Here is a 56,563-nt window from a genome sequence, read left to right as displayed (position 1 = left end):
TCCTCGCCCGACGGCCTGGAGCGGGTCGCCGAGGACAAGGGTTTCATCGGCCAGGCGGCCGACCACGCGCTGGGCGAGCAGCCGCTCGCCGACTACGGGGACGTGGGCGGCATCCCGGTGGGCGTGGCCGGGCTGATCGGCGTCGGGGTGACCCTGGCCGTCGGCGGCGGGGTGTTCTACGCCGTGCGCCGACGCGGTGACGACGCCGACGGCGCTGACGGCACCGGCAGGGGCGACAGCGGCGAGAAGGTCTCCGCCTGATGGGAGCGGGCCACCGTCACCAGCTGCACCGGCCGGGCGACACGCTCGTGCACCGGTTGCCGCCCCAGTGCAAGCTGGTGGCGGTGGCCGGGTTCGCCCTGGTCGTGGTCGCCACCCCGCGCGAGTGGTTCTGGGCCTTCGGGCTGTACGCCGTGCTCCTGGCCGCCGTGGCGGCCCTCGCGCGCGTCCCGGCGGGGTTCGTGCTGCGGCGGATGGTGGTCGAGATCCCGTTCGTGGTGTTCGCGCTGGCCATCCCGTTCATCGGGTTCGGCGAGAGGGTGACCTTCCTGGGCCTCTCGCTCAGCGTGGCGGGCCTGTGGGCCGCCTGGAACATCCTGGCCAAGGCGACCCTGGGCGTGGTCGCGAGCGTGCTGCTCGCGGCCACCACCGAGCCGCGGCTGATCCTGCTGGGCGCCCAGCGCCTGAGGCTGCCGCCGCTGCTGGTGCAGATCGCCATGTTCATGCTCCGCTACATGGACGTGATCCTGGACGAGATGCGCCGGATGCGGGTGGCGAGGGAGTCGCGCGGGTTCGCGGCCAGGGACGTGCGGCACATCCCGGTGGTCGCCAGGTCGGCGGGGGCGCTGTTCATCCGCTCGTACGAGCGGGGCGAGCGGGTGCACCTGGCGATGCTCAGCCGGGGCTACACCGGATCGATGCCGGTCATCCAGGATCTCTCCGCCGCTTCGCGGCAGTGGCTCGCCGCCGGTATGTTGCCGGGTGCGGCACTCGCCGTGCTACTCGGGAGCTGGGGGTTCGCGTGACCGTGCCGTCCTCGCCGCCTGTGCCGGCCTCGGCCGCGTCCCCGCCGCCGCCCTCGCTCGAGGTGAGCCGTCTGGCGTACGCGTACCCCGACGGCACGCAGGCGCTGTTCGGCGTGGACCTCCGGGTGGAGCGCGGTGAGCGGGTCGCGCTGCTCGGGCCGAACGGCGCGGGCAAGACCACGCTGGTGATGCACCTCAACGGCATCCTGACCGCCGGGCACGGCACGGTGGCCGTGGCGGGGCTGCCGGTCGGCAAGGGGTCGCTCATGGAGATCCGCAGGCGGGTCGGGCTCGTGTTCCAGGACCCCGACGACCAGCTCTTCATGCCGACCGTCCGCGAGGACGTGGCCTTCGGCCCGGCCAACATGGGGGTCGCGGGCGAGGAACTGGAGCGGCGGGTCAAGAACGCGCTGGAGCGCGTGGGCATGCTGGAGACGATCGACCGGCCGCCGCACCACCTGTCCTTCGGCCAGCGCCGCCGGGTCGCGGTGGCGACCGTGCTGGCCATGGAGCCGGAGATCCTGGTCCTCGACGAGCCGTCGTCCAACCTGGACCCGGCCTCCCGGCGCGAGCTCGCCGAGATCCTGCGGGGGCTCGACGTGACCGTCCTGATGGTCACCCACGACCTGCCGTACGCGCTGGAGCTGTGCGAACGCTCGCTCATCCTCTCCGGAGGCGTCATCGCCGCCGACGGGCCGACCCGCGAGATCCTCGCCGACACGAGCCTCCTCGCCGCGCACCGGCTCGAACTGCCGTACGGTTTCGCCGCGCCCTGACTTCGGGATCTTCGAACCTGGGATCCCGTACACCGGAGCGCGGTCGGCGCGAACTTGCTGTGAACAATCGCGCATGACCTCGCGCGGAGTGACGGCGAAGTAAAGTAGGTCTGCCCTTCGGGCGCGAGGAGGACTGATGAAGCTACGGCTGGCTCGCCGCGCCGTCGGGGACGCCGTGGTGGTGGCTGTCGAGGGCGAGCTCGACCTGTTCACCGCTCCCTTCCTGCGGGACGAGGTTCGTGACGCGATCAAGCTGGACGGCGCGCGGCTGGTCCTCGACCTCACCGCCCTGTCCTTCATGGACTCCAGCGGCCTGTCCGTGCTGATCGAGGCGTGGCGGCTGGCCACGAGCGAGGGCGGCGGGGTCTCGCTGGCGGCCCCCCAGGCGCCGGTGGCCCGGATCCTCCGCACGACGGGGCTCGACCGGCGGATCAAGGTCTATCCCGACGTGAGCAGCGCCGTCGGGGAGATCTAGCCGGTACCGGCCATGGGCGTCGGTCACGGAGAGTTTTAGCCACCCCCAGTAGAACTTCATTCGGTCCGCGCGTTAAAGTCCGCTCATGGACCTGAACGGAGCAGCAGCAATCATCTCGGGCGGTGCCAGCGGCCTCGGCGAGGCCACGGCCCGCGACCTCGCCGCGCACGGCGCCACCGTCGTCATCGCAGACCTCAACGAGGAGCGCGGCAAGTCACTCGCCGACGAGCTCGGCGGCGTCTTCGTCAAGGCCGACGTGTCGGACGAGGAGCAGGTGCAGGCGGCCGTGGACGCGGCCGTGGCGACCGGCAGGCCGCTGCGCGTCGTGGTGAACAGCGCGGGCATCGGCTGGGCCAGCCGGACCGTCGGCCGTGACGGCTCGCCCCACGATCTGGCCTCGTACCGCAAGGTCATCGAGGTCAACCTGATCGGCACCTTCAACCTCATGCGCATCGGCGCCGCCGCGATCGCGAAGACGGAGCCGGTCGACGAGGACGGCCAGCGCGGCGTGGTCATCAACACCGCCTCGGTGGCGGCGCTGGAGGGGCAGACCGGCCAGGTCGCCTACTCGGCTTCCAAGGGCGGCATCGTCGGCATGACCGTCCCGGCCGCGCGCGACCTCGCCGCCATCGGCGTGCGCGTCAACACCATCTGTCCCGGCATCATCGACACCCCGATCTACGGTTTCTCGGCCAACGCCGAGGAGTTCAAGGCCAAGCTCGTGGCGCCGGTGGTCTTCCCCAAGCGCATGGGACAGGCCGCCGAGTTCGCGCACCTGGTCCGCTCGCTGATCGAGAACGACTACATGAACGCCGAGACGGTCCGTTTCGACGGCGGCATCCGCTTCCAGCCCAAGTAGGAGTCACCCGGTGTCTGACGAGGTTCTGGTCGAAGTCGACGGCGGCGTGGCCGTCATCACGATCAACCGCCCCAAGGCCAGGAACGCCGTCAACGGCGCGGTGGCCCGGGGCGTCGCCGGCGCGCTGGACGAGCTGGAGGAGCGCAAGGACGTGGCGGCCTACGTCCTCACCGGCGCCGGCGGCACGTTCTGCTCGGGCATGGACCTGAAGGGGTTCCTGACCGGGGACTTCCCGGTCGTGGAGGGGAGGGGCTTCGGCGGCATCGCCGAGGCGCCGCCGAGGAAGCCGCTCATCGCCGCCGTCGAGGGCTACGCCCTGGCCGGAGGCTGCGAGCTGGCGCTGGCCTGCGACATCATCATCGCCTCCGAGGACGCCAAGTTCGGGCTCCCCGAGCCCAAGCGGGGGCTGGTCGCGGGGGCGGGCGGCGTGATGCGCCTGCCGCGGCGCATCCCGTACCACGTCGCGATGGAGATCGCCCTGACCGGCGACCACTTCCCCGCCTCCCGGCTGTACGAGCTCGGCCTGGTCAACCACGTCACGCCCGCGGGCGAGGCGCTGGCCACGGCCGTCGAGCTCGCGAAGCGGATCGCCGCCAACGCCCCGCTGGCACTCGCCGCGACCAAGCGCGTGATCGTCGAGTCGGCGGACTGGAGCCGCGACGAGATGTTCACGAGACAAGGGGAGATCATCAGCCCGGTGTTCGGTTCCAAGGACGCCATGGAGGGGGCGGCGGCCTTCGCCGAGAAGCGCGCTCCCCGGTGGAAGGGCGAGTAGCCCTTCCGGAAGAGGCTGAAACGCGGAAACGCGGAAACACAGCGCGCCGGGCGCGATCCACGGGGTCGCGCCCGGCGCGTTCACGGCCAGGAGTGCGTACGGTAAAGGTGTGGACGGGTGCGGCGGGGGCACTTGACATCCACGCCACCGCTCCAAGGCCAGGAGAGTGCATGAACGACCACCCGACCGGGATGTCCCCCACCGGCCGATCCTCCGGCGATCTTCTGAAGCGCAGGGCGGGAAATCTGGCCGCGGGCGCGCTGGGCGCCGCGATCATCAACGTCCTCATGGTCGGTGTCATGTGGGCGATCGAGGTCGCCGACTACGTCCTGCCGGGAGAGTTCGACGTCTACGGCATCCGGGCCTGGGATCCCGAGGGCCTGGGCGGCATCTTCCTTGCCCCCTTCCTGCACGCCGGATTCGGCCACCTGATGGCCAACTCGCTGCCCCTGCTCATCCTCGGCTTCCTCGCCGCGCTGCGCGGGATCGGCCGGTTCCTGGCCGCCAGCCTGATCATCGTCCTGGTCAGCGGGCTGGGCGTCTGGTTCACCAGCTCGCCGTCGGCCATCACGGTCGGCGCCAGCGGTCTGGTCTTCGGCTACTTCGGATTCGTCGTCGCCCGCGGCCTGTTCGACCGTCGTGCCCTCGACATCGTGATCGGGGTCGGTGTGGCGATCGCCTACTACTCGATCATCTGGGGCGTGCTGCCCGGCGAGTCGGGCATCTCCTGGCAGGGCCACCTGTTCGGGCTGGTCGGTGGCGTCGTCGCGGCCTGGGTGGTGCGCCGCAGGCGCCGGGCCGTCGCCTCCGCCTACTGAGGCGCCCGCCCACCGGCCGCCTTTCCCGCCTCCGCGACCCGCCGCCGCCCGAACTTGGGGGCCTCGTCCACAGAAGGGCGCTGTATGGGGCTGTAGGCGCTATGTGGCGCTTCGTGGCACCACTGGAATCTCGGAGTCAGGGTCGGCCGGACGCGGTCTCCACGGGCGAATGAGGTCGCTCCGGGGCGCCGCCCACCGGCGGGGCCGGTACCGTGCGGGCGAAGGGCCGGCGGCCCGGCGGTCGAATCCGGCGTCGGCGTGTTTGGGCCGGACGCCTTTTCCGGATGGTTTCTTCCATGGCCGGCGGGTGGTTTCTTCCATGACCAAGCGACAGAAAATACCGCTGAAATTCATCAGCTATGGCCGCATCGGTTGATTTAAGTGACAATGTGACAAAATTTCATGTGTGAACCTGCCTGGCCGCGTGCCCGTACATGTTCCAGGGCCATCACAGCCGGGCGCGACCCTCGAAAGGTGGCCGCGGGTGAACCTGGGATCCCTGGAACGCGCGATCATGGACGTGCTGTGGGGCTGTAAGCAGCCACTGCTGGTTCGCCAGGTGCAGGACATGCTGAACCAGGACGCCGAACGGAGCCTGGCCTACACCACGGTGCAGACCGTCGCCGAGCGCCTCGTCAGGAAGGGCCTGCTGGAGCGGGCACCCGCGCGCAACGCCTTCCGCTACACCGCCAGCCGCTCCCGGGACGAGCACGTGGCCGGGCTGATGCTCGCGGCCCTGGCCGGGAGTCCCGACCGCGCTCCGGTGCTCTCGCGGTTCGCGGAGGGGGTGGATCCGGACGACGCCCTGCGTCTGCTGCACGAGCTGGCGCGGCGCGCGGGGGAGCGGGCGCACCCCCAGGGGGCGGGCGGGGCCCCGAGCACGCTGCCCTAGCCGTACCGACCACAGGGGCCGAGTGCACCTGGCCTCCCGCCCGGGGAGCCGGGAGTCCGGCTTCCGGGACGGGAGCGGAGACCGCGGCCGTCACCGCCGGACCGGGCGGGAAAGCGTCGCGGCTCCCGGGCGGGAGCCGGGGACTACAGGCGCTCGACGACGTAGTCGACGCAGGTGGTCAGGGCCTCGACGTCGTCGGGGTCGATCGAGGGGAACATCGCGACGCGCAGCTGGTTGCGGCCGAGCTTGCGGTAGGGCTCGGTGTCGACGATGCCGTTGGCCCGCAGGACCTTGGCGATCGCGGAGGCGTCGACGCCGTCGGAGAAGTCGATCGTGCCGACCACGTTGGAGCGGAACTCCGGACCCGCGAACGGGGTGGTGTAGGAGGTCTTCTCCGCCCAGGTGTAGAGGCGCTGGGCCGAGTCGGCCGTGCGGGCGGTCGTCCAGGCCAGGCCGCCGTTGCCGTTCATCCACTCGATCTGCTCGGCGAGCAGGAAGAGCGTGGCGACCGACGGCGTGTTGTACGTCTGGTCCTTGGAGGAGTTGTCGATCGCCACCGGGAGGCTGAAGAACTCGGGGACGTAGCGCCCGCTCGCGGCGATCTCGTCGACCCTGGCCAGTGCGGCCGGGGACATCAGGGCGATCCAGAGGCCGCCGTCGGAGGCGAAGCTCTTCTGCGGCGCGAAGTAGTAGACGTCGAACTCGCTCGCCTCGACGGGCAGGCCGCCCGCTCCCGAGGTGGCGTCGACCAGCACGAGCGAGCCCTCCTCGCCCACGCGCCTGATCGGCATCGCGACGCCGGTCGAGGTCTCGTTGTGGGTGAGCGCGTAGACGTCGACGCCCTCCTCCAGCCGGGCCTCGGGGTGGCTGCCGACCTCCGACTTGATCACGGTCGGGTCGCCCAGCCACGGGGCCTTGGCCGCCACCGAGGCGAACTTGGAGGAGAACTCACCGAAGTGCAGGTGCTGGGACCGCTCGCGGATCAGCCCGAAGGCGGCGATGTCCCAGAACGCGGTAGTGCCGCCGTTGCCCAGGACGACCTCGTACCCCTCCGGAAGGGAGAACAGCTCGGAGAGCCCCGCGCGAACGCGCCCGACCAGCGACTTGACCGGCTTCTGGCGGTGAGAGGTGCCCAGGACACCGGATCCGGAGGCCGCGAGAGCCGACAGCTGCTCGGGGCGCACCTTCGAGGGCCCGCAGCCGAAACGGCCGTCGGCGGGCTTGATGTCAGAGGGAATCACGATGTCAGCCACCCGACCAGCCTACTGAGCCCGAGGATCGGACCAGGACGGGGTCCGGATTTTGAGACGAGCCGTGGGAGGGTTTTGGGCAGGGCTGGGTGATCGCGGGGCCGGGCGGTACGAGCCGGGCGGGACGGCCCGGGGGCGCGGAGGGCCGGAACCGGCGACGGCTGCCGCGCGAGACGCCGCGCGACAGCCGTACGGGAGGGGGACTCAGAAGGAGTGGACGACCTCGGCGGCTCCGGGGACGTCCTGGACCGAGCGCTGGGACGGACCCACGTAGTCGGCGCTGGGGCGGACAAGCCTGCCCGTGCGCTTCTGCTCCAGGATGTGGGCGGCCCAGCCCGCGGTGCGGGCGCAGGTGAACATCGAGGTGAACATGGACGAGGGAACCTTGGCGAAGTCCAGGATGACCGCGGCCCAGTACTCGACGTTGGTGGCGAGCACCCGGTCGGGCTTGCGGGCGTGGAGCTCCTCCAGCGCGGCCTTCTCCAGCGCCGCGGCGACCTCGTAACGCGGTGCGTCGAGTTCCTTGGCGGTGCGGCGGAGCACGCGTGCCCGGGGGTCCTCGGCACGGTAGACGCGGTGACCGAAGCCCATCAGGCGCTGGCCCTTGTCGAGCTCCGACTGGACGTACTTCTTGGCGTCGCCGACCTGCTCGACGCCCTCGATCATGTGCAGCACGCGCGCGGGCGCACCGCCGTGGAGCGGCCCCGACATGGCGCCGACCGCACCGCTCAGCGCCGCGGCGACATCGGCTCCGGTGGAGGCGATGACCCTGGCGGTGAAGGTGGAGGCGTTCATGCCGTGCTCGGCGGCGGACGTCCAGTAGGCGTCGATGGCCTTGACGTGCTTGGGGTCGGGGTCGCCCTGCCAGCGGATCATGAACCGCTCGACGATGCTCTCACCCTTGTCGACCTCGCTCTGGGGGACCATCGGCTTCCCCAGGCCACGCGAGGACTGCGCGACGAAACTCAGGGCGTTCACACTGGCCAGGGCCAGGTCGGCGCGGGCCTGCTCGTCGTCGATGTCGAGCAGGGGCTTGAAGCCGTACGCGGGGGCCAGCATGGCCACCGCGCTCTGCACGTCGACGCGGATGTCACCGGAATGGACGGGGACGGGGAAGGGCTCGGCCGGGGACAGACCCGGCTGGAACTCGTTGTCGACAAGCAGGCCCCACACGTGTCCGAAAGAGACGCGGCCGACCAGCTCTTCAATGTCGACGCCCCGGTAACGAAGGGCGCCCCCTTCTTTGTCCGGTTCCGCGATCTCCGTCTCGAAAGCTACAACGCCTTCGAGCCCGGGTTTGAAGTCGGACATTCTCGGCTGCCTCCCTTTCTTGAAGTCAAAGCCTTGATGTCGAGATACCGGCGGGTCATATTCAACCCCCTGGGCCGAGGCGGTGTGCCGCCGGACCCGCCGGAACGCGATCGCCCCAGGTGGGGGGCGCCGCGCGGGCTTCCTGCTCGGCACGGGAGAATACCTTCCCGTGGACGCCACATCGCGACCGCCTTCGATGGCGGGCCTTCGACGCACGTACCAGGGGCTGCCCCTGATCGAGGCAGACCTCGCCCCCGACCCCTTCTCGCAGTTCGCCCTCTGGTTCGGCGAGGCCGTGGACGCCGGGCTTCCCGAGCCGAACGCGACCGTGCTGGCGACCGCCTCGGCGGGTGGACGGCCGACGGCCAGGACCGTGCTGCTCAAGGGCTACGACGAGAACGGGTTCGTCTTCTACACCAACTACGAGTCGCGCAAGGGCCGGGACCTGGCGGAGAACCCGCGGGCGGCCCTGCTGTTCCCCTGGCACTCCATCCGCCGCCAGGTGCGGGTGGAGGGCACGGTGGTGCGGCTGCCGCGCGAGGAGTCGGCCGCCTACTTCAGGTCCCGGCCCTACGGGTCGCGGATCGGCGCGTGGGCGTCGCGGCAGTCGGCGGTCGTGCACTCCAGGGACGAGCTGGACGCCCGCTACGAGGAACTGGCGGAGCGCTGGCCCGAGGACCCGCCGATCCCCGATTTCTGGGGCGGGCTGCGCGTGGTGCCGTCGGAGGTGGAGTTCTGGCAGGGCCGCACCGACCGCATGCATGACCGCCTCCGTTACCGGCGCTCCGGCGCCACCTGGATCGTCGAACGCCTGGCCCCCTAGCACTCTGCCCGCTCTTTACTGATATATCCATGTATGTCAGGTAGAGAGGTAACGGGGTGGGTTTCGGGGACTTCGTCCGTAGGCACGCGGCTGATACGCGCCCCCTCGCCATACCCGCCTACCGGCGGCTCTGGGCAGGTCAGGGCGTGTCGTTCATCGGATTCCAGCTCACCTCGGTGGCCGTCAGCGCCCAGATCTACGAGATCACGAAGTCGTCCTTCTGGGTCGGCATGCTCGGCCCCGCCAACCTGATCCCCCTGGTCGTGTTCGGCCTGTGGGGAGGCGCGATCGCCGACGCGGTCGACCGCCGCAGGCTCCTCATGATCGGCGCGCTGATCGCCTGGTCGGGGACGCTCGCGCTCCTGGTCCAGGCCGCCCTGGGCTCGACCGGCGTCGGCCTGCTGCTGGCCACCGTGGCCGTGCACGCCACCGGGTTCGCCATCACCGGGCCGACCAGGGGCGCGATCATCCCCAGGCTGGTCCCCGCCGGCCTGGTCCCCGCGGCCAACACCCTCAACTTCCTGGTGGGCGGCCTCGGCACCGTCATCGGGCCCCTGGTCGGCGGGGTCGTACTCGCCCAGAGCGGTTTCGCCACCGCCTACCTGATCGACGCGCTGCTGTTCGGCGCCGGTTTCTACGCCGCGGTACGGCTGCCCAGGCTCGAACCGGTCGGCGAGGTGACCCGCCCGGGACTGCGTTCGGTGGTGGACGGCCTGCGCTACGTCTCCGGGCACCCGGTCGTGCTGATGTCGTTCGTCGTCGACCTGATCGCCATGGCGTTCGCGCTGCCCAGGGCGCTGTTCCCGGAGATCGTGGACGAGCGGTTCGGCGGTTCCCCGGTCGCGTTCGGCTGGCTGTCGGCCAGCATCGCCATCGGCTCGGTGCTCGGCGGCCTGCTGTCGGGCTGGGTGGGCCGGGTCCGGCGCCAGGGACTGGCGCTCACGTACGTGATCGCGGCGTGGGGGCTCACCGTCGCCGCGGCCGGGCTCGCCGAGCAGCTGTGGCTGATGGTCGCCCTGCTGGCGTTCGGCGGGGCCGCCGACCTGGTCTCCGCGGTGTGGCGGCAGACGATCCTGCAGACCCACGCGCCCGACGACATGCGCGGGAGGATGCAGGGGGTCTTCATGGTGGTCGTCGCGGGAGGCCCCAGGCTGGGGGACCTGCGGGCCGGGGGCACCGCCTCGTGGTTCGGCGCCACCTGGGCCTGGGTGGGCGGCGGGATCGCCTGCGCGGTGGCCGTGGTCGCGGTGGGACTGGCCGTTCCGGCCTTCAGAAAATATCGTCCGCTCACGCGTAGCGTTTGAGCAGCTAGGGAAGGATTTGGCGCCCTCCGGCGTTGCCGTCCTTTGTCATCGTGGGCTGTTCTCCCAATAGGGTCGTCTTCTCAAACTTCCGAGGTCCCGCGCCGCCCTCCCGGGAACACCGCGCGATGGACGTAGCATCGAGAGAGGACGGGAGGAACCTTGACCGCACACGGCCTGATCGACACAACGGAGATGTACCTTCGTACGATCTTCGAGCTGGAGGAGGAGGGCATCGTCCCCCTGCGCGCGCGCATCGCCGAACGCCTCCAGCAGAGCGGACCCACCGTCAGCCAGACGGTCGCCCGGATGGAGCGCGACGGCCTGGTACGCGTCGAGGGCGACCGCCACCTGACCATGACCGACCTGGGACGCACGCTCGCGACCCGCGTCATGCGCAAGCACCGTCTCGCCGAGTGCCTGCTCACCCAGGTCATCGGTCTGCCCTGGGAAGAGGTGCACATCGAGGCGTGCCGCTGGGAGCACGTCATGTCCGAATCCGTGGAGGCCAGGCTCGTCAGCCTGCTCAACAACCCCACCGAGGATCCGCACGGCAATCCGATACCCGGCCTCGACGAACTCGGCGTCGTCGGCGTTCCCGGTGGGAAGCCGGAGTCGCTGCCGTCGATGTCGGCGATGGCCGGACCCAGAGATATACCCGTTGTCGTGCGGCGAATTAGCGAACAAGTGCAAAGCGATCCGGCTGTGATGCTTAAACTCAAGCAAGTTGGGATACAACCCGGACGCGAGGTGACGCTCGCGGCGAGCGACGACGGTGTGCGGGTGACAGGTGACGACGAGGCGGACAATTTTCTTGCGGATCTCCCGCGAGAGATTGCCGCGCACGTTTTCGTCTCCACTCGCTGACCGAGGCCCCTTAGCTCGGTTGGATCCCGTTCGGGAGTCCCTCCGCTCCCAGGCCGAGACTGCAGGAGCAACCGTGGTTCGCTTTGCACACACCCGCCCCCGACGGGCGGTCACCGGATGAAGCGGTGGGGGGATGTTTCCCAGGACGCCGCTGATCACCTTACGGCCGGCTCCGTCCTGGATCACGCTGAGATGGCGGTGGTCGTCACCGACAGGTTCAGCAACCTTCTCTACTGGAACCCGTTCGCGGAAAGGCTGTTCGGGCGCCCCGGCACATCCGGGCCCCGCGACCAGTCCCTCTCCCTGGGCATCATGGAGAAGGACCACCCGCTCGCCGTCGAGCTCTCCAAGCACGTCCTCAAGGGCGGCGTCTGGGAGGGCACGTTCGACGTCAGGCGCGGGGACGGCACGATCATCTACGTACGGGCACAGGCCGTGCCGCTGCGGCATCCCTCGGGAGCGGTGACGGGCATCGTCATCACCGCCCGCGAGGCGATGCGCAGCAACGAGCGGGAGAAGGACCGCTTCGGTCTGCTGGAGCGGATCGGCGAGCGCCTCGCCGGATCGCTCTACGTGGAGGAGACGCTCAAGCGCGTCGCCGAGATGCTCGTCCCGCAGTTCGCCGACCACTGCTTCATCGAGCTGATGGAGGAGGGGCGGCTGACCCGCAGGGTCTCCACCCACGTCCAGGGCTGGAGCCCGCCGCCCAATACCTGGGCGCCGCTCGGGGCGGAGATCCGCTACCCGGTGGGGCACTACGCCGAGATCGCGCTGCGCCGCCAGGAGACGATCCTCGTCGAGGACTTCTCCCAGACCAACTACCCCAGCCCGGGTGAGGCCAACACCCGCCTGGCCGCCGAGATCGGCATGACCTCGGCCATCGTGGCGCCGCTGTGCGTGCGCGGCGAGACCCTCGGGCTGATGTACCTGGGGTTGTCCAACCTGACCGACCGGCGCAGCCCGCACTACGACGCCTTCGACCGCGACTTCGTGGGGGCCATCGCCACCCGGGTCGCGCTCGCCGTCGACAACGCCCTGCTGTTCGAGGAGGAGCGGCACACCGCCGAGTCCTTCCAGAAACACCTGCTGCCCCGCGCGCTGCCGCAGCTCGACGGGCTGGACATCGCGGTCCGCTACTACCCGGCCGCCCCCCTGGCCAGCCACGGACAGGGCATCCAGACCCAGGTCGGCGGTGACTGGTACGACGTCATCCCGCTGTCGGCGGGCCGGGTCGGCATCGTCATCGGCGACGTCGAGGGCAGGGGCGCCAAGGCCGCGGCGGTCATGGGGCAGCTGCGGGCGGCGCTGCGGGCCTTCGCCCAGGACGACAAGCCGCCCGCGGAGATCCTCGCCAGGCTCGACGAGTGGACACGCATCATCGCCACCCCCGAGCAGGACGAGAGCGGCACCGACATCAGCGTCCCGCCCATCGTCACCTGCCAGTACCTGGTGTACGACGCCTGGTCGCGGCAGCTGTCGTTCGCCAACGCCGGCCACGCGCCCCCCCTGCTGCTCATCGGCGACACCTGTACCGAGCTCGACATCCACGAGGTCGGCCAGCCGCTGGGGGTGCGGGCCAAGGGCATGCACGCCGACCTGGTCTACAAGGAGGAGACGCGGACGCTGCCCCCCGGGGCCGCGTTGCTCCTCTACACCGACGGGCTCGTCGATCGTCGCCCCATCCGCGACGCCGACGGCAGGCCGCCCAACGTCGAGGAGACGCTGGCGCAGCTCTGCGGCAAGCTCATCGAGATCAGCGACGCCTCCGTCGAGCGCCTCGCCGACGCCGCCACCGTCGCGGTGCCCGGCGAGATCGACGACGACATGGCCATCCTCGTGCTCAGGTCCGCCTCCGAGGACCTCGCCGTCGAGGAGCGCACCTTCCCCGCTCAGCCGATCATGGTCGGGGAGGCGCGCCGGATGGCGTCGGAGGCGTTCATCGGCTGGAACGTCCCCGAGGAGCGCGCCGAGCTCGCCTGCCTGCTGGTCTCCGAGGTCGTCACCAACGTCGTGCTGCACGCCGCCAGCGCCAGCATCCCGCGCAGGGAGCTGACGATGGACGGCCCTCCGCTGCCGTTCGACGAGTCCTGGGACGTCCCCGGTTTCGAAGACGAGATCGTCAACGAGAAGGAGTTCACGCTCAGGCTCCGCCGGGGCAAGGAGTCCGTCTGGGTCGAGGTCTTCGACCAGGATCTCCGGTTGCCGCGCATCCGCAGCGCGGGGGAGAACGACGAGGGCGGGCGGGGTCTCTACCTCGTCGACCAGCTCGCCAGGCGCTGGGGTTCCCGCCCCACCAAGGAGGGCAAGGCCGTCTGGTTCGAGATCCCCACCAGGTCGCGCTGAGCCGTCCGCGGCAGAGCTGGAACACCTCCCCGATCGGTGGTTGACTCGGGGGTATGGAGCTGGCGTTCGAACGGCGCGGGACGGGTTCCCCGCTGGTCCTGCTGCACGGTATCGGGCATCACTGGCAGGCATGGCTGCCAGTGCTCGACAGACTCGCCGCCGAGCGGGACGTGATCGCCGTCGACTTCCCCGGTTTCGGCGTCTCGCCGCCGCTGCCGCCCGGCACGCCGTACACGGCGGAAAGCCTGGCCGACGCGATCGAGTCCTTCCTCCAGGTGCTCGGCCTGCGCGACCCTCACGTGGCGGGCAGCTCCCTGGGCGGTTACGTCGCCCTCGAACTGGCCTCGCGCGGGGTGGTCCGCTCGGCCGCCGCGCTCTCTCCCGCCGGATTCTGGAACCGCAGCGAGCTCGCGTACACGCGAGCCGTCCTCCGCGCGATCAGGGTCTCCGCTCGCCGCCTTCCCCCCGGACGGGCCGCCGCCTTCGCGGAGGATCCGCTGGGCCGCATCCTCTGCGCCGGTGTCCTGGTCGCCCATCCGGTGAGGCTCACGCCCGAGGCGCTGCTCGCCGCCCTCCAGTCGCTCGGGGACTCCTCCGGCTTCGACGAGACCCTCGCCTCGTTCGCGGGGCTGATGCCTCCCGCGCCGCCGAAGGCGCCGGTCACGATCGCCTGGGGCGAGCACGACCGGCTGCTCCCGCGCCGGCAGGCCATCCGGGCGGCCAGGTGGTCGGGGCAGCGGGTGAAGCTGCTCAGGGGCTGCGGGCATCTGCCGATGACCGACGACCCGGAACTGGTCGCGAGCGTGCTGCTGGAGGCGTCCCGGTAGGGGCGCCGGGCCCGGCGGAAAGTGGTCAGCGGATGGTCTGTCCCCAGATGGCGAGCATCGCGATGACGAACACGACCATGACGCCGACGTAGGCGACCGGGCCGAGCCGGAGGGCGCGGCGCACCCGGTTCAGGCCCCAGGCGAACAGGAACGCCAGGAAGACCAGCAGAATCAGTCCGCTGTCCATCGTCACCACCTCGGGGAAGTCTCCGCTGACCAGTATGCGTCGGCGGAGCCGCCCGTGCGGCTGGTAAACGCGATCCCCAACCCATGGGATCGTTACCTCTCGTGAACAGAACATCGAAGGTAACGCGTGCCCTGCTGGTGGCAGCGCTGGCCGCAGGCCTCTCCGCATGTTCGGGCGGGAGCGCCGCGCCCGGGGCGTCCGGCGTGTCGGCGACCGCCACGGCCACCGTTACCGTGAGCGTCTCCCCGTCCCCCGCGGCCTCCGCCACTCCCTCTCTGTCCTCTACGCCCTCTCCGTCCGCTTCCGCGTCGGCGGACGACGCCGCCCTCGTCACGGCGTCACCGTCGGTGAGCCTCTCCGGGAGCCGGGACGTCGACGCCACGACAAGGGGGCAGATCGCCCTGCGCGGGGTGGACGGGATCACCGTGACCTCCGAGAGCGACCAGGAGGTGAAAGCCCTCCTGCTGCCGTACACGGTCGTGCGCGACGCGCGGGGGCTGGTCTGCAAGGAGGGGGAGGCCCCGTACAGCTGCTCGGTGGAGCAGTTGCAGAAGGCGATCGAGAAGCGCGGCGCCCTTTTCGCCAAGGTGACGATCAAGGACGGGGTGGCCGTGCAGATCGAGGACATCACCGAGGAGTGAGGGACCGGCCGATCTCGGAGGCCGGTCTCTGAGGGCCGTGTCAGGGACCGGTCTCTGAGAGCTGTGTCAGGGACCGGTCTCTGAGGGCCGTGTCAGGGACCGGTCTCTGAGGGCCGTGTCGGAGGCCGGTCTCGGAGGGCTGTGTCTGGGGCCGGTCTCAGAAGCCGAAGGAACGGCCGATGATCTCCTTCATGATCTCGGTGGTGCCGCCGTAGATGGTCTGGACGCGGCTGTCGACCCAGGCCTTGGCCACGGGGTACTCCATCATGTAGCCGTAGCCGCCGTGCAGCTGGAGGCAGCGGTCGATGACCTTGGTCTGCAGCTCCGTGGTCCACCACTTCGCCTTGGCGGCGTCCACGGCGGTGAGCTCCCCGGCGTTGAGGGCCAGGATGCACTTGTCCACGTAGAGGCGGGCGATGTCCACCTCGGTGTCCAGCTCGGCCAGCACGAACCGGGTGTTCTGGAAGCTGCCGATGTTCCGGCCGAAGGCGGTGCGGCTCCTGCAGTACTCGATGGTCGTCCGCAGGACCGTCTCCGCCGCCGCCACGGCCATCACCGCGATCGACAGGCGTTCCTGCGGCAGGTTGGCCATGAGCTGGAAGAAGCCCTGCCCCTCCTCGGGGCCCAGCAGGTTGACCGCGGGGACCCTGACGTTGTCGAAGAACAGCTCAGCCGTGTCCTGGGCGTGCATGCCGATCTTCTCCAGGTTGCGACCCCGGGTGAAGCCCTCCATGCCCCGTTCGACGACGAGCAGTGAGATCCCCCGGGCGCCCGCGGCCGGGTCGGTCTTCGCGACCGTGACGACCAGGTCGGAGTTGATGCCGTTGGTGATGAAGGTCTTCTGGCCGTTGACCACGTAGTGGTCGCCCTCGCGTACGGCGGTCGTCCTGATGCCCTGCAGGTCGCTGCCCGCGCCGGGCTCGCTCATCGCGACGGCCGTGATCAGCTCGCCGGAGGCGAACCCGGGCAGCCAGCGGGCTTTCTGCTCGTCGTCGGTGAGGTCCACGAAGTACGGCGCCATCACGTCGTTGTGCAGCGAGTAGCCCAGGCCGGTCGCGCCGATCGCCATGACCTCCTCGACGATCACGGCGTTGTAGCGGAAGTCCGTGATTCCGGCTCCACCGAATTCCTCGGGCACCCCGAAGCCGAACATCCCGATCTCTCCGGCCTTCTTCCACACCTCGCGGGGGACGATGCCGTCCTTCTCCCACTGGTCGTGGTGGGGGGCCACCTCGCGGGCCAAGAACTCGCGCACGGTCTCCCGGAAGAGCTGGTGCTCCTCCTCGAAGAGGTCTCGCTGCATGGTGTGCCTCCTAGGACTCGCGACGGTTCGTGACGGCTCGTGACACAGAATACGATTCTGTTACCAGCAGGTACACCCGGACCCGTCGCGTTCCCGCGACTTGCGGAGGTATGTGGAGGTAAATCCAGATCACAAGTGCGCCACGGTCTTCGGATCCACCCGCGATCTCGCTGCGGCGAAGATGGTGGAAACCGTACGATCTACCCTCGGTGTGCTATGGGTATGCCCGTTGACGGCAGCCTTCGTGATCGGAGTGTGTGGTGGTTCGGTGGCGATCTGGGCTCCGTAGGTCTCTCACGGTTTCGGCCCTGTGCCTTGTCGGCGGTGCGCTGGTCGCGCTGCCCACCGGTGCGTCCGGTGCCAGCAATGCCGAACTCGTGGTCGACTACAGCTGTACGGGCGGGATCGCCCTGGGAAGCAGCGTGGTGAACCTCCGGACCACGGTGTCGATTCCCACCACGCTCACGGTCGGGGAACCGCTCAGCATCGGCTGGGATCTCAAGTACAAGAACGGCGACCCGGCCAGGTTCGGCTCGCCGGGCTACTTCGGCCCCGGGGGCAAGGTTCTGGTCACCGGGAACGTGCAGGTCTCCGGAAGCTGGGTCGGCGTCCTCCAGCCGAAGGGCTCCGTCGACCAGCCGGGCAAGTTGCAGCCGGGAAAGATCCTGAAGCTTCCCGAGGGGATCTCCGACTCCGCGCACACCACCCAGGCGGGCACGCTCAAGGTCAGTCCCCGGAAGCTGTTCGTCGACTTCATGCCTCCGGCCGGTGAGGTCGTGGTCAACAACGACGAGAAAGACGACAACGGCAACCCTCGGGTGGGGTACCACGGGGCGGCCGACTGGTACGAGCTGAACGACCAGGCGCAGAGCATCGGCGACCACGGCCGTGACCTGCACCGCACGGACAGGGTGAACTCCTTCGCCACCTTCACGTTCACCGGCACCGGGATCGAGTACATCGCCCGGCGCAGCACGGAGGCGGGCAAGGTCGGCTTCCAGATCGACGATCAGGACGCCACGCCGTCCTTCGTCGACGCCTCGAAGAACCCCGACGGCACGCCGACGAACGCCGCGCACCAGGGCGGGCTCACGCTGTGGAGGTTCAACGACCTCAAGTACGGCAAGCACACCATCAAGGTCACGAACCTGGAGGCCGGGAAGTTCGCGCAGGTCGACGCCTTCCGAGTGATCACGAAGAACCTGGCGAACCCGCCGGCCGATTACCGGGCCACCTGCACGCTCGTCAGCGCGCCGGGCTCGGTGAACGTCACCATTTCCGAGCCGGGCGTATCTCCCTCGCCCAGCCCGACGATCACCGACACCCCGGACCCTTCCGTCACCCCCACGATCACCCCCACCGTCACTCCCAGCATCACCCCCACCCCCACCCCCACCCCCACCCCCACGCCGAGTTCGAACGGCAACCAGAACGGTGACCAGAACGGCGGGACGAACAGCACCACCAGAAGCACGACGACCTCGACGCCCAAACCGACCCTGACCGTGACCGCGACCGTCACCCCCACCAGGCCCACCCCCACCGCGCCGCAGGTGATCATCACGCCCAGCGGCGGGGCGCAGACCGGTGAGGCTCCTCAGGGAGGCTCCGGGCTGGGGCTTCTCGGCGCGGGCACGGCGATGGTGACGGGAAGCGCACTGGGTGGTGTGGTCTTGATGAGGCGGCGGGCGGCACACGCGCGCGGCCAGAGGGACAGCTGAAGGAGGCGCCGGATGTACCAAGGACCCGCACAGGGCGGTCCCGACCCCTACCAGGGCCGGGGCCCGGCTCCCAAGCCCAAGGGGAGCATGCTGATGGCCGGGCTCCTCGTGGCCGGGTCGCTCGGCGGGGTGGCCGCGATCATGGCGGGTCTGCTCGCGTACCTGACTCCGGCGCTGGAGGAGGAGCCGTACGGCCCGCCCGTGCCGCAGGCGGCGGACAGCAACATCCAGATCCAGGAGGTCCCGGCCGCCGGCCGGCAGCCGGCGGGAGTGACGCCGTCCTCGGTGGGGCCGGGCGGGCTCGACGCTCCTCTGACGGCCGCCGCGCCCACGGCGGCGCCGCCGCTGCCGGTGGTCATGCCTCCGGAGCCGTTGAAGAGCGACGGCGTGAAGCCCCGGCGGCTGGCCATCCCGAAGATCGGCGTCCTGGCCCCGCTGATGGCGCTCAGCGTCGACTCCAAGCGGGAGATCCAGACGCCTCCGCTGAGCAGGCCCAACCAGGCGGGCTGGTACAAGCACGGCCCGATCCCCGGGCAGCAGGGGCCCTCGGTGGTGCTCGGGCACGTGAACACCAAGAAGGGCGCTGCCGTCTTCAGCCGGCTGAAGGAGGTCAAGCGCGGGGACAAGATCAAGGTCTCCCGGTCCGACGGAAGCCTCGCGGAGTTCACGGTCGACGGGGTGGAACAGGTCAGCAAGGCGGCCTTCCCGTCGAAGCGGGTCTACGGCAACACCGGTGAGGCGACCCTGCGGCTGATCACCTGCGGTGGTGTCTACAACAGCAGGACCGGTCACTACACCGACAACATCATCGTCTACGCGACCCTGTCGAAGACCCGCCGCGCCTGACCGCGCCGTACCGCCCGGCCCGCGAGCCGGGCGCGGTGTGCCGCACCTCCCGAACCGGGCGTCGCCCCCTCCCGAGCCGGGCGCGGTGCTCGCCGAACCGGCAGGTCACGGCCCCTTCGCCGCCCGCCGCTGATCGTTAGCCTGCCCGGCAATCCGGGTAGGGAGTCGTACAACAGGAGACAACCCCCCGAATGATCAGAAGGCGGGGGTGTGCCCAGGTGAGCATCGTGCGGGCCGGGGTCGTAGCCGTACTCATAGGGGTGGCCGCCCTCGGCGCGGTCCAGCACTCGAAGTCGGGGAACGAGCGATCCACGGGCTGGGGTGCCAAGCGTCCCGCGCACTCGACGCCGAAGCACGCCGGGGGCTGGACGACCAAGAACTGGGGCAACGGGGGACGGACGGCCGAGCGATCGAGGACGAGCATCGAGCGCAAGGGAAACTGGGGTTTCGGGCGGCCGAGACATTCGGACGGCGGGCGGCATCGGGCCAGGGCGGCCGGGCGGTGGGACGCGGGGCGGGGACGCCACGGCGACCGCGGGTTCGGACGGCGGGATCCGGAGGGCGAACGCGGAGAGAGATGGGGGTTCGGGCGCCACAGGGACCGGGACGTCGAGCGGCCGGGCTCGGAGGCCGGGAGCGGCGACGGCTGGGGCCGTGAGCGGCCAAAGGACCCGCTGTTCGAGCGGTACGGGGGCGACCGGTCGGGAGAGCGCGGTGGCGGGTGGGAGCCCGGGCGTCCGAGGGACCGGGGGTTCGGACGGCCGGAGGCGCCGGGCTTCGGACGCTATGAGGAGTACGGATCCGGGCGGCGCGGTCCGGGCGGTGAACGCGGCGAGGGGCCGGGGTCCGGGCACAGGGACCGGGAGTTCGGACGGAGAGGTCCGGATGCCGGATGGCGCGGAGGCCACGGGTTCGGACGGCACGGGTCTGACGCCCGGCGCCACCGGGACCGGGAGTTCGCGCGGCCGGCGTGGGCCAGGCAGGGCGAGCGGCGCCATCGTCACAGGTACGGATACCGGCGGGGCCACCGGCACGGAAACGGCTGGTCGGGCGAGGGACGGGGCGGGCGCGGGCGGTGATGCGGGGACACCCGCCCGTCGCCGGGAGCCGGTACGGTGCCCGTTCGGCGGTGGGGGCGGGTGGAGGGCCGGTTCGCCCTCCGCGCTTGGGACCTGTGAGCTTTTGGGGCCTGTGAGCCGCCGGATCGCCGCCTGAGGCCGATGCGGGGGTGTGAGGCCGAGGCCGGGTCCGGAAACAGGGGCGCGTGGCCGGCTGTTGACCCGGGTTTCCCCTTCCCGCACCGAGGAGTGAGTGATCGATCGCTCACTCTTTTTTTGTGGCCGACAATACCGGGACACACCTAGGGAAATGCCCCAGGAGACGGTCATGTGGTCTTATCTCAGTCAGAATCGCTTCTGATCGTTAATCGCATGTCCGGTCCGGGTATAGCCGTTATGCGAATGTGTCTCCCCCGCTGAACCGGAGCGAGGGGTGTACACAGGTGAGCAAGGCGCGGGCCGGTGTGCTGGCCGTATTCATAGGGATCGCCGCGATCGGTGCTCTCCACCACGCCGATTCGACGGGTACGCGATCCGCGAGCCCCGCGGACGAACGATCCGGTGCCTCGACGGCCGGGCGGCCCGCGACCTCCGCGGACGGACGCTCCGTGAGTTCCTCGGCCGGGCGGCCCGCGAACCCGGAGGCCAGGCATTTCGGCCGCCACGAGGTCGCGCCGATCGTCATCGCCCACCGCGGCGCCAGCGCGTTCCGTCCCGAGCACACGCTTCTCGCGTACACGGTCGCGATCTCGATGGGCACCGACTACATCGAGCCCGATCTCGTCTCGACCAAGGACCACGTGCTGGTCGCCCGGCACGAGAACGAACTCTCGGCGACCACCGACATCGCCAGGCACCCCGAGTTCGCCGACCGCAGGACGTCCAAGGTCATCAACGGCATGCGGCACACCGGCTGGTTCACCGAGGACTTCACCCTGGAGGAACTGCGCACCCTCCGCGCCAGGGAGCGCTTCCCCAAGGAGCGGCGGGACAACACCGCCTACGACGGGACAGAGCGCATCCCGACGCTCGACGAGGTGGTCCAGCTCGCGCAGAAGCACGGGGTGGGCGTCTACGCCGAGACCAAGTTCCCCACCTACTTCGCCTCGATCGGGCTGCCGCTCGAGGAGCCGTTGCTGGAGACCTTCGCGCGGTACGGCTGGGACGACGAGCGGGACCCGGCCTTCATCCAGTCCTTCGAGACCGGGAACCTCAAGAGGTTGCGTCCCCTCACGCGGCTGCGGCTCATCCAGTTCGTCGGCGCGACCGGCGCCCCGTACGACCTCGCGAGCACCGGCGACCCGCTCACCTATGACGACATGGTCACCCCGGAGGGGCTGCGGGAGGTCGCCGAGTACGCCGACGGCATCGGGGTGGTCACCAAGCGGATCGGTCCCGGCGATCCCGGAGGTCTCGACGGCAGGCCGGTGTCGCCTGTCGCGCTCGTCAGGAACGCCCAGCAGCAAGGGCTCCTGGTCCACGCCACGACGGTTCGCAAGCTCGCCGCGCGGCTCCGGGCGGAGCTCAGGGGCGACACCTCAGGCGGGCGCGCCACCGAAGAGGTGAAGAGGTGGCTGAAGCGCCTGTGCAGGCTCAACGTGGACGGGGTGATCGCCGACGACCCCGGCCTGGCTCGCGCCGTACGGGACCAGCTGCGCACCAGAGGCTGAGACGCGCCGGAGAGGCCGGGACGCGCCGGGTCTGATCGGTCGACGTGCCCCCCTCAATGACGCGCCCCTCGCAAGCTCAATGATGCGCCCCTCGCAAGATGATGCGCCCCTCGCAAGCTCAATGACGCGCCCCTCGCAAGCCTCAATGAGGCGCCCCCTCAAGAACGCGCCCCCGTCATCCGGTGCGCATGGCCGCCCGTACCCGCTCAAGGGTGATCGGCAGGTCCCGCTGCCGGAAGCCGGTGGCGTGGAAGACGGCGTTGGCGATCGCCGCGGCGGTGCCGACGATCCCTATCTCGCCGATGCCCTTGGCACCGACCGGGTTGAGCTCGTCGTCCTGCTCGTCGATCCAGTGGGCCTCGATCCCGCGGACGTCGGCGTTCGACGCGATGTGGTACCCGGCCAGGTCGTGGTTGACGAAGTCGCCGAACCGGGGGTCCAGCTCCAGAGCCTCGTGCAGGGCCATGGAGATTCCCATCGTCATGCCCCCGAGGAACTGCGAGCGCGCCGTCCTGGCATTGATGATCCGGCCGCACGCGAAGACCCCGAGCAGCCGCTCGACACGGACCTGCCCGCTGTCGAGGTTCACTCTGACCTCGGCGAACTGCGCCCCGAAGGAGTGGCGTGCGAAACGCTTCCACGCGGCGAGATCCTCGGCGGTGTCCGCCCGTGCCCCCAGGCCGTCCGGGGGGACCACGCCGGACCGCTCGTCGAGATCCTTGACCAGCGCCCGGCAGGCCTTGCTCACCGCCCAGCTCCAGGAGGAGGTGCCCATGGACCCTCCGGCGAGTGCCGCGGGGCCGAAGACGCTGCGGCCCACCCTGACCGTGACCCGGTCCATCGGCACGCCGAGTTCGTCGGCGGCGACCTGGGTGAGCGCGGTGCGGGCGCCGGTGCCGATGTCGACCGCGGCGATCTCGACCACGAACCTGCCCGTGGGCTCGGCGTAGGCGGCCGCGGTGGACGCCCTGGTGTAGACGGGGTAGGTCGACGCCGCGACACCGGTCCCGACGAGCCACCGGCCGTCCTCTCGGACGCCCGGCGTGGGGTCGCGGTCCGCCCAGCCGAAGTGTGCCGCCCCCTCACGCAGGCAGGCGATCAGGTTGCGGCTGCTGAACGGGAGTCCCGACTCGGGATCGACCGAGGGCTCGTTGACGATCCGCAGCTGGACGGGGTCCATCCCGAGGGCGTACGCCAGCTCGTCCATCGCCGACTCCAGGGCGAACATCCCCGGAGCCTCGCCGGGAGCGCGCATCCACGAGGGGCTCGGCACGTCCAGCCGCAGGAGCCGGTGGACGGTGTGGCTGTTGGGCGTCGCGTACATGACGCGGCTGGGCGAGACCGTCTGCTCGGTGAACTCGACGAGCTTCGAGCTCTGCTGGAGCGCGTCGTGCCACACCGCGGTCAGCCTGCCGTCGCGCTCGGCCCCCAGGCGTACGCGCTGCACGGTGGGCGTCCGGTAGCTGACGAGCGGGAACATCTGCTGCCGGGTCATCGCCACCTTGACCGGTCGCCTGACGGCGCGGGCGGCCAGCGCCGCCAGCACGGTCGGCGGGCGGATCGCCCCCTTCGACCCGAAACCGCCGCCGACGTGGTCCGCGACGACGCTCACCGCGCTCTCGGGAAGGCCGAACAGCCGGGCGACCGCGGCCGCCGACATCCACGGGGCCTGGTCGGAGTTGTAGAGCGTCAGGGTCTCGCCCTCCCAGAACGCGATCGTGGCGTGCGGCTCCATCGGGGTGGCGTGCTCGGCCGGGGTCGTGTAGGCGGCGTCCACGCCGACCGGCGCCGCCGCCAGGGCGCGCTCGGCGTCACCCCACTCGACCGTCCCCGCCAAACCCGCGTTGACCCTCGTAGGAGAGGAGATCCGCGGGCTGCCGGGATCCAGCACGACCTCGTGGTCCTCCTCCTGGTAGTCCACGCGCACGGCCGACGCCGCCTCGCGGGCCCCCTCCAGGGTGTTCGCGACCACGGCCGCGACGATCTGCCCCCGGTAGGCGACGTCGGCCGACTGCAGGACGGCCAGTTCGGCGTCCTGCACGGGACGCAGCCGGGAGACGTTGCCGCTGTCCAGCACGGCGATCACCCCCGGCAGGGCCAGCGCGGCGGCGCCGTCGACGGAGCGCACCCGCCCCCGGACGATCGTGGACTGCACCGGCCAGGCGTAGAGGGCGTCCGGTACGGGGTACTCGTACGCGTAGCGGGCCACGCCGGTGACCTTGTCGCGTCCCTCGATCCTGACCGGTGCCCCGCCCACCACCTTGTCGAGAGTGGTCATCCCCGCTCCTCCCGAGTGAAGCCGTTCCCCGTGGACCCCGCCGGTTCCGTGAGATCGCGGACGCTCGCCGCGATCAGGTCGCCGGCCAGTCCGATCTTGAACTCGTTCCGCGGGAGGGGGCGCGCCGCCACGAATTCCGCGTCCGCGGCCGCCAGCAGCAGCGTCCTGGTCGGCCGGTGGCCGGTCAGCATCCCCTCTGCCTCCCGGGCCCGCCACGGCACGGGGGCCACCCCGCCCAGCGCCAGCCGGATCTCCCGCAGCGAACCGTCGGCCTCCGTCGCGACCACAGCCGCGACCGAGACCACCGCGAACGCGTAGGACCAGCGGTCGCGGACCTTGCGGTACAGCATCGCGGCGCCGTCCGGGGGCGGGGGCAGCTCGATCCCGGTGATCAGGTCACCGGGCTCCAGCACCGTCTCCCGGTCCGGGGTGTCGCCGGGCAGCAGGTAGAAGCGGGAGAGCGGGACCGCCCGCTCGTCGCCTCCCGCGAGCCTGATGTGCACCACGGCGTCGAGGGCGGCCATCGCCACCGCCATGTCGGAGGGGTTGGTGGCCACGCACGCGGCGGAGGTGCCGATCACCCCCAGGTCGCGGTGGTCGCCGCCGATCGCCGAGCAGCCGGTACCCGGCTCGCGCTTGTTGCACGGCTTGGTGACGTCCTGGAAGTACGGGCAGCGCGTGCGTTGCAGCAGGTTTCCGCCGGTGGTGGCCATCGATCGCAACTGCCCGGAGGCCCCGGCCAGCACCGCCTGGGAGAGCGCGGGAAAACGTTCCCTGATGCCCCGGTCGCCGGACAGATCGCTGTTGCGCACCATCGCGCCGATGAGCACGCCGCCGTCGGCCCGGTGCTCGATCCGGTCGTACGGCAGCCGGGTGATGTCCACCAGCGTCGCCGGCCCGACCACGCCGAGCTTCATCAGGTCCACGAGGTTGGTGCCGCCGGCCAGGAACATCGTGTCGGTGCCGTCGAGGACGGCGGTGGCGGCGGCGCCGGGGTCGGTGGCGCGCTCGTAGGTGAAGGGCCTCATCGCGCGCCACCGGGATTCCAGCCGGAGAGAACCGGGTCCGGGCTCCCCCCGCCGGCCGCGTCGAGGACGGCTTCGACGATTCCGGCGTACGCCCCGCAGCGGCAGAGGTTGCCGCTCATCCGTTCGCGGACCTCCTCGGCGTCCAGGGCGCCGCTGGAGGCGACGCCCGCGGCGACGTCCTCGGTGACATGGCTCGGCCAGCCCCGTTCCGCCTCGTCGAGCGCGCCGATGGCCGAGCAGATCTGGCCCGGTGTGCAGTAGCCGCACTGGAAACCGTCGTGATCGAGGAACGCCCGCTGGACGGGGTGCAGATCGTTCGTGCCGGCCAGGCCGGCCACCCCCTCGATGGTGACGATCTCCTGTCCGGCGGCCATGACCGCGAGCGTCAGGCAACTGTTCACCCGGCGGCCGTCCAGCAGGACCGTGCACGCCCCGCACTGCCCGTGGTCGCATCCCTTCTTCGTCCCGGTCAGCCCGAGATGCTCCCGTAACGCGTCCAGGAGGGTCACCCGGTTGTCCAGGGAGACGGAATGGTCGGCACCGTTGATGCGCAGCGTGATATCGCTGCTGAACGCTTCGACTGCCATGCGTTTATCCTGTCAATTCCCCAACAATGAGGGGATTTCTGATTAATCTGAAAATACAAAAGAAGCGGCAATCGTGAGGCTTTGAGAATCACGGGGGAGCCAAGGGGCCACCAAGACCGGTGACACTCCGGCCCGGTACCGACCGGCGGCCGGGGCGCGGCCGGAGCCCCGCTCCGCCCCCGGCCGGCGCGGCCGTCCGGCCGCGTCAGCCCGGTCGCCTGCCGGCGGCCATCGCCGACACGGCGGCCCCGCGCCGCTGGAACCGCTGGCGGCCCTGGTCCAGCATCACGACGAGAACGAGCACGGTTCCCTTGATGACGATCTGCCAGAACTCCGACACGCCCATGAGCATCAGGCTCTCGGCGAGGAGACCGACGGCGCAGGCCCCGATGAGAGCGCCCCGCACCGTGCCGAGCCCCCCGCCCAGCGCGGCGCCGCCGAGGATCACCGCGATGATCGCGTTGAGCTCGTACATCTCACCGGCCAGCGGCGTCGCCGAGGTCAGCTCCGAGGCGATGACGAGACCCGCGAGCGCGGCGCAGGCACCGGAGATCACGTACACGGCCGTCTTGACGCGGTCGATCGGGACCCCGGAGAGCTCCGCGGCCCGCTCGTTGCCGCCCACGGCGTACAGCCACCGTCCGAACGGCGTCCTGGTGAGCACCAGCGTGACGGCGACGGCGAGGAGGATCGCGATCCAGATCGCCACCGGGAGGCCGAGCGGGCGCCCGTTGCCGAGGACCTCGAAGCCGGTGTTGCCCAGCTCGGGGTTGCCTCCCAGATTGGGATAGGTCGAGCCGCCGGAGATCAGCAGCGCGATTCCCCGCGCCACGTACAGCATGCCGAACGTCGCGATGAAAGGCGGCACCTTGAACCGGGTGATGACGATGCCGTTCACCAGGCCGACGAGCATGCCGACCGCGACGCAGAGCACGATCACGCCCCACACGGGCGGGTAGGCGACGGCGTCGGCGAACCCGAGGCCGAGTCCTTCGAGCAACTCGCCGGCGACGACACCGGAGAGCCCGGCGATCGAGCCGACCGACAGATCGATGCCGCCCTTGATGACGACCAGCAGCACGCCGATTGCGATCACCGCGTTGATCGCGATGTGCTTGGCCACCATGACGAGGGTCGGTACGGACAGGAACGTGTCCGACAGCAGGCCGAAGGTCACGATCATCGCCGCGAGCGCGATGGGCGCCCGCAGCTCGAACAGGCCGTTCACCAGGGAGAGGCGGCGGGCCTCGGCTGTGACCTTCCCCGGCGGTGAGTGGCCCGGCGGCGCCGGTGCGGGGGGCGTTTCCCGAGGTGTCACCCCGCACCGCCCCTGTCCGTGCTCGTGCCGGTGTTCCGGTCGATGTCCGTGTCGGTGGAGGTGCTGCCGTCCGAGACCTTCAGCAGCTCCTCCCGGGTCGTCGTGCCGCGCCGGAACTCGCCGACGAGGACCCCGCGGGCGAGCACCAGCAGGCGGTCGGGGACCCGCAGGGCCTCCTCCGCGTCCGAAGTGGTGAAGAGGACGGCCAGGCCGCGTTCCGCCTGTGCCGCGATGAGCGTGAAGATGTCCGTCCTGGCGCCGACGTCGACGCCGCGCGAGGGCTCGTCCAGCAGGAGTACCCGAGGGGCGGCCATCAGGGCCCTGCCGATCACCACCTTCTGCTGGTCGCCACCGCTCAGCGACGCGACCGACGCCTCCGCGCCGCCCGCGTCGCCCGTGCCGTCCGCGTCGTCCGCGTCGCCCGCGCCGACGGTGATGTCGTCGATCATCCGGCGGACGGCGTCCCGCTCGCGGTCACGGCATATGAACAGCCGCCGGACGAACGCGCCCAGTCCGGCCAGGGAGAGGTTCTCCCCGACCGACATCGTCTGGACGAGGCCGTCGCGGCGCCGGTTCCCCGGGACCAGGATCATGCCCAGGCCGACACGGTCGCGGATCCCCAGGCTCTCCAGCGGGGTGCCGGAGAGCAGGACGCGGCCCGACTGCGAGGGGATCAGGCCGGCGAGTGCCTCCAGCAACTCGGTGCGGCCCGAGCCCGTCAGCCCGTAGATTCCCACGATCTCGCCCTCCCTCACGGTCAGGGAGAGGCCGTCGACGGCGAGGCGGCCGGGGTTGGCCGGGTCGGCCACCACGAGGTCGCGCAGGGTCAGCAGTTCCTCCCCGGCGACCGCGGCGCGGGGCGGGAACCGGTCGCCCTGGTCGCGATCGGTCATCCGCTCCACGACCCACCGGACGCCGACGTTGCCGGCGTCCGCCGTGGCGACCAGCCGCCCGTCACGCAGGACGACGACGTCATCGGCGATCTCCAGTGCCTCCTCCAGGTGCGTGGAGACGTAGACGATCGCCACACCGTTCGAGGTCAGCTCCTTGAGGACCCGGAACAGGACCTCGACCTCCGGGGCGGTGAGCGCCGAGGTGGGCTCGTCCATGATCAGTACCCGCGCCTCCTGGAGGAGCGCCCGCGCGATCTCGACGATCTGCTGCTCGCCCGGAGTCAGGTCACCGACCAGCAGGTCGGGGTCCAGATACTCCTCCAGGCTGTGGAGGATCGCCGCGGTGGTGGCCCGCTGGGACGAGCGGTCGATCACCCAGGGGCCCCCGCGGATCTCCCTGGCCAGGAACAGGTTGTCCTGGATGCTCAGGTTGGGGCAGAGGCTGAGCCCCTGGTGGACGATCGCGACGCCCCGGTCGGCGGCGTCGCGGGGCGACACGAACCTGACGGGCTCCCCGTCGAGCTCGACATGGCCGGCGGTGGGGTGCTCGATCCCGGAGAGGATCCTCATCAGGGTCGACTTGCCGGCCCCGTTCTCGCCGAACAGCGCGGTCACCCGGCCGGCGGCCACGTCGAAGTCGACGTCCCTGAGCACGTACGCGTCCTCGTACACCTTGGTGACGTCGCGGGCGCTCAGGACGGTGGCGGTCGGGAGCCTCACGCGATCTCCTTGATCGAGACCGGGGTGATGGTCACGACGGAGGGGGTGAGGAAGCTGAAGGCCCCGATGAAGGAGATCTTCTTGCCTTCCAGCCGTGGCACGTCCAGGTTCCTGAGCAGTTTCTCCCTCATCTGATCGTTCAGCGCGGTGGCGGCGTCGGCGTACTCCACCTGGTCGAGGAACTGCCCGAAGCTGATGAACCCCACCGCGTCCCGCAGCGCCGTGCCGTTGATGATCGGGCCGACCTGCAGCGAGACCCGGGTGCCGGGGGGAAGACCGGGCACGGTCACGTGCATCAGTCCCGACCTCACCGCTCCGGCCCTGCCGACGCCCTCGACCGCGAAGGTGTAGGGGCCGTTGCCGTGCCGGACGCCGTACTGCTTCCCGGCCGCCTCCATGTCGGTGTTCATGGCCTTCACCAGTACGGGCAGCTCGACGGCCTTCCTCTCGATCGCGGGCACGACCCTGTCCTCGTACGTCCGCGCTCCGTAAGCGGCCGGGTCGAAACGCCGGGGACCCGCCGCCGCGACGGACTCCGCCGAGCGGTACTGGGTGCTGAACCCGATGGCCGCCAGGAGGGCCACCGCCAGGGCGACGGCGATCCATCTCGCCGGGATCCGCCGGCGGGGCACCTGCCCGCCGCGCGCCTGCGATGCAACCGGCGTGCTCATCTCAGTCCTTCCGATGGGTGAACCTCAGGGTGATCGCTGATCCGTCCGGGGGAGAGAGCCCCGCAAGGGGCTCGCGGCCGGGCGGGGGGAAGGCTTGCCGGAGAGCCCGGGGATGATCGCCGCTGTTCGGCGAAGGCGTTCGGCGGAACCCTTCGGACGGCGCGGCGTGCCGCCGGGGAGTCCTCGCGCCCGCGGGGCGGCGAAGTGCTCCTCGCGGCCCACCGGGCCGAGGGCGCGGTGATGCTCTTCATGTCCCGTATACCCGTTCGCACGCCTTCCACCGAATCCTTCCCGAACGGGAACCGGCCGGGCCGCCGGACGCCGTCCAGCCCACGCGGCGGCCTCGTGGGCGAACGCGAGACCCCGGTCGGATGAACGGGCCGATGACCACGGTGGGTGTGCCGATGAAATATTTCAACAACTCAAACAGGCATTCGGTGTGTCCGAATCAGGCCCACCACAGGTTCCACCCTGCCCGATGGTGCTTCCGTACGGTGATCTTTAAGTAGGGCCGCACCAGTTTTGACCTGCTTTTTTCTATATATCCGAACGCTGATTGCCAACCCCGGGCCACCCGCTCGTCGGGCGGCCGGATTCGTGGCGAGGCCCTCGGCTGGTCTCCATGAAGTGTCCCTCGCGCGTTCCGTGTCCGGCCGGGGTCCCATCCGACCCGACGCGACGGGCTTTACCGATGTACGGTGTCGTTTGCTGTGGGATAGATGGGAATTTGTGTCCGTTTAGCCGACTTGCTCGCGCGTCGCGGTCTGTGTTCGTAGGATCTATGCCGAACCTTGACCGCAACCTGTAAGCCTCGGTGGCCGGTGTGAGGCCGGTCGATCAAGCTGGAACGAGGAGAAACTGTGCTGAAGTCCAAGACGCGGCTGCGCGTCGCGGTCAAGACGGCCGTGGTCGCTACGGCGGGTGCGGGCATCTTCGGTGCGTTTCCCGCGCTTGCCTCCATCTACGCCGCCCCCGCGCCGGTGGCCTACACCTGCACGCTCGCCGGTACGCCGTCACCGTCTGCGACGTACACCTTCACCATGGACCTCACCGGCCCGACGTCGCCGGTGGTGACGAACTCTCCCTTCACGGCGACCTGGAAGATCAGCGCGCCGGCCGCCCTCCCCGCCCTCACCCCGTCCGTGGCCGTCTCGCCGAGCGCGAGCGTCGTCGCCGACGGGCAGGTGCAGATCAGCGCCAGCCCCTTGGGGGTCCTGCCGGTCCCCACGGAACTCCGCCAGATCCTGATCACCGCCGCGCCCCCGGCCGCCGGGCAGCCGGTCACCGCGCCTCCCCTGGTCGTCACGGTGACCCCCCTCGCGACCGGGGTCATCGCCTTCCAGCCCGACGCGTTCACCCTGCTCCGGGCGACCGGCGCGGCGGGTTCCGTGAACGAGGTCGAACTACTCGACTGCAACCCCCCCGACGCCGCCCAGGCCGCGCCCGCCGCGCTGCGGGTGACCGTGGGGACGGGCAGCCCCAGCGCCAGCCCGAGTGCCAGTGCCAGTGCCAGCCCGAGCGCCAGCCCGAGTGCCAGCCCGAGCGCCAGCGCGACCCCCAGGCCGACCCTCACCGTCACCCAGACCAAGACCTCCGACCCGGTACCCGACCCCGACTCCGACGAGCAGATCGACGAGACCCCCAAGGGCGCCGCCTCCACGGGCGGCGGCGGTGACGCCGGGCCCGACGCTCGGATGATCATGCTCAGCGGTGTGCTGACGGTGGCCCTCGCCGGAATCGGCGGGCTCATGCTGCGGCGGCGCACCGCCGGTCGCGGCTGATCGGGGTGGCCGGATGACCACCCCCCCGCCGCCGGGCGGCTGGCCGCCTCCGGGGCCGCCGCCGCACTACCGGCCGGTCCCGGTCCAGCCGCCGTACCCGCCGGGCCCCCACCAGCAGTACGGCCCGCCGTACGAGGAGCCCCCCGGCAGCCGGATGATGCGGTCGGTGCTCATCCTCGCCGGGATCGCCGGGGTGGTCACGGTGTTGGTGGGCCTGCTCTACATGCTGGCCTCGCCCGAGGAGTACGGTCTGGCCGACCAGCGCACCACGCTGCCGCCCCGCGATCTGGCGGCGGCCCCGGCGAACCCCTACTTCCAGGCGCCCCCGACCGTGCCGCCGCCCCTGCCCAGCCTGCCCGCGGCCCCGGCCATGCAGCCCTCGTCCCCGGTGCGCCTGGTCATCCCGCGGCTCGGGGTCAACGCGCCGGTCAGGGCCGTCGGGCTCGACAGGAAGGGCGCCATCGAGGTGCCGCCGGTCGGCAACCCGAACCTGGTCGGCTGGTACCGCTCGGGACCCACCCCCGGCGAGGCGGGTCCCGCGATCATGCTCGGGCACAAGGACACGCGCTCGGGAAGCGCGGTGTTCAGCCGCCTCGACGAGATCCGCAACGGCGACGTCATCGAGGTGCACCGCAAGGACGGGATCATCGCCGTCTACACCGTGGGCGGCCTGGAGCAGGCCGAGAAGTCGGTGTTCCCGACCCAGCGGGTGTACGGCCGGTCGCCGACCCCCCAGCTGCACCTGATCACCTGCGGCGGCACCTACAACCGCGCGACCGGTCACTACACCGACAACGTCATCGCCTACGCGACCATGACGAGCACCAAGAAGGCCTGAGAAGGGCCGTTCGGGCCGGGGCCGGGTCCCGGCTTCCCCCGGCGTTCCGGGAAAGACGCGATCATCCTCGCCGCCGTGCGCGCGGCTCCCGTCCAGGGCGCGGGCGAAAGTTCTGTTGTAACCTCCTACTAACCGAACATTGCTCGGTTTCGTAGGCAGCTCGGTTCCGCAAGCAGGAGGCACTGTGGCAGAGGCGTACATCGTCGGGGCGGTCCGCACCCCCGTCGGCAAGAAGAAGGGCGGTCTGTCCACCGTCCACCCCACCGATCTGGCCGCGCACACCCTCGGCGCGCTCGTCGAGCGTACGGGCGTCGACCCGTCCGCGGTCGAAGACGTGATCATGGGCTGTGTCATGCAGTTCGGCCCGCAGAGCATGGACATCGCGCGCAACGCGTGGCTGTCGGCGGGCCTTCCGGAGAACGTCGCCGGTGTGACCATCGACCGCCAGTGCGGCTCCTCCCAGCAGTCGATCCACTTCGCGGCCCAGGGGGTGCTCTCCGGCACCCAGGACCTCGTGGTGGCCGCCGGGGTGGAATCCATGAGCATCGTCCCCATGGGGTCGAGCATCACCGCCGCCCTGGAGAAGGGCATGCCCTTCCCGTTCGGGGAGAAGTGGGTGGAGCGGTACGGCAAGCAGGAGATCTCCCAGTTCCGCGGCGCGGAGCTCATGTGCGAGAAGTGGGGTCTCAAGCGCGAGGAGCTGGAGCGGTTCGCGTACGAGAGCCACCAGCGGGCCTCGAAGGCCGTCGCGAACGGCTATTTCAAGGACCAGATCGCCCCGATCAACGGTGTCGAGGACGACGAGGGCCCGCGCCCGGACACCACGCTGGAGAAGATGGCGTCGCTGAAGACGCTGAAGCCCGACGGCATGATCACGGCTGCCACCTCCTCGCAGATCTCCGACGGCTCGGGAGCGATCCTGATCGCCTCCGAGCAGGCCGTCCGCGACCACAACCTGACCCCCCGGGCGCGCATCGTCACCCTGGCGCTCACCGGCGACGACCCGGTCTACATGCTGACCGCGCCGATCCCGGCGACGCAGAAGGCGCTGAAGAGGGCGGGCCTGTCGATCGACGACATCGACGTCACCGAGATCAACGAGGCGTTCGCCCCCGTCCCGCTGGCGTGGATCAACGACCTGGGCGCCGACCCGGCCAAGGTCAACCCGAACGGCGGCGCGATCGCCCTGGGCCACCCGCTGGGCGGCACCGGCGCGATCCTGATGACCAAGCTCCTGCACGAGCTGGAGCGGACCGGTGGCCGGTACGGGCTGCAGACGATGTGCGAGGGCGGCGGCCAGGCCAACGTCACGATCATCGAGCGCCTCTGACACCTCTGGCGCCGTGCTCGTACGGTCCGCACAGCCCGTACGGCCCGTGAGACGCCCGTGAGGCAGGGAGGGCCCCGGTCCTGGAGTTCCAGGATCGGGGCTTTTCGCGTTGTCGCGAACGGCCCACAGACCGGCTTCGCGAAGGAACCCGCGGGAACGGCCTCGCGAAGGAACCCGCGGGAACGGCCTCGCGAAGGGGTCCGCGGGCCGGTCCCGCGAAAGGACCCGCGGGCCGGCCCCGTGAAGAGGGCCGCGGGTTGGCCTCGCGAGGCCGACCCGCAGGTCAGCGGCCGCCCTTGCCGGGAATCCGGCGCGGCTGCTGGGTGGGCCGCATCGGCGCCGGGGGCATCGGCAGATGCCGGGGCGCCGGGGGCACGACGTGCTCGGGGAGCGGGGTTCGGGGCTTGGTCGTCTTGGCGGTCTTGGACTTCCCGTCGCGCTTCTGCGCGAGTTTGTGGGCAGGCTGAATTCGCATATGGGACTCCTTGGAAAATGTGACGACGCGGTGAGATCCCGGGCCGGACAACTCAGCTGCCGCGTCAGACGAACGGGGCCAGATGGCTGAGTGCGGGCGGATCGGCGAGGACCGATCGACGCCGGCGCTTAGGAGTTAATCCACATGCGGTCGAACATACGGCGCCCCGCCGGGGCGTGCAACCGATTTGTTCGCCGCCGGCTCCGGGCCGTGCTCACCCCGCGGGACCGGACGGCCCCGCCGGGACGGGGCGCTCGGGAAGCTCGACGTGAACGCGGGTGCCCTCCCCGGGAGCCGAGGTGATCCAGCAGCCGCCACCGTGCGCGTCGGTGATCGCCTTGACGATCGACAGTCCCAGCCCGGCACCGTCGGGCATCCGCTCCCCGCCCCGGTGAAAGCGGTCGAAGGCCCTGTCCACCTGCTCGGCGGACATCCCGGGACCGTCGTCGGAGACCTCGATCAGCGCACCGCCGGACGGCCGCCGCGCGACCCGCACGGTGGCCGTCGTCCCCGCGGGGGTGTGCGTCCGCACGTTCGCCAGGAGGTTGACGAGGACCTGCCGGATCCTCGCCTCGTCGGCGGTGACGGTCAGAGACTCCGGGGCGTCCACGACGATCGGCGACTCCGGCTCGATGGCCGTGCAGTCCGCGCTCACGTCGCGCGCCACCGAGGCCAGATCGGTCTCCGCGAGCTGGAGCCCGGCGTTCCTGTCCAGGCGGGCGAGGTCGAGCATCTGGCTGACGAGATCACCCATCCGGGTGGCCTCGTCCTCGATCCTGCCCATGATCCTGGGCAGGTCCTCGGCGCGCAGCGCCCCGGTCCGGTAGAGCTCGGCGTACCCCCGGATGGTGGACAGCGGGGTCCGCAGCTCGTGCGAGGCGTCGGCGGCGAAGCGGCGGACGCGCTCCTCCGACGCCCAGCGATCCCTGAAGGCCCCCGCGATCCGGTCGAGCAGCAGGTTCACGGCCGTGCCGATCCGCCCGACCTCCGAGGGGCCCTCGGGCATCCGGACCGACAGGTCACCCTCCCCGGCCATCCGGTACGCCGTCCCGGCGATCCTGGCCAGCGGTGAGAGCCCCCTGGTGATCAGGGCGCGGCCGGCGAGCGCCAGCACCAGGATCAGCGCGCCGCCGGTGAGCAGTTCGGCGATGACGAGCCGCCGGATCGGGGCCTCGACGGACTCCAGCGGGACGGCGACGACCACCAGCCGGTTACCCTGCCTGGCCTCGGCCACCCGCGCGATCATGCCCTGGTCGCCCGCCGTGCCGAGGTCGAACGCCTCCCCGCTCTCGGCCAGGACCTTCAGGCGGGCGGCACCGAGACTCTCCACCAGCTGCGGTACGGTCGCGGCGGCGGGCGCGTCCCCGTTGACGAGCCTGGCCCGGCCCGAGTTGAGGTTCATCGCGGCCACGGCGTAGGTGGACCCGGTCAGGGTCTGCGCGAGCTGGCCCCCGGGAGCGGCGACGATCCGCTTGGCGGCGGTCGCGGTGGCCGCCCGCAGCTGCCCGTCGAGCCTTTCCATCAGGTGCCCGCGCAGGACGAGGACACTTGTCACGGACAGCATCACCAGCAGGGTCGTGCTCACCGCGAGCAGGCCGGCGAGCAGCCGCGCCCTGAGCGACATCAGGTGCCCTGGGGCGGGCGTAGCGCGTAACCGACTCCGCGCTGGGTGTGGATCAGCGGCGGGCCGAGCGGGTCGAGCTTGCGGCGCAGGTAGGAGATGTAGGTCTCGACGACCTGCGACGAACCCCCGTAGCCCCAGACGTGTTCCAGCAACTGACGCTTTGTCAGGACCAGTCCGGGATGTTCCATCATGAAGGCGAGCAGCCGGAACTCGGTGGGGGAGAGGTCCAGCGCGACTCCGGCCCGCCGGGCCTCCCAGCGTGACTCGTCGAGTTCCAGGTCCGCCACCCTGAGCGTCCCGCCAAGGTCGTCGGAGACGTCCGTCCTGCGGAGCACCGCCCGCACGCGGGCGACGAGAGCCTCGACCGAGAAGGGCTTGGTGACGTAGTCGTCGCCGCCCAGGGTGAGGCCGCGCACGGTGTCGGCGGAGGTGTCCCTGGCCGTCAGGAAGATCACCGGGATGTGCAGGCCCGCGGCCCTGATCCTCCGGCACACCTCGAAACCGTCGACGTCGGGAAGCATCACGTCGAGCACGATCAGCGCGGGGGAGCCGCCCTCCACCGCGTCGAGGGCCTGCCTGCCGGTCGCCACGCCCGTCACCCCGAAGCCGTGGAAGCGCAGGGCGACCTCGACGATGTCACGGATGTTGGGGTCGTCCTCGACGACGAGGATGGTGCGCTCGTTCATGGAGGCCCCATTCTTGCCTACTAATTCCGTGCTTCGTCCCAGTTCATAGCTGTTAGTCCATGATTGGAGGCCGCCGCGAAGCGGTGGAATTCCGGCGCATCTCGGTGATCCCACCGCTTCACGGTCAGCTTCCGCCGAGCCTCCGGGGTTCCCGGTCAGCTCCCCGGGGTGGTGGCCGGCGGGTCCAGGAGGGCGCGGTCACGCGGTACGAACACCGCGGCGGCCGTCGGGTCGGTCGAGGTGGGGACGCCGATCACGAAGACGCCGTCCCCGACGACCAGCTTGGTCAGGTCGGCGCGGACGCCGAGCCTGCGGAACCTCGTGGACGTGTCGAGGTTCCAGTTCCAGACGAGGCCGTCCTTGCTCTTGACGGTCAGCTTGTTCTCACCCTTGGCGGTGATCACGCCGCGCTGCCAGGTGTAGTCGATGAAGGTCGACTTCTTGTCCCTGACGGTGGCCCGCCCGTGGATGCCGACCACCCACAGGTTGTAGTGGGAGCGCAGCCTCGGCCCGCGAAGCGTGGAGTCGGCCTTGAGCAGCTGGTCGGCGATGGCGGTCACGCCGGCCGGCACCGGGGGGGTCGTGCCGGTCGCCCAGGCGGTGGAACCCGTCAGCATGATCGACGCCGTAATGGCCGCGGCGCCGAGTGCCAGTTTCCTCTTCATGGTGGTCCTTCCGGGAACGTCTCCCGAAGGGGAGACGTCGATCAGGCAATCGTCCCGAGCTGTGATCTTCGAAGGAGGATCCTGGGAATTTCCTGAGAGCCGTGAACCGAGAGCCGAGAGCCGTGGACTGAGAGCCGTGGACCGAGAGCCGAGAGCCGTGGACCGAGAGCCGTGGACCGAGAGCCGTGAAAAGGCCGCGCGCGGTGCCGCTCCTTTCGGGAGCGGCACCGCGCGCGGGTCACCGTGGGCTACGTGGGCGCTCGCCCGGGACTACTCGGGCTCGCCCGGGACTACTTGGGAACGCGGGCGACGCAGAAGACGGTCTGCCCGAACGGCGGGCGGACGAAGCGCTCGATGAGGCGGGTCAGGGGTACCACCGTACGGTCGTAGATCTTGACCAGGCGGGGGTCGGGGTAGCCGACGCCCCCGCGGCGGACGGCGGCCCACCAGGCGATGCCGCCCAGGAAGTTGATCGGCTTGAGCACGTCGATGTCCAGGCCCGCCTTGGAGACCGTGCTGCGCAGGGTGGCGGGGGTGTAGCGGGTGACGTGGCCGACCTTGCGGTCGAAGTCTCCGTACAGCTGCATGTAGCCGGGCACCCAGATGACGATCCGGCCGCCGGGGAGGGTGACCTTGGCGAGGGAGCGCAGGGCCTCGACGTCGTCCTCGATGTGCTCCAGGACGTTCATCATCACGACGGTGTCGACCTTCTCACCGATCGGGATCTCGGTCGGCAGGCCGAACTGGAGCACGTCGATGTCGTCGCGGCCCTCGAAACGCTTCTGCAGCTGCTCCACGCAGTAGGGGTCGAAGTCGCTGACCACCAGCCGGTCGAGGCGAGGCAGGAACGCCTCGGCGAAGTGGCCCAGCCCGGAGCCGATCTCCAGCATGGACCGGCCCACGTGCGGGGCGACCATGTCGAGCTCGTACTGCCGGTAGTTCTTGGCCTCGTCCCCACCCAGGTGGTTCTCCAGGGCCTCGTCACCGGCCGCGGGTTGCACTACGCGGTCATACCCAGACATGCGGTTCCGTCCAGCTCGCTTACGGAAAGGCCGCGGCGAGGCCACGACCAGGGACAGCCAGAGTCTAGTGGCGCTTCCCTCGCGGCGGCCCCTCAAACGCTTCACGGCCGGTGCCGCCCCTCCACGACGAGCTCTTTCACGGCGAGCACCGGCCGGGCGGCACCCCCGTGCTCCACCCGATTACCGGCTCCGCCGAATCAGCCATAAAGCACCAGCATTTCCACGGTTCACGCCGTACGGGGGAAGTTCGGCCTCGACCCGGCGGGGAGATTTGCACCGGGGGACAAGGAAACCCCTCTGGGAAATGGTGGGCCGACCGGTTCGTGATTTGGAAACGGTGCGATTCCCGGTGAGTGGAAAAAGGAGCGCGAATCGATGGAACAGATCCGATGGTGGCGCGGGAACCTGCCCGCGGAGACGAACGGCTTCATCGGCAGGGGAAGCGAGGTGCGGCGGCTGCTGGAGTCCCTGGACGGCACGCCGCTGACCACGGTCACCGGTGTCGGGGGCGTCGGCAAGTCTCGACTCGCGGTCAGGGCCGCGCGGGAGCGGCAGGAGCACCACCCCGACGGCACCTGGCTGGTGGAGCTCTCCGGCGAGCGCAACGGCGATCTGCTCGCCCACACGGTCGCGGCCGTCCTCGGCCTCCCGGAGCGGTCCGCGCGGTCGCAGACCGGCACACTCGTCGAGTTCCTCGCGGGCAGGAGACTCCTGCTGATCCTCGACGCCTGCGAGCACCTCCTGCCGGCCTGCCGCGACCTCGTCGCGGAGATCCTGGCGGCGGCACCCGGCGTACGGATCGTCGCGACCTCCCGCCGGCCGCTCGGACTGCCGCAGGAGGCGCTGCTTTCCGTCGAGCCCTTCGCGGCACCCGGCGCCGGGCCCTCCGCCCGATGGACGGAGGGCCCGGCGCCGGAGGGCCCGGCGCCGGAGGGCTCGGGGGCGGAGAGGACGCCGGAGGGGGCGGGGACGGAAAGGCGGGAGCCGGAGAAGGAACCCCCGCAGGAGCCTGGGAAACCGCAGGAGGAGCCTGAGGAACCCCCGCAGGAGCCTGAGGAACCGCAGGAGGAGCCTGAGGAATCGCGGGAGGACGACGCGCTTCGCCTCTTTCTCGATCGGGCCGGGATCGCGGCGCCCGGCCTGGAGACGACCCGGGCCGGTACGGTGGCCGCGGCCAGGATCTGCCGGCGGCTGGACGGCGTACCGCTCGCCGTCGAGCTGGCCGCCGGGTGGCTGGGATCCCTGCCGGTGGAGCGGCTCGCCGATCACCTGGACGCCCATTTCGAGATCCTCCACGGCCGGGCGCGGGTCCCCCGCCAACGGATCGCGCGCGCCGCGATCGGCTGGAGCCACGAGCTGTGCGCCCCGCGGGAACGCCTGCTCTGGGCCAGGCTCTCGGTCTTCGCGGGGGCCTTCGACACGGCCGCCGCCGAGTGGGTGTGCGGCGACGAGCACCTGGACGACGTGCCGGGCCTGCTGGCGAGCCTGGCGGAGAGGTTCCTCCTCGTCCGCGTGCCCGGCGGCTACCGGCTGCCCGCCACGGTCAGGGAGTACGGCAGGGAGCGGCTCGCCCTCCTCGGCGAGGAGGCCCGGCTGGCGCAGCGGCACCGCTACCACTACCTCGACCTGGCGCGCAGGGCCGAGGCCGACTGGTACGGCCCCGGGCAGGAGGAGTGGGCCGCCAGGCTCGCCTTCTCCATGACCGACCTCCGCCTCGCCCTCGACCCCGCCTCCCCGACGTCCGTCGAGCTCGCAGGGACGCTCTGGATCCTCTGGTTCTGCCTGGGCCGGCTGAACGAGGGCCGCTACCACATGACGCGGGCGATCGAGGCGGCTCCCGTCACCGATCCCGGGCTGCCCCGGCTCCTGTGGGCCGACGGCTGCGTGGCCATCGCCAGGGGAGAGCTGGAACTGGGCCGTCGCCGGGCGGAGGCGGCGCTGTCGGCGGCCCTCGACTGGGGCGACTACGCGGCGGCCGGGCACGCCCAGCTCCGGCTGGCCAGCAGCTCGCTGTGCTCCGGCGCCCTGGAGGACGTCGAACCCTGCGTCGAGCTCGTCCGCGAGTACTTCCGCCGGGCCGAGGCCGCCACCGTCAGCGAACCCCTCGCCCTGGTGACCGCGGCGATGGCGGTCACCTGGCGCGGCGAGTTCGACAGGGCGGTCGCGGTGCTCAAGGAAGTGCAGCGGCTCTGTGACGCGCGCGGCGAACGCTGGGCCCGAGCCTGCGGCGACTACGTCCTGTCCATCGCCCAGCTGGGCCTCGGCAGGGTGGCCGAGGCGGCGGAGGCCGCCCGCCAGTCGCTCGACGTCAAGTGGCGCCTGCGCGACGCCACCGGGGTGGCGCTCGCAGTCGACCAGCTCGCGGTGATCGCCGCCGTCGAGGGCGACGGCCGGCGCACGGCCAGGCTCCAGGGGGCGGGGGTACGGCTGTGGGCCACCTTCGGGCTCACGGGCTTCGGCTCGGAGGGCATGTCCGAGCCGAGGACCGTCGCCGAGCGGACGGCCAGGCAACTGCTCGGCGACGAGACCTACGACGCGGTCTTCGCCGAGGGCTACGAGGCCGACCCGGACGCGGCGGTCGCCTATGCCCTCCACTGACCGCCGAAGGCGCCCCTGAAGGCCACCCGGCCCTCGGCGGGCGGAGTCCCGGTCGTGCCCGCGGAACCCGGCGGGCGGAGTCCGGCCGCGCTCGCGGAACCGGCGGGCGGAGTCCGGTCGTGCCCGCGGACAGGGGCTTCCGCAAACGGCTCGTATGCGGTGGAATCTCTCACGACATCCGCGAAGGAGCCCCCGACGGACGACGACGAGGCGATCACCCGGTCGCTGGCCGGTGATCTGGACGCCTACGAGGTGCTGGTCACCCGCTACAGCGCGCTCGCGCACCGCACCGCGGCCATGCTCGGGGCCGCCGACGAAGCCGAGGACGTGGTCCAGGAGGCGTTCGTCAAGGCACACCGCCACCTGGCCTCCTTTCGCAGGGACGCGCACTTCCGCCCCTGGCTGCTGCGGATCGTGGCCAACGAGACGCACAACCTGACCCGCTCCCGTGGACGCCGCGACCGGCTGGCCGCGCGGCTCACGGACGCCGTTCCCGAGCCGGGCGAGGGGCCCGAGGAGGCGGCGGTGGCGACCGACCGGCGGGAGCGGCTCCTCGACGCGGTGCGTACGCTGCCCGAACGGGAACGCGAGACCGTGGTCTGCCGGTACTTCCTGCAGCTGTCGGAGGCCGAGACCGCCCAGGTGCTCGACCTTCCCGTCGGCACCGTCAAGTCGCGGACCTCCCGCGGCCTGGCCCGTCTGCGTGAGGAGGTGGCCCGTGACCTCACCTGACGACCTCGAAACCCGGCTCCTCGCCCTCGGCGAGTCCCTCGACGTCCCGTCCCCGCCCTCCGCCGACGTCGCGCGGGCCGTACGGGCCCGCCTCGAATCACCACTCGCCTCCGGGACACCTGCACCTGAGACACCGGCCACCGAGACACCGGTCCCTGAGACACCCGTCCCCGAGACGCCGGCAACGCCCCCCGGGGCAGCCGCTCCCGGAACACGCGTCCCCGAGGCGCCCGCGGTCCCCGGTACTGCGGGGGCGCTCCGGCGCGGGTGGGAGGCGCTGCGGGACGGAGGCCGGGCGCGTCGGCGGGCGGTGGTCGCCGCCGTCGCGATCCTGGTCGCCCTGCTGCTGGGAGCGACACCCGCGGGAAGGGCGGCGGTCGCGGAGATCCTGCGTTTCGCGGGGGTCGAGTTCAGGACCGGCGGCCCGGGGCCGCTGCCCTCGGGGGTGCCCCAGCCGCTGCCCGGCGAGCGGCGGGTCACCCTGGAGCTGGCCCGGGAACAGGTGGCGTTCCCGATCTCCCTCCCGGCCGCGCTCGGCGCTCCCACAGAGGTCAGGGTGAGTGACGGCGGCAGGGTGGTGTCGCTGTTCTGGCCCGGTCTCAGACTGGACGAGTACGACGGCAGCCTCCATCTCGTCTTCCGCAAGGATCTCGGCCCGCCCTGGCCGCAGGAGACCGGCGTGGGCGCCTCGCGGGCACAGTGGATCCCGGTCCACCACGGCCTCACCTACCTGCCCAGGAGCGGCGGCCAGACCGCGATCCGCCCTCGCCCGGCCGGGCCCACCCTCATCTGGCAGCGGGGGCGGGTCGGCCTGCGCCTGGAGGGCACCGGGGAGCTCGCCCACGCCCTGGAGATCGCCCGCTCGGTCCGCTGACGCCGGCCCGGCGCGTCGCGGCTGGAGATCGCCCGCTCAGCCCGCCGGCGCCAGCCAGTCGTCGATCTCCTGGAGAAGCTTCTCGCGCACGCCGTCCGGAGCCGCCGACGCCCGTACCGACTGGCGGGCCAGCTCGGCCAGCTCCGGATCGGAGAAGCCGTACACCTGCCTGGCGAGCTCGTACTGGGGCAGCAGCCTGGCGCCGAACAGCAGCGGGTCGTCGGCGCCCAGCGCGATCGGCACCCCCGCCTCGAACAGGCGCCGCAACGGCACGTCCTCGGCGCGCTCGGCCACCCCGAGGCCGACGTTGGACGTCGGGCAGACCTCGCAGGTGATCCCCCGGGCCGCGAGGCGCTCCATGAGCCTGGGCGACTCGGCCGCCCGTACCCCGTGCCCGACCCGGTCGGCGTCCAGCACGTCGACGCACTCGGCCACGCTGGCCGCGCCCAGCAGCTCCCCGCCGTGCGGCACCGCCAGCAGCCCGGCGCGCTTGGCCAGCCGGAAGGCCCCGTCGAAGTCGCGGGCCCGGCCGCGCCGCTCGTCGTTGGAGAGCCCGAACCCGACCACGCCCTGGTCCATGTAGTGCGTGGCGAGGCGGGCGAGTGTCTTGGCGTCGAGGGGGTGGCGGGTGCGGTTGGCGGCCACCACGACGGCGATGCCTATCCCCGCGTGGTCGGCGGCCCTGCGCGTCGCGTCGAGCATCAGCTCCATGGCCGAGGTGAGCCCGCCGAATTTCGACGCGTATCCCGAGGGGTCGATCTGGATCTCCAGCCAGCGCGACCCCTCGGCGGCCTCGTCCTCGGCGGCCTCGCGCAGCAGCCGGTAGACGTCGCTCTCCCGCTGCAGGACCGAGCGCGCGATGTCGTACAGCCGCTGGAAGCGGAACCAGCCCCGCTCGTCGGTCGCGCGCAGCTGGGGCGGCCAGTCCTCCTCGAGCGCGTCGGGAAGGTGTAACCCGTGCTCGCGGGCGAGCTCGACGAGGGTCGAGTGCCGCATGGAGCCGGTGAAGTGCAGGTGCAGGTGCGCCTTGGGCAGTTCGCTGAGGGGACGTGGCATTTCAACATGGTGCCGTACCCGGGGCGGCCCCGATCGACGGGCCCGGGGTTTTTGGCCTCGGCCTGACGATCCGTTCGCGTGCCGGGGAGGGCGGGAAGGGCCTCGCCGGCGGAGGAAGAGGGCGAGGCGGCCTTCGACGGGGTCCCGGCCGCACGAGGCCGGCCTCGCCGAGCACCGTGATCCCGGTCCGCGGCGCGTCATCGCACGGCGCCGATGACCTGGCGGGGATCCGGTAAGGACCTGGTACGGAACGCGTCGGCCCCCGCTCGTCCTCCCCGATGTTTCGCGCGGCTTTCCCGATTGCCTATTTATAGGTTTTAAGGTGTTATTTCGGGCGGGGGTTACCGGGTTCAGGGCACACCCATCCATATCCGATCCCCTGTTATATCGAGGAAATTTAGGAAACGGGCTTTCAGCGGACCACGTCTCCATGCGACCGTGGAGGCACACGTTGTCAGGACGCTGGGGCTGCCATGGAAGCGGACGTCTTCGTCGGCAGGGAAACGGAACTCGCCGACGTATCCGCGCTGCTCGAAAGGGTCCGGCACGTCACGCTGACCGGCCCCGCCGGGGTCGGGAAGACCTCTCTCGCCCTGCGGCTGGCCCGCACCCTCGAACCCGCGTTCCCCGGCGGCGTCCACGTCGTGGAGCTCTCGGAGGCCCCCGCCGACCTCGACTCCCTGGCCGAGACGCTCGCCGGCGCGATCGGCACCCGCCGCAAGCCCGGCGTCCCCGCGCTGCGGGCCCTGGTCGACGAGTTCCTCGCGCGCCGGACCCTGCTCGTCCTCGACACCTGCGACCGCGTCGTCGGCACCGCGGGCATCCTGGTCGGCCTGCTGCTCCGCTCGGTCGAGGGACTGCGCGTCCTGACCACCAGCAGGCAGCGGCTGGGCCTGCCCGGCGAGCATCTCTACCCGGTCGGCGGCCTGCCCGACGCCGACGCCGTCCATCTGATCACCGCCCTCGCCGGTGACAGGCTCGGCGGCGCCGATCCGGCCGAGCTCTCCGAGCTCTGCCGGCGCCTCGACAACCTGCCGCTGGCGATCCGGCTCGCCGTGGCCGACGGTGTCCCCGGCGGCCCCGGCACCCCTGGCGGCCCCGGCACCCTCGACGGGCTCGCCGCCGCTCTCGACGGCCGCCCGATCTCCACCGCCGGGCTCGCCGCCTTCGACGGCCACGTGACCTCGCCCGACGAGCTCGCCGCGGCCCTCGAAGGCCGTACGATCCCCGCGGCCGAGCGCGAGATCCACGCCGAGAGGGCCGGCGCCACCCCGCGAGGGCAGGCCGCCGCTCCCCGGCGGCACAGCTCCATGCGCGTCGCCCTCGGCTGGAGCCACGAACTCTGCACCCCTCAGGAGCGCCTCCTGTGGGCGCGGGCCTCGGTCTTCGCCGGCACCTTCGACATCGAGGCCGCCGAGGAGGTCTGCGCCGGCGGCGCCCTCGCCGCCAAGGACGTCCTCGACGGGCTGCTCGGCCTGCTCGACAAGTCCGTCCTCGTCCGCGAGGAGGGCGAGGGCGGGGTCCGCTACCGCCTGCTCAACACCGTCCGCGAGTTCGGCGTGGTCTGGCTGGACCGGCTCGGCGAGACCGACGAGATCCAGGGCCGTCACCGCGACCACTTCCTCGCGCTGTCCGCCCGCGCCGAGATGAGCTGGCAGGGCCGCCAGCTGGAGTGGTACCGCAGGCTGGTCCTCGAATGCGGCAACATGCGCGGCGCCATCGAATACTGCTACTCCCGGCCGCAGGAATACCGCAAGGGCCTCGACCTGGTCGGCAACCTGTGGTTCCTGTGGGCGTGCTGCGGCATGCAGGCACCCGGCGACGACCTCCTCCAGCGCGGCCTCGATCTTGACCACACCCCCAGTCCCGAGCGGGTCAAGGCCCTCTGGGTGCACGCCTGGGTCTCGATCCAGCGCGGCGACCTCGAACGCGCCGAGCGCATCCTCACCGAATGCGCCGCCGAGGACGCCGACGGCTACGCCACGGCCTACGTCAGCCAGTTCCAGGCCCACCTGGCCGTCGTCAGGGGCGACGTGGTCGAGGCCCTGCGGCTCATCAAGCACGCCCGGGTGCGCCACCGCTCCACCGGCAACGTCTTCCCCGGCTTCCTGCCCACCTACACCGTGGTCGCCACCGCCATGATGCTCGCCGACCACCACGACCAGGCCGTCTCCGTCCTGCGCGAGGGACGCGAGCTCTGCGAGTCCTGCGGCGACTACTGGACGCTCATCCGCCTCGACCTCCTCCTGGCCCAGGCCGAGCACGCCCTCGGCAACACCGCCTCGGCCATCGAGTTCGCCTGCGCCTCCCTGCGCGGGGCCCGCCTGTTCGGCGACAGCATCTCCCTCATGGAGGCGCTGGAGGTGTTCGTCGTGATCGCCGAGGCGTGCGCCGACGACACCTTCGCCGCCGCCATGTTCGGAGCGTCCGGCGCCGCGTGGAAGAGCGCCGGCGTCCCGCCCAGCCGCTCGCCCATGATCGCGAACCGGATCCGCGTGGCCGAGCTGAGGCTGCGCGGGCGCCTGGGCAGGGCGGAGTTCGACCGCCTGGAGGCGTGGGGAGGTTCGATCAGCCTGCGCGAGGCCGTGGAACACGCACTCCAGGGAGACCTTTCTTGACGCGCTGCGGCAACCTGCCGGCCGAGATGAACAGCTTCGTCGGCCGCGCCACCGAGCTCGAAGAGATCGCGAAACTCCTCACCCGGACGCGCCTGCTCACCCTGCGCGGCCCCGGGGGCGTCGGCAAGACGAGGCTGGCCCTGCGGGCCGCGCGGAACGTCCGAGACGACTACCCCGACGGCGTCTGGGTGGCCGAGCTCTCCGCGGAGAGCGACGGCGGCCTGCTCATCCACGGCGTCGCCGGAGTGTTCGGCCTGCACACCCAGGCCGAACGCCCCGCCCTGGAGTCCCTCATCGAGTATCTCGCCGACCGGCGGCTCCTCATCGTCCTCGACACCTGCGAGCACCTGATCGACTCCTGCGCGGCCATGGTCGCCGCCGTCCTGACCGGCGCGCCCGACGTCCAGATCATCGTGACCAGCCGCCAGGAGCTCGGCCTGCCGCTGGAGGTCGTCATGGTCGTCGAGCCCTTCCCCGTCCCCCCGCCCGAGGCCGCCGACCTCGCCGACCACGACGCGCCGAGCCTCTTCCTCGACCGTGCCAGGGCCGTGGCCCCCGGGCTGCGCACGGACGATCGGGCCATGATGGCCGTCGCCAGGCTCTGCCGCCGGCTCGACGGCATGCCGCTCGCCATCGAGCTGGCGGCCAGCCACATGCGCGGCCTGTCGGCGACCCAGCTCGCCGACCAGCTCGACGTCCATTTCAAGCTTCTGGCCGACGGGGAGGGACTCCCCGCCCGCCACCAGACCCTCTGCACCGCCGCCGGCTGGAGCCACGAGCTGTGCACGCCCGCCGAACGCCTGCTCTGGGCCCGCCTGTCGGTCTTCCCCGCCGCCTTCGACGTGGAGGCGGCGCGCGGCGTGTGCGAGGACGAGCGCCTGCCGGACGTCCCGGGCGTCCTCGCCACGCTCGCGGCCAAATCCGTCGTCGCCCGCGTGGGCGACCGGTACCGCCTGCTCGACACCATCAGGGACTACGGGCGGGACTGGCTCGCCGAGCTGGGTGAGAACGACCTGATGACCCGCAGGCACCGCGACCACTACCTGTCCGCCGCCCGGCGCATGGGCGCCGACTGGTACGGCCCGAACCAGCTCGAATGGGCCTGCTGGGCGCGCGGGGAACTGCCCAACATCCGCGCGGCCCTCGACCGCTGCCTCACCGCGGGCGACCACGGCGGCGCCCTGGAGCTGGCCGGGGACCTGTGGGTGCTCTGGTGCCATCTGGGACTCGTCCGAGAGGGCCGCCACTATCTCGACCGCGCCCTGGCCGCCGCCCCCGTCACCGACCGGGCCAGGTCCAAGCCGCTCTGGGTCGCCGCCCATCTCGCGCTCATCCGGGGAGACATGTCCCTGGCACGCGACAGGGCCGAGGAGGGCGTCGAGAGCGCCCGGCGGCACGGTGACGCCGACGCCGAGGCGCACGCCCTCCTCGCCCTCGCCGAGGCCCGCCTGTTCACCGGTGACCTGGACCTGGAGAGCGCGCGGGCGTACGCGCTGCGCGTGGCCGCCGGACTGAACCCCACCTCGCCGGGGATGCTCTTCCTGCCCTCCTTCCTCGCGCTGACCGCCACGTTCTCCGGCGACTTCGACGAGGCGGTGAGGATCCTGCGCGAGGCGCACTCCCGCCACGAGGTACGGGGGGAGCTGTCACAGCGCGCCATGGACGACTACGTCCTCTCCCTGGCCCTCTTCGGCCGGGGGGACGTCGCGGAGGCCTCCGCGGCGGCCAGGGCGGCGCTGGAGGTCAAATGGCGGCTGCGGGACACGGTCGGCAGCGTCCTCGCCATCGACCAGCTCGCCAGGATCGCCGCCGCCGCGGAGGACGGCCACCGCGCGGCCTGGCTCCTGGGAGCCGCGCAGCGCATCTGGACCACGTTCGGGCCGCCCGCCGCCGAGGCCGACACCCTGACCGCGCTCCGCGAGGCCGTCGGGGCCCGCGCGGTGTGCCTGATCGGCGAGACCGCCTACGCGCGGGCCTTCAACGAGGGCGCGGCCTCCCACTTCGAGGGCGCGGTGACCTTCGCCCTGCGGGACTGACCGCTTCGAGGGCGCCGCGGCCCGCGCCCCGGGAGGCCGAGCCCGCCCGGCGTCTACGGAGGCCGAGCCCGGCCGGCCGGGGAGCCGTCGTGCTCAGCCGGCCTGGCCGAGGAACTTGGCGAGGCGGCCCACGCCCTCGGTGAGGTCGTCGTCGCCGAGCGCGTAGGACAGGCGGAAGTAGCCCGGGGTGCCGAAGGCCTCACCGGGGACGACCGCCACCTCGGCCTCCTCCAGGATGATCTCGGCCAGCTCGGCGGAGGTCGCCGGGCGCCTGCCGCCGAACTCCTTGCCCAGCAGCGCCTTGACCGACGGGTAGGCGTAGAACGCGCCCAGCGGCTCGGGGCAGAGCACGCCCGGGATCTCGTTGAGCATCCGGACCATGGTCCGGCGGCGCCGGTCGAAGGCGTCGCGCATCTCCGCCACGGCCGACAGGTCGCCGGTGACGGCGGCCAGCGCGGCGGCCTGGGCGACGTTGGAGACGTTGGAGGTGGCGTGCGACTGCAGGTTGGACGCGGCCTTGACGACGTCCTTGGGGCCGATCAGCCAGCCCACCCGCCAGCCGGTCATCGCGTAGGTCTTGGCGACGCCGTTCAGGACCACGACCTTGTCGCCCAGCTCGGGGACCGCGGTGGCGATGCTCGCGAACGTGGCGTCGCCGTACGTGAGGTGCTCGTAGATCTCGTCCGTGACGACCCACAGGTCGTGCTCGACAGCCCAGCGGCCGATCTCCGCGACCTGCTCGGGGGTGTACACCGCGCCGGTCGGGTTGGACGGCGAGACGAAGAGGAGGACCTTGGTGCGGTCGGTGCGCGCCGCCTCCAGCTGCTCCACGCTCGCCAGGTAGCCGGTGGTCTCGTCGGTCACCACGTCGACCTGGACACCGCCGGCGAGCTTGATCGCCTCGGGGTAGGTCGTCCAGTACGGGGCGACGACCAGGACCTCGTCGCCCGGGTCGAGCAGCGTGGCGAACGCCTCGTAGACGGCCTGCTTGCCGCCGTTGGTGATCAGGACCTGGGCCGCGTCCACCCGGTAGCCGGAGTCGCGGAGCGTCTTGTCGGCGACGGCCTGCTTCAGCTCGGGAAGGCCGCCGGCGGGGGTGTACTTGTGGAACCGGGGGTTCCGGCACGCCTCGACGGCCGCCTCGACGATGTAGCCGGGAGTCGCGAAGTCCGGCTCACCGGCGCCGAAGCCGATGACCGGGCGGCCCGCCGCCTTCATCGCCTTGGCCTTGGCGTCCACGGCGAGCGTGGCGGACTCGGAGATCGCGGAGATGCGCGCTGAGATGCGAGGACGGGTCATACCTCCATGGTTACAGACCTGTGCCGATGTTTCCGCCGCATATCCACCATGCGGACGCTCCTGCCCGCAAGCCGTACGAGCACCGGGAAAAGTCCCTGACCTGGGCGATCGCCTGTCGGTTCGACGCGGTGGCCATTCACACGTAGACTCCGGCATGGTCTTTCCGCCGCATGCGTGAACCGGCGGTCAAGACCGTGAGCCACGGACAAACTTCGGTCCAACCGATGTATGGTGGTTCATGTCTTAGGGCACTAGCGCAATTGGTAGCGCACCGGTCTCCAAAACCGGCGGTTGGGGGTTCGAGTCCCTCGTGCCCTGCTAGGAGCGGTCCGCGCATCAGGCGTCCAGCGCGCCGCTTATGTGCGTTGGACTCGATGGATTCAGGTGAGGACTGTGGCGATCGACACGCGCGGCGAAACCGCAGACAAGCCGAGCGGTGAGAAGAAGACTAAGCGCACTTCTCCCGCCCTTTTCTACCGTCAGGTAGTCGCCGAGCTGCGTAAGGTCATCTGGCCTACGCGCAAGGACCTCATTTCGTACACCATCATCGTCCTGGTCTTCGTTCTGATCATGGTCGGGATCGTGTCGGCTTTGGACGCGCTGTTCACCGAGGGCGTGCTGAGAATCTTCGGCGGAGCCTGAGCCGCGGTCTCCAGCGGGCGAGCAACCCCGCGGACGAGTCCATCAGCCATCGACGAAAAGAGAAAGAGCACCGTGTCCGAGTCTGCACAGTCGGCCGGCGAGCCCCGCGAAGAGCGCGAGGACGAGCTGGAGAAGGCCGTCGACGTCACCGAGGATTCGCTTGACGAGTCCGACGGGCAGGATGTCGACGCCGAGACCGACGCCGACGCCGAAACCGAGGCCGAGCAGGCCCCGGCCGGCGCCGTCGACGAGGACGGTGACGTCCTTCCCGACGTCGACCCGGTCGAGGAGTTCAAGCGGCACCTGCGGAGCCTGTTCGGCGAGTGGTACGTCATCCACTCCTACGCCGGCTACGAGAACCGGGTGAAGTCGAACATCGAGACCCGCACGCAGTCCCTCAACATGGAGGACTACATCTTCCAGGTCGAGGTGCCCACCCACCACGTGACCGAGATCAAGAGCGGCAAGCGCCAGCTGGTCAAGGAGCGGGTGCTGCCCGGCTACGTGCTGGTCCGGATGGAGCTCACCGACGAGTCCTGGTCCGCGGTGCGTAACACGCCCGGTGTGACCGGTTTCGTGGGCCTTTCCAACAAGCCGAGCCCGCTGAGCCTCGAAGAGGTCGCCAAGCTGCTCGCGCCGGAGCCCTCGGAAGAGGTCAAGAAGTCCACCGCGAAGGCCTCCGCCGCGACGGTCGACTTCGAGGTCGGCGAGTCCGTCACCGTCATGGACGGCCCGTTCGCCACGCTGCCCGCCACGGTCAGCGAGATCAGCGCCGAGTCGCAGAAGCTCAAGGTGCTCGTGTCGATCTTCGGTCGCGAGACCCCGGTCGAGCTCTCGTTCAACCAGGTCTCGAAAATCTAAACCGGTCGCGTAGACTTCATCAGTCTGCCCCGCGGTCGCGGGGATGGTTCCACGTTCGCGGCATCGGCCGATGTGCACGTGCCGTGAGCCCCGCGGTCGCGGGGACCTGGAACATCGTTCAGAGAAGCAAGGACCCGGAGAGAAGCATGCCTCCTAAGAAGAAGTTCGCCGCGCTGGTCAAGGTCCAGCTCCCCGCCGGCCAGGCCACGCCCGCGCCGCCGGTCGGTACCGCCCTCGGTCCGCACGGCGTCAACATCATGGACTTCGTGAAGCAGTACAACGCTGCCACCGAGGCCCAGCGCGGCAACATCATCCCCGTTGAGATCACCATCTACGAGGACCGCACCTTCACCTTCGTCACGAAGACGCCCCCGGCGCCTGAGCTGATCAAGAAGGCCGCCGGTGTCGCCAAGGGTTCGGCCGTCCCGCAGAAGGACAAGGTGGGCAAGCTCACCAAGGAGCAGCTGCGCCAGATCGCCGAGACCAAGATGCAGGACCTCAACGCCAACGACGTCGCGGCGGCCGAGAAGATCATCGCCGGCACCGCCCGGTCGATGGGCATCACGATCGTCGACTAGCACCATCCGCCGTACGGACTCGGCGGCGACCTCGCGGCGGCGAACCGCATCCGCGAGACCGGTGAGGACCGGCGGCGAGCGCGATCCCGATCGCGCGGACCATCAGACATCGAAGTAAGTGGAGGGGCCAGGCGCTGGCCCGCACCACGAACACTCGGATCCACAGGAGTGATCACATGAAGCGCAGCAAGGGATACCGCGCCGCTGCGGCGCAGGTCGACCGCGAGACCCTGTACAGCCCGGCCCAGGCGGCCAAGCTGGCCAAGGACACCAGCGTCGCCAAGTTCGACGCCACCGTCGAGGTGGCCCTGCGGCTGGGTGTCGACCCCCGCAAGGCCGACCAGATGGTCCGTGGCACCGTCAACCTCCCGCACGGCACCGGCAAGACCGCCCGGGTCCTGGTCTTCGCGACCGGTGACCGTGCCGAGGAGGCTCGCGCCGCGGGTGCCGACATCGTCGGTGCCGACGAGCTGATCGACGAGGTCGCCAAGGGCCGCCTCGACTTCGACGCCGTCGTCGCCACCCCGGACCTCATGGGCAAGGTCGGCCGTCTGGGCCGCGTGCTCGGCCCCCGTGGCCTGATGCCGAACCCCAAGACCGGCACCGTGACCCCGGCCGTCGGCAAGGCCGTCACCGACATCAAGGGCGGCAAGATCGAGTTCCGTGTCGACCGGCACGCGAACCTGCACTTCATCATCGGCAAGGTGTCCTTCGGTGAGCGCCAGCTCATCGAGAACTACGCCGCCGCCCTCGACGAGGTGCTGCGTCTCAAGCCGTCCGCGGCCAAGGGACGCTACGTCAAGAAGGTCGTCTTCTCCACGTCCATGGGCCCCGGCATCCAGGTCGACCCCAACCAGACGCGGGCGCTGACCGCCGAGCTCGACGCCTGATACCAGACGTCTTCCGCGGAAGGCCTCAACCGAATGGCCATTCGGTTGAGGCCTTTCTTCGTTCTCCCGGACGACGCGGCCGGCTTTGCCAACGCGTAGTGTCTTTATCAGGATCATCGGGGGAACGAAAGGGTGGAAGACGAAATGCGCCGATTGGCTCCCGCACTTGCACTGGGAGCGGCCGCGCTCGTCGCGGTCGCGGGATGCGGTGCACAGGGCACCAGCTCCCTCGGAAACATCAAACTCGCCGCGGCGGACGCGGTGCAGCAGAGCGCGCAGAAGGCCCAGGAGGTCACCTCCTACTCCGCGGACGTGGTTCTCGACGCCAGCGGCGGCGAGAAGGGCGCGGGCAAGGTCCAGGGCAGCATGCTCTACCAGAGCAAGCCCCAGCTGGCCACGGACATCAGGCTCGACACGATCACCTTCGGCGGGCAGAACGTGCCCGGCGGGGCGCGGGCCATCCTGTCGGGCGACACGGTCTACGTGAAGTCCGAGCTCATCAACAGGTTCGCCGGCACCACCAAGCCGTGGACCAAGGTGTCGCTCAGCGAGCTCGACGCCAAGGGGCAGTCCGAGATCAGGAAGTTCATGGACCAGGCCCAGCAGTTCGACCTGGCGGGCACCGTCAAGCTGCTGACCGCGTCGAAGGACGTCAAGGCGGTCGGCACCGAGACGGTCGGCGGGGTCGACACGACGCACTACAGCGGCACCTTCCCGGTCGCCGAGGCCGCCCAGCTGGTCGACCCGGCCAAGCGCGAGAAGCTCCAGGAGCAGCTCTCGCAGGCCAAGAACGTGAAGTTCGACCTCTGGGCCGACGCCCAGAGCCTGCCCCGTAAGGTCACGCTCAGCGGCTCCGAGAAGGACGCGACGTTCAACCTGACGGCGCTCTTCAAGGGCTTCAACGAGCCCGTGGAGATCACCGCCCCGCCCGCCGACCAGGTGGGCGACCTGCCCGAGCACCGCGGCGGAAACTGACGTTTCCCCCCGGATCCGCGCCCCCGGCCCACCGGCCGGGGGCGCGAGCCTTTTCCACGGGTCTCCCGTCAGGGGCTCCGAGTTGGCATTCGGGATGGAAGGACGTAGGCTGTCAACGCCGAAGACCGCCGGTCGTCGTCAAGCCGCATGGCCTGATGACTTAAGGATCCACGTCAGTGGACGGCCCGCGTAGGTGTGATGTGAGTTTTCATCTGGACTAACCTCCTCATGTGAGCCCCGTGCGCCTGCGCCGGGGCTTGTTCGCTTTTCTGGGCCCTTTGCCCCGGCGGCACATCTGGAAGGAGGCCCATGGCGAAGGCAGAAAAGGCAACGGCTGTCGCTGAGCTGAAGAGCAGCTTCGACGGCTCCAATGCTGCCGTTCTGACCGAATACCGCGGTCTCACCGTCGCTCAGCTCAAGCAGCTGCGCGTTTCCCTCGGTGAGAATGCGAAGTTCGCCGTGGTGAAGAACACGCTGACCAAGATCGCGGCCACTGAGGCCGGGTTCAACCAGCTCAACGACCTGCTCGCGGGTCCGTCGGCGATCGCGTTCGTCAACGGCGACGTGGTCGAGGCTGCCAAGAGTCTGCGTGACTTCGCCAAGGCCAATCCCCTCCTGATCATCAAGGGCGGTGTCGTCGACGGCAGGTCGATGACGCCGGACCAGATCAGCAAGCTTGCCGACCTCGAGTCGCGCGAGGTTCTCCTCGCGAAGCTGGCCGGCGCACTGAAGGCGAAGCAGGGCCACGCGGCCGCCGTCTTCAACGCGCTGCCCACCAACATGGCTCAGCTGGCCGAGGCTCTGCGCGCCAAGCGTGAAGGCGCCGGCGAGTAGGTCCGCGCAGGCGGTCACAGGGGATTAACGCAAACCGCGGTCCCAACTTTCTTTAGTAGTTCAGATCCGTATGGAGGAACCATCATGGCGAAGCTCAGCACCGACGAGCTGCTCGACGCTTTCAAGGAGATGACTCTCCTCGAGCTGTCCGACTTCGTGAAGCTCTTCGAGGAGACCTTCGACGTCAAGGCCGCTGCCCCCGTCGCCGTCGCCGCCGCCGCCCCCGGTGCGGCCGCTGTCGAAGAGGTCGAGGAGCAGGACGAGTTCGAGGTCATCCTCGAGGCCGCCGGCGAGAAGAAGATCCAGGTCATCAAGGAGATCCGCGCCCTGACGAGCCTGGGCCTCAAGGAGGCCAAGGACCTCGTTGACGGCGCTCCCAAGTCCGTCTTCGACGGCAAGGTCAACAAGGAGCAGGCCGAGAAGGCCAAGGCCGCCCTTGAGGGCGCCGGCGCTTCGGTGACCGTCAAGTAGTTCGTTTCATCGGAAAAGAGCGGGTCCACCTGGTGCCGGTGGTCCGCTCTTTTCGTGTTTCCGCGTCCGGCCGGCCCGCGGGCGGGTGAGCGGGGCGGGGCGAAATGGCCCGGGGCATGTGCGCGAAGGCCGTTATGCGGATCCGCGTGGCGGGTTATGATCCGGCGATCGGGGAGCATGCCGTCCCGGGCGGCGAGGCAGCCGCGCTCGCCGGCCCGCGTTCCGCAGACCGTGCGATGGGAGAGACGCATGGCAGTGCCGGCCACCCGCTCCCGTCGCTCGCGCCGCTCCCGCCGCCCGCTCAGGATCGCCGGACCGGTGCTGGGGATGCTGATCGTGGGGCTGCTGGCCGCCGCGCTCTGGGTCGGTGCCACCCTGCGCGACGCCCAGACGGCCGCTGACGACAGGCAGGCGGCGCTGCGGGCGGCGGGGGCCCACGCCGTTCATCTGCTCTCCGTCGGATACAGGAGCGTCGACGACGACATCGGGCGCATCCTCGGCACCTCCACGGGCGCGGCCAGGGCCGAGTACGCCAGGACGGCCGCGGAGCTCAAGAAGAGCACGGTCAAGGACAAGATCCTCCAGACAGGCGCGCTGCGGGCCTCGGGGCTGGTCTCGCTGAGGGGGAGCACCGCCCAGGTGATGGTGGTGGGCGACGCGGTGGTCCGGCGGGACGGGAGCAAGGACGCTCCGCAGGAGCGGTTCTACCGGTGGAACATGGAAGTGACCAAGGTAGGGGGAGCCTGGCTGGTGTCCAAAGCGGAGCTGGTGCTGTGAGACGCGCCTCCCGGCTGGCGATCGGGCTCATGGTCGCCGTCGCGCTCGCGCTCGCGGCGGCCGTCTGGATCATGTTCACCGACCTGAGCCGGCTGCGCGCGGACGAGACGGCGGGGCGGGAGGCGCTCGCCGCGGCCCGCGCGGTCGCCCCCGACATGCTGTCGTACGACTATCGTACGATCGAACAGGATTTCGCAAGAGCGGGCGGATACACCACCGGGGCGCTCAGCCTGCACTACCGGCAGCTGGCCAGGAGCATGGCCGCGCAGGCGAGAAGGCAGAAGACGGTGCAGCAGGCCGCGGTGACCGGGGCCGGGGTGGAGTCGGTGGAGTCCGGAGACTTCGGCAGGGTCGAGGTGCTGCTCTTCATGAGCATGAGCACCGTCAAGACCCCCGAGGGCGGGAAGGAACCCCGCCGGGTCGTCAGCCAGAACCGGGCCAGATTCATCATGGTCAAGAAGGATTCCCGCTGGCTGGTCTCGGAGCTCTCCACGCTGCTCGGAGACCCTCCGCCACCTTGATCGGCGCGTCGCTTTACCCAATTGTTAGTAAAGGCTTGGTTTAGGTTGGGCACACGGTTGGGTACATCGGCCATGGCAGCGTCGATCGTCAGTCGATCCCTCGGCTAGCGTTCGATCCGCCGAGTGACTCAGCGTCAGCCGCACCAGGTCGGGCATCGTCTCCGGCCTTGTGGTGTACGCAGGTCACCCGGGGGGAAAACTCCCAAGGTCTCGGCCATTTCCCGGCCGAAATGTCAGCTCCCGGGCTTGACGTTTCGGCTCTGACGGGCGATGCTGCGACCAACGTGGAGCTTGCAGCGAGACTGAAGTGGACAGGTGTATGCCGTTCGGCTACACTGCCCCTTTGCGCTGCCCTTTGACGACCCGCTTCTTTTGGTGCTCTGATGCATGGTCGTCTGGCGTGCGTGTAGTCAGTCCGCCGCGAGCCCTCGGAAGGACATCTGTTGGCAGCCTCGCGCAACGCCTTCGCCGTACCCGCCGGTCCCCGTCGTGTGTCTTTCGCACGAATTCAGGAGCCGCTAGAAGTTCCTGACCTTCTCGCTCTTCAGACCGAGTCCTTCGACTGGTTGCTCGGCAACGAGAAGTGGAAGGGGCGGGTCGAGGCGGCTCGCCAGGCCGGGCGCAAGGACGTTCCGGCCCAGTCGGGCCTCGAAGAGATCTTTGAGGAGATCAGTCCCATCGAGGACTTCTCCGGGACCATGTCCCTGTCGTTCCGCGATCACCGGTTCGAGCCGCCCAAGTACTCAGTCGATGAGTGCAAAGACAAGGACATGACCTACTCCGCCCCGATGTTCGTCACGGCGGAGTTCATCAATAACACCACTGGTGAGATCAAGAGCCAGACCGTGTTCATGGGCGATTTCCCGCTCATGACCGGCAAGGGCACTTTCATCATCAACGGCACCGAGCGTGTCGTCGTCTCCCAGCTGGTCCGGTCCCCGGGCGTCTACTTCGACCGCAGTGTCGACAAGACCTCCGACAAGGACCTCTACGGATGCAAGGTGATCCCCTCCCGGGGCGCCTGGCTCGAGTTCGAGATCGACAAGCGCGACAGCGTCGGTGTCCGCATCGACCGCAAGCGCAAGCAGGCCGTCACCGTGCTGCTCAAGGCGCTCGG

The 56,563-nt window shown here is 70.6% G+C and carries 51 protein-coding genes, 1 tRNA gene and 1 pseudogene (1 of these 53 cut by a window edge); 36 read left to right on the top strand and 17 right to left on the bottom strand.

Going from position 1 to position 56,563, the window contains the following annotated elements; translation table 11 throughout:
• From AB0G15_RS17445 to AB0G15_RS17410, 8 genes are all read left to right on the top strand, one after another.
• Positions 1–261, top strand: the 3' portion of a protein-coding gene (locus AB0G15_RS17445; RefSeq protein ID WP_362840456.1) for an energy-coupling factor ABC transporter permease. It extends 813 nt beyond the left edge of the window; the window shows 261 of its 1,074 coding nt (coding positions 814–1,074); its start codon lies beyond the left edge, outside the window; the stop codon is at positions 259–261.
• On the top strand, positions 261–1,025 hold the full coding sequence (cbiQ, locus tag AB0G15_RS17440; protein ID WP_362840453.1) for a cobalt ECF transporter T component CbiQ: 765 nt from the start codon (positions 261–263) through the stop codon (positions 1,023–1,025). Before AB0G15_RS17445 ends, cbiQ begins: the two co-directional genes overlap by 1 nt.
• Before the next feature lie 62 nt (positions 1,026–1,087).
• The gene (locus AB0G15_RS17435) at positions 1,088–1,801 is read left to right on the top strand and encodes an ABC transporter ATP-binding protein (RefSeq protein WP_362840450.1); all 714 of its coding nucleotides are present in this window, start codon (positions 1,088–1,090) and stop codon (positions 1,799–1,801) included.
• 136 nt (positions 1,802–1,937) lie between these two features.
• The gene (locus AB0G15_RS17430; protein WP_344750334.1) at positions 1,938–2,276 is read left to right on the top strand and encodes an STAS domain-containing protein; all 339 of its coding nucleotides are present in this window, start codon (positions 1,938–1,940) and stop codon (positions 2,274–2,276) included.
• A gap of 85 nt (positions 2,277–2,361) precedes the next feature.
• The gene (locus AB0G15_RS17425; protein ID WP_362678313.1) at positions 2,362–3,135 is read left to right on the top strand and encodes an SDR family NAD(P)-dependent oxidoreductase; all 774 of its coding nucleotides are present in this window, start codon (positions 2,362–2,364) and stop codon (positions 3,133–3,135) included.
• Positions 3,136–3,145: 10 nt separating this feature from the next.
• The gene (locus AB0G15_RS17420; RefSeq protein WP_362840447.1) at positions 3,146–3,910 is read left to right on the top strand and encodes a crotonase/enoyl-CoA hydratase family protein; all 765 of its coding nucleotides are present in this window, start codon (positions 3,146–3,148) and stop codon (positions 3,908–3,910) included.
• A gap of 170 nt (positions 3,911–4,080) precedes the next feature.
• Positions 4,081–4,728 (top strand): rhomboid family intramembrane serine protease, encoded by a 648-nt coding sequence (locus AB0G15_RS17415; RefSeq protein WP_362840444.1) that lies wholly within the window; start codon positions 4,081–4,083, stop codon positions 4,726–4,728.
• A gap of 484 nt (positions 4,729–5,212) precedes the next feature.
• Positions 5,213–5,620 carry a BlaI/MecI/CopY family transcriptional regulator gene (locus AB0G15_RS17410; protein WP_362840441.1) on the top strand — a complete coding sequence of 136 codons (408 nt, stop codon included), beginning with the start codon at positions 5,213–5,215 and terminating at the stop codon, positions 5,618–5,620.
• A gap of 143 nt (positions 5,621–5,763) precedes the next feature.
• Here the strand turns inward: AB0G15_RS17410 and serC are convergent, their stop codons facing one another.
• Positions 5,764–6,873: a phosphoserine transaminase gene (gene serC / locus AB0G15_RS17405; protein ID WP_362840438.1), complete on the bottom strand. Its 1,110-nt coding sequence runs from the start codon at positions 6,871–6,873 to the stop codon at positions 5,764–5,766.
• 201 nt (positions 6,874–7,074) lie between these two features.
• Positions 7,075–8,181, bottom strand: a complete 1,107-nt coding sequence (locus AB0G15_RS17400; RefSeq protein WP_362678323.1) for a citrate synthase 2 — start codon at positions 8,179–8,181, stop codon at positions 7,075–7,077.
• Positions 8,182–8,377: 196 nt separating this feature from the next.
• Between AB0G15_RS17400 and pdxH the strand changes: the two genes are divergently transcribed.
• From pdxH to AB0G15_RS17375, 5 genes are all read left to right on the top strand, one after another.
• The gene (gene pdxH, locus AB0G15_RS17395) at positions 8,378–9,004 is read left to right on the top strand and encodes a pyridoxamine 5'-phosphate oxidase (protein ID WP_362840633.1); all 627 of its coding nucleotides are present in this window, start codon (positions 8,378–8,380) and stop codon (positions 9,002–9,004) included.
• A 56-nt stretch (positions 9,005–9,060) separates the two neighbouring features.
• Positions 9,061–10,308: an MFS transporter gene (locus AB0G15_RS17390; protein ID WP_362840435.1), complete on the top strand. Its 1,248-nt coding sequence runs from the start codon at positions 9,061–9,063 to the stop codon at positions 10,306–10,308.
• 159 nt (positions 10,309–10,467) lie between these two features.
• The gene (locus AB0G15_RS17385) at positions 10,468–11,172 is read left to right on the top strand and encodes a metal-dependent transcriptional regulator (RefSeq protein WP_362840433.1); all 705 of its coding nucleotides are present in this window, start codon (positions 10,468–10,470) and stop codon (positions 11,170–11,172) included.
• A 117-nt stretch (positions 11,173–11,289) separates the two neighbouring features.
• Positions 11,290–13,515 (top strand): SpoIIE family protein phosphatase, encoded by a 2,226-nt coding sequence (locus tag AB0G15_RS17380; RefSeq protein WP_362840430.1) that lies wholly within the window; start codon positions 11,290–11,292, stop codon positions 13,513–13,515.
• A gap of 53 nt (positions 13,516–13,568) precedes the next feature.
• The gene (locus tag AB0G15_RS17375) at positions 13,569–14,342 is read left to right on the top strand and encodes an alpha/beta fold hydrolase (protein ID WP_362840427.1); all 774 of its coding nucleotides are present in this window, start codon (positions 13,569–13,571) and stop codon (positions 14,340–14,342) included.
• 25 nt (positions 14,343–14,367) lie between these two features.
• On the opposite strand, the gene AB0G15_RS17370 is transcribed toward AB0G15_RS17375, so the two are convergent.
• Complete coding sequence (locus AB0G15_RS17370) at positions 14,368–14,529, bottom strand: hypothetical protein (RefSeq protein WP_362840425.1); 162 nt, start codon at positions 14,527–14,529, stop codon at positions 14,368–14,370.
• Positions 14,530–14,876: 347 nt separating this feature from the next.
• Between AB0G15_RS17370 and AB0G15_RS17365 the strand changes: the two genes are divergently transcribed.
• Complete coding sequence (locus tag AB0G15_RS17365; protein WP_362840422.1) at positions 14,877–15,170, top strand: hypothetical protein; 294 nt, start codon at positions 14,877–14,879, stop codon at positions 15,168–15,170.
• A 157-nt stretch (positions 15,171–15,327) separates the two neighbouring features.
• Here the strand turns inward: AB0G15_RS17365 and AB0G15_RS17360 are convergent, their stop codons facing one another.
• Entirely contained in the window at positions 15,328–16,473 is a 1,146-nt protein-coding gene (locus AB0G15_RS17360) for an acyl-CoA dehydrogenase family protein (protein ID WP_362840419.1), read from the bottom strand.
• 377 nt (positions 16,474–16,850) lie between these two features.
• Here AB0G15_RS17360 and AB0G15_RS17355 point away from each other — a divergent pair, with 377 nt between their 5' ends.
• The 3 genes from AB0G15_RS17355 (at position 16,851) to AB0G15_RS17345 (ending at position 21,768) form a co-directional block, all read left to right on the top strand.
• Complete coding sequence (locus tag AB0G15_RS17355; RefSeq protein WP_362840416.1) at positions 16,851–18,194, top strand: hypothetical protein; 1,344 nt, start codon at positions 16,851–16,853, stop codon at positions 18,192–18,194.
• A 12-nt stretch (positions 18,195–18,206) separates the two neighbouring features.
• Complete coding sequence (locus tag AB0G15_RS17350) at positions 18,207–19,040, top strand: class F sortase (RefSeq protein WP_362840413.1); 834 nt, start codon at positions 18,207–18,209, stop codon at positions 19,038–19,040.
• A gap of 1,666 nt (positions 19,041–20,706) precedes the next feature.
• Positions 20,707–21,768: a glycerophosphodiester phosphodiesterase family protein gene (locus AB0G15_RS17345; RefSeq protein ID WP_362840411.1), complete on the top strand. Its 1,062-nt coding sequence runs from the start codon at positions 20,707–20,709 to the stop codon at positions 21,766–21,768.
• A gap of 175 nt (positions 21,769–21,943) precedes the next feature.
• Here the strand turns inward: AB0G15_RS17345 and AB0G15_RS17340 are convergent, their stop codons facing one another.
• The 6 genes from AB0G15_RS17340 to AB0G15_RS17315 all read right to left on the bottom strand — a co-directional run bounded on the left by AB0G15_RS17340 (position 21,944) and on the right by AB0G15_RS17315 (position 29,263).
• Positions 21,944–24,046 (bottom strand): xanthine dehydrogenase family protein molybdopterin-binding subunit, encoded by a 2,103-nt coding sequence (locus AB0G15_RS17340; RefSeq protein WP_362840408.1) that lies wholly within the window; start codon positions 24,044–24,046, stop codon positions 21,944–21,946.
• Positions 24,043–25,074 (bottom strand): xanthine dehydrogenase family protein subunit M, encoded by a 1,032-nt coding sequence (locus tag AB0G15_RS17335; protein WP_362840406.1) that lies wholly within the window; start codon positions 25,072–25,074, stop codon positions 24,043–24,045. The genes AB0G15_RS17340 and AB0G15_RS17335 overlap by 4 nt, the downstream gene beginning before the upstream one ends.
• A complete protein-coding gene (locus AB0G15_RS17330; RefSeq protein WP_362840403.1) occupies positions 25,071–25,661 on the bottom strand; it encodes a 2Fe-2S iron-sulfur cluster-binding protein in 591 nt (196 codons plus the stop codon). Before AB0G15_RS17330 ends, AB0G15_RS17335 begins: the two co-directional genes overlap by 4 nt.
• 205 nt (positions 25,662–25,866) lie before the next feature.
• Complete coding sequence (locus AB0G15_RS17325; protein ID WP_362840400.1) at positions 25,867–26,889, bottom strand: ABC transporter permease; 1,023 nt, start codon at positions 26,887–26,889, stop codon at positions 25,867–25,869.
• Between the two features lie 86 nt (positions 26,890–26,975).
• Positions 26,976–28,592 (bottom strand): sugar ABC transporter ATP-binding protein, encoded by a 1,617-nt coding sequence (locus AB0G15_RS17320; RefSeq protein ID WP_362840397.1) that lies wholly within the window; start codon positions 28,590–28,592, stop codon positions 26,976–26,978.
• Positions 28,589–29,263, bottom strand: a complete 675-nt coding sequence (locus tag AB0G15_RS17315) for a DUF2291 domain-containing protein (protein WP_362840394.1) — start codon at positions 29,261–29,263, stop codon at positions 28,589–28,591. Before AB0G15_RS17315 ends, AB0G15_RS17320 begins: the two co-directional genes overlap by 4 nt.
• 860 nt (positions 29,264–30,123) lie before the next feature.
• On the opposite strand from AB0G15_RS17315, the gene AB0G15_RS17310 reads away from it, so the two are divergent.
• From AB0G15_RS17310 to AB0G15_RS17300, 3 genes are all read left to right on the top strand, one after another.
• The gene (locus AB0G15_RS17310; RefSeq protein WP_362840391.1) at positions 30,124–31,044 is read left to right on the top strand and encodes a hypothetical protein; all 921 of its coding nucleotides are present in this window, start codon (positions 30,124–30,126) and stop codon (positions 31,042–31,044) included.
• A 13-nt stretch (positions 31,045–31,057) separates the two neighbouring features.
• Positions 31,058–31,882 carry a class F sortase gene (locus tag AB0G15_RS17305; protein ID WP_362840388.1) on the top strand — a complete coding sequence of 275 codons (825 nt, stop codon included), beginning with the start codon at positions 31,058–31,060 and terminating at the stop codon, positions 31,880–31,882.
• A gap of 184 nt (positions 31,883–32,066) precedes the next feature.
• Positions 32,067–33,212 (top strand): acetyl-CoA C-acetyltransferase, encoded by a 1,146-nt coding sequence (locus AB0G15_RS17300; protein WP_362840385.1) that lies wholly within the window; start codon positions 32,067–32,069, stop codon positions 33,210–33,212.
• Between the two features lie 283 nt (positions 33,213–33,495).
• Here AB0G15_RS17300 and AB0G15_RS17295 read toward each other — a convergent pair whose 3' ends face one another.
• From AB0G15_RS17295 to AB0G15_RS17275, 5 genes are all read right to left on the bottom strand, one after another.
• Positions 33,496–33,687 carry a hypothetical protein gene (locus AB0G15_RS17295; protein ID WP_362840382.1) on the bottom strand — a complete coding sequence of 64 codons (192 nt, stop codon included), beginning with the start codon at positions 33,685–33,687 and terminating at the stop codon, positions 33,496–33,498.
• Positions 33,688–33,901: 214 nt separating this feature from the next.
• Positions 33,902–35,311 carry a HAMP domain-containing sensor histidine kinase gene (locus AB0G15_RS17290; protein ID WP_362840379.1) on the bottom strand — a complete coding sequence of 470 codons (1,410 nt, stop codon included), beginning with the start codon at positions 35,309–35,311 and terminating at the stop codon, positions 33,902–33,904.
• Positions 35,311–35,997: a response regulator transcription factor gene (locus AB0G15_RS17285; RefSeq protein WP_362840376.1), complete on the bottom strand. Its 687-nt coding sequence runs from the start codon at positions 35,995–35,997 to the stop codon at positions 35,311–35,313. The genes AB0G15_RS17290 and AB0G15_RS17285 overlap by 1 nt, the downstream gene beginning before the upstream one ends.
• Before the next feature lie 155 nt (positions 35,998–36,152).
• The gene (locus AB0G15_RS17280) at positions 36,153–36,662 is read right to left on the bottom strand and encodes a hypothetical protein (RefSeq protein ID WP_362678363.1); all 510 of its coding nucleotides are present in this window, start codon (positions 36,660–36,662) and stop codon (positions 36,153–36,155) included.
• Positions 36,663–36,952: 290 nt separating this feature from the next.
• Complete coding sequence (locus AB0G15_RS17275; protein ID WP_362678365.1) at positions 36,953–37,663, bottom strand: class I SAM-dependent methyltransferase; 711 nt, start codon at positions 37,661–37,663, stop codon at positions 36,953–36,955.
• A 396-nt stretch (positions 37,664–38,059) separates the two neighbouring features.
• Here AB0G15_RS17275 and AB0G15_RS17270 point away from each other — a divergent pair, with 396 nt between their 5' ends.
• From AB0G15_RS17270 to AB0G15_RS17260, 3 genes are all read left to right on the top strand, one after another.
• The gene (locus tag AB0G15_RS17270) at positions 38,060–40,282 is read left to right on the top strand and encodes a hypothetical protein (protein ID WP_362840373.1); all 2,223 of its coding nucleotides are present in this window, start codon (positions 38,060–38,062) and stop codon (positions 40,280–40,282) included.
• Between the two features lie 159 nt (positions 40,283–40,441).
• Positions 40,442–41,014 carry a sigma-70 family RNA polymerase sigma factor gene (locus AB0G15_RS17265; protein WP_362840371.1) on the top strand — a complete coding sequence of 191 codons (573 nt, stop codon included), beginning with the start codon at positions 40,442–40,444 and terminating at the stop codon, positions 41,012–41,014.
• Positions 41,001–41,888, top strand: a complete 888-nt coding sequence (locus AB0G15_RS17260; RefSeq protein ID WP_362840369.1) for a hypothetical protein — start codon at positions 41,001–41,003, stop codon at positions 41,886–41,888. Before AB0G15_RS17265 ends, AB0G15_RS17260 begins: the two co-directional genes overlap by 14 nt.
• Before the next feature lie 36 nt (positions 41,889–41,924).
• Here the strand turns inward: AB0G15_RS17260 and AB0G15_RS17255 are convergent, their stop codons facing one another.
• Positions 41,925–42,944 carry an adenosine deaminase gene (locus AB0G15_RS17255; RefSeq protein ID WP_362678373.1) on the bottom strand — a complete coding sequence of 340 codons (1,020 nt, stop codon included), beginning with the start codon at positions 42,942–42,944 and terminating at the stop codon, positions 41,925–41,927.
• A gap of 473 nt (positions 42,945–43,417) precedes the next feature.
• On the opposite strand from AB0G15_RS17255, the gene AB0G15_RS17250 reads away from it, so the two are divergent.
• Both AB0G15_RS17250 and AB0G15_RS17245 read left to right on the top strand, forming a co-directional pair.
• On the top strand, positions 43,418–45,562 hold the full coding sequence (locus tag AB0G15_RS17250) for an AAA family ATPase (protein ID WP_362840366.1): 2,145 nt from the start codon (positions 43,418–43,420) through the stop codon (positions 45,560–45,562).
• Positions 45,559–47,598, top strand: a complete 2,040-nt coding sequence (locus AB0G15_RS17245) for an NB-ARC domain-containing protein (RefSeq protein ID WP_362840363.1) — start codon at positions 45,559–45,561, stop codon at positions 47,596–47,598. Before AB0G15_RS17250 ends, AB0G15_RS17245 begins: the two co-directional genes overlap by 4 nt.
• 93 nt (positions 47,599–47,691) lie before the next feature.
• On the opposite strand, the gene AB0G15_RS17240 is transcribed toward AB0G15_RS17245, so the two are convergent.
• On the bottom strand, positions 47,692–48,897 hold the full coding sequence (locus AB0G15_RS17240) for a pyridoxal phosphate-dependent aminotransferase (RefSeq protein ID WP_362840360.1): 1,206 nt from the start codon (positions 48,895–48,897) through the stop codon (positions 47,692–47,694).
• A gap of 245 nt (positions 48,898–49,142) precedes the next feature.
• On the opposite strand from AB0G15_RS17240, the gene AB0G15_RS17235 reads away from it, so the two are divergent.
• The 11 genes and pseudogenes from AB0G15_RS17235 to AB0G15_RS17185 all read left to right on the top strand — a co-directional run.
• Positions 49,143–49,215 (top strand) — tRNA-Trp (locus tag AB0G15_RS17235).
• Positions 49,216–49,290: 75 nt separating this feature from the next.
• Positions 49,291–49,539, top strand: coding sequence for a preprotein translocase subunit SecE (secE, locus tag AB0G15_RS17230; RefSeq protein WP_329089906.1), 249 nt, complete (start codon positions 49,291–49,293; stop codon positions 49,537–49,539).
• A 72-nt stretch (positions 49,540–49,611) separates the two neighbouring features.
• Positions 49,612–50,400, top strand: coding sequence for a transcription termination/antitermination protein NusG (gene nusG, locus AB0G15_RS17225; RefSeq protein ID WP_344746620.1), 789 nt, complete (start codon positions 49,612–49,614; stop codon positions 50,398–50,400).
• 146 nt (positions 50,401–50,546) lie between these two features.
• Entirely contained in the window at positions 50,547–50,978 is a 432-nt protein-coding gene (rplK, locus tag AB0G15_RS17220; protein ID WP_362840357.1) for a 50S ribosomal protein L11, read from the top strand.
• Positions 50,979–51,154: 176 nt separating this feature from the next.
• A complete protein-coding gene (gene rplA, locus AB0G15_RS17215; RefSeq protein WP_362678384.1) occupies positions 51,155–51,868 on the top strand; it encodes a 50S ribosomal protein L1 in 714 nt (237 codons plus the stop codon).
• A 144-nt stretch (positions 51,869–52,012) separates the two neighbouring features.
• On the top strand, positions 52,013–52,843 hold the full coding sequence (locus tag AB0G15_RS17210) for an LppX_LprAFG lipoprotein (RefSeq protein WP_362678386.1): 831 nt from the start codon (positions 52,013–52,015) through the stop codon (positions 52,841–52,843).
• Positions 52,844–53,152: 309 nt separating this feature from the next.
• Positions 53,153–53,677, top strand: a complete 525-nt coding sequence (gene rplJ, locus AB0G15_RS17205; RefSeq protein ID WP_362678388.1) for a 50S ribosomal protein L10 — start codon at positions 53,153–53,155, stop codon at positions 53,675–53,677.
• A gap of 84 nt (positions 53,678–53,761) precedes the next feature.
• Positions 53,762–54,148, top strand: a complete 387-nt coding sequence (rplL, locus tag AB0G15_RS17200; protein ID WP_362840355.1) for a 50S ribosomal protein L7/L12 — start codon at positions 53,762–53,764, stop codon at positions 54,146–54,148.
• Positions 54,149–54,397: 249 nt separating this feature from the next.
• Entirely contained in the window at positions 54,398–54,925 is a 528-nt protein-coding gene (locus AB0G15_RS17195; protein WP_362840352.1) for a hypothetical protein, read from the top strand.
• Entirely contained in the window at positions 54,922–55,446 is a 525-nt protein-coding gene (locus AB0G15_RS17190) for a hypothetical protein (RefSeq protein WP_362840349.1), read from the top strand. Before AB0G15_RS17195 ends, AB0G15_RS17190 begins: the two co-directional genes overlap by 4 nt.
• Positions 55,447–55,889: 443 nt before the next feature.
• Positions 55,890–56,563 (top strand): annotated as a pseudogene (locus tag AB0G15_RS17185) (DNA-directed RNA polymerase subunit beta); the annotation flags it as partial.

Source organism: Streptosporangium sp. NPDC023825, assembly GCF_040639575.1.
Classification (GTDB): domain Bacteria; phylum Actinomycetota; class Actinomycetes; order Streptosporangiales; family Streptosporangiaceae; genus Streptosporangium.
Note: the sequence above shows the minus strand (reverse complement) of the source record. Positions and strands in the feature narration are given on the sequence as shown.

What these genes read in the sequence shown, in the direction of transcription:
- cbiQ (WP_362840453.1), top strand. Translation starts at nt 261, where the DNA reads ATGGGAGCGGGCCACCGTCACCAGCTGCACCGGCCGGGCGACACGCTC.
- AB0G15_RS17430 (WP_344750334.1), top strand. Translation starts at nt 1,938, where the DNA reads ATGAAGCTACGGCTGGCTCGCCGCGCCGTCGGGGACGCCGTGGTGGTG.
- AB0G15_RS17425 (WP_362678313.1), top strand. Translation starts at nt 2,362, where the DNA reads ATGGACCTGAACGGAGCAGCAGCAATCATCTCGGGCGGTGCCAGCGGC.
- AB0G15_RS17415 (WP_362840444.1), top strand. Translation starts at nt 4,081, where the DNA reads ATGAACGACCACCCGACCGGGATGTCCCCCACCGGCCGATCCTCCGGC.
- AB0G15_RS17400 (WP_362678323.1), bottom strand. Translation starts at nt 8,181, where the DNA reads ATGTCCGACTTCAAACCCGGGCTCGAAGGCGTTGTAGCTTTCGAGACG.
- pdxH (WP_362840633.1), top strand. Translation starts at nt 8,378, where the DNA reads ATGGCGGGCCTTCGACGCACGTACCAGGGGCTGCCCCTGATCGAGGCA.
- AB0G15_RS17380 (WP_362840430.1), top strand. Translation starts at nt 11,290, where the DNA reads ATGAAGCGGTGGGGGGATGTTTCCCAGGACGCCGCTGATCACCTTACG.
- AB0G15_RS17375 (WP_362840427.1), top strand. Translation starts at nt 13,569, where the DNA reads ATGGAGCTGGCGTTCGAACGGCGCGGGACGGGTTCCCCGCTGGTCCTG.
- AB0G15_RS17370 (WP_362840425.1), bottom strand. Translation starts at nt 14,529, where the DNA reads ATGGACAGCGGACTGATTCTGCTGGTCTTCCTGGCGTTCCTGTTCGCC.
- AB0G15_RS17360 (WP_362840419.1), bottom strand. Translation starts at nt 16,473, where the DNA reads ATGCAGCGAGACCTCTTCGAGGAGGAGCACCAGCTCTTCCGGGAGACC.
- AB0G15_RS17350 (WP_362840413.1), top strand. Translation starts at nt 18,207, where the DNA reads ATGTACCAAGGACCCGCACAGGGCGGTCCCGACCCCTACCAGGGCCGG.
- AB0G15_RS17340 (WP_362840408.1), bottom strand. Translation starts at nt 24,046, where the DNA reads ATGACCACTCTCGACAAGGTGGTGGGCGGGGCACCGGTCAGGATCGAG.
- AB0G15_RS17335 (WP_362840406.1), bottom strand. Translation starts at nt 25,074, where the DNA reads ATGAGGCCCTTCACCTACGAGCGCGCCACCGACCCCGGCGCCGCCGCC.
- AB0G15_RS17330 (WP_362840403.1), bottom strand. Translation starts at nt 25,661, where the DNA reads ATGGCAGTCGAAGCGTTCAGCAGCGATATCACGCTGCGCATCAACGGT.
- AB0G15_RS17315 (WP_362840394.1), bottom strand. Translation starts at nt 29,263, where the DNA reads ATGAGCACGCCGGTTGCATCGCAGGCGCGCGGCGGGCAGGTGCCCCGC.
- AB0G15_RS17305 (WP_362840388.1), top strand. Translation starts at nt 31,058, where the DNA reads ATGACCACCCCCCCGCCGCCGGGCGGCTGGCCGCCTCCGGGGCCGCCG.
- AB0G15_RS17295 (WP_362840382.1), bottom strand. Translation starts at nt 33,687, where the DNA reads ATGCGAATTCAGCCTGCCCACAAACTCGCGCAGAAGCGCGACGGGAAG.
- AB0G15_RS17290 (WP_362840379.1), bottom strand. Translation starts at nt 35,311, where the DNA reads ATGTCGCTCAGGGCGCGGCTGCTCGCCGGCCTGCTCGCGGTGAGCACG.
- AB0G15_RS17285 (WP_362840376.1), bottom strand. Translation starts at nt 35,997, where the DNA reads ATGAACGAGCGCACCATCCTCGTCGTCGAGGACGACCCCAACATCCGT.
- AB0G15_RS17280 (WP_362678363.1), bottom strand. Translation starts at nt 36,662, where the DNA reads ATGAAGAGGAAACTGGCACTCGGCGCCGCGGCCATTACGGCGTCGATC.
- AB0G15_RS17270 (WP_362840373.1), top strand. Translation starts at nt 38,060, where the DNA reads ATGGAACAGATCCGATGGTGGCGCGGGAACCTGCCCGCGGAGACGAAC.
- AB0G15_RS17255 (WP_362678373.1), bottom strand. Translation starts at nt 42,944, where the DNA reads ATGCCACGTCCCCTCAGCGAACTGCCCAAGGCGCACCTGCACCTGCAC.
- AB0G15_RS17250 (WP_362840366.1), top strand. Translation starts at nt 43,418, where the DNA reads ATGGAAGCGGACGTCTTCGTCGGCAGGGAAACGGAACTCGCCGACGTA.
- AB0G15_RS17240 (WP_362840360.1), bottom strand. Translation starts at nt 48,897, where the DNA reads ATGACCCGTCCTCGCATCTCAGCGCGCATCTCCGCGATCTCCGAGTCC.
- rplK (WP_362840357.1), top strand. Translation starts at nt 50,547, where the DNA reads ATGCCTCCTAAGAAGAAGTTCGCCGCGCTGGTCAAGGTCCAGCTCCCC.
- rplA (WP_362678384.1), top strand. Translation starts at nt 51,155, where the DNA reads ATGAAGCGCAGCAAGGGATACCGCGCCGCTGCGGCGCAGGTCGACCGC.
- AB0G15_RS17210 (WP_362678386.1), top strand. Translation starts at nt 52,013, where the DNA reads ATGCGCCGATTGGCTCCCGCACTTGCACTGGGAGCGGCCGCGCTCGTC.
- rplJ (WP_362678388.1), top strand. Translation starts at nt 53,153, where the DNA reads ATGGCGAAGGCAGAAAAGGCAACGGCTGTCGCTGAGCTGAAGAGCAGC.
- rplL (WP_362840355.1), top strand. Translation starts at nt 53,762, where the DNA reads ATGGCGAAGCTCAGCACCGACGAGCTGCTCGACGCTTTCAAGGAGATG.
- AB0G15_RS17195 (WP_362840352.1), top strand. Translation starts at nt 54,398, where the DNA reads ATGGCAGTGCCGGCCACCCGCTCCCGTCGCTCGCGCCGCTCCCGCCGC.